The 57,671-nt window shown below is 39.1% G+C and carries 50 protein-coding genes (1 of these 50 running past the window's edge); 40 read left to right on the top strand and 10 right to left on the bottom strand.

What is annotated here, in order from left to right; translation table 11 throughout:
- From murJ to htpG, 5 genes are all read left to right on the top strand, one after another.
- Positions 1-1,151, top strand: the 3' portion of a protein-coding gene (murJ, locus tag IEO70_RS09120) for a murein biosynthesis integral membrane protein MurJ (protein ID WP_190998070.1). 388 nt of this gene lie to the left of the window's left edge; 1,151 of the gene's 1,539 nt are visible here — the last part of the coding sequence; the start codon falls outside the window, past its left edge; its stop codon occupies positions 1,149-1,151.
- A complete protein-coding gene (locus IEO70_RS09115) occupies positions 1,141-2,292 on the top strand; it encodes a glycosyltransferase (RefSeq protein WP_190998069.1) in 1,152 nt (383 codons plus the stop codon). Before murJ ends, IEO70_RS09115 begins: the two co-directional genes overlap by 11 nt.
- Before the next feature lie 260 nt (positions 2,293-2,552).
- The gene (locus IEO70_RS09110) at positions 2,553-3,281 is read left to right on the top strand and encodes a WecB/TagA/CpsF family glycosyltransferase (protein ID WP_190998068.1); all 729 of its coding nucleotides are present in this window, start codon (positions 2,553-2,555) and stop codon (positions 3,279-3,281) included.
- A gap of 16 nt (positions 3,282-3,297) precedes the next feature.
- Positions 3,298-4,416: a glycosyltransferase family 4 protein gene (locus IEO70_RS09105; protein ID WP_190998067.1), complete on the top strand. Its 1,119-nt coding sequence runs from the start codon at positions 3,298-3,300 to the stop codon at positions 4,414-4,416.
- Positions 4,417-4,569: 153 nt separating this feature from the next.
- On the top strand, positions 4,570-6,441 hold the full coding sequence (htpG, locus tag IEO70_RS09100; RefSeq protein ID WP_190998066.1) for a molecular chaperone HtpG: 1,872 nt from the start codon (positions 4,570-4,572) through the stop codon (positions 6,439-6,441).
- A 42-nt stretch (positions 6,442-6,483) separates the two neighbouring features.
- Here the strand turns inward: htpG and IEO70_RS09095 are convergent, their stop codons facing one another.
- Positions 6,484-8,013, bottom strand: a complete 1,530-nt coding sequence (locus IEO70_RS09095; RefSeq protein ID WP_190998065.1) for a plasmid pRiA4b ORF-3 family protein — start codon at positions 8,011-8,013, stop codon at positions 6,484-6,486.
- A gap of 303 nt (positions 8,014-8,316) precedes the next feature.
- Between IEO70_RS09095 and ptcA the strand changes: the two genes are divergently transcribed.
- The 5 genes from ptcA (at position 8,317) to IEO70_RS09070 (ending at position 14,294) form a co-directional block, all read left to right on the top strand.
- Positions 8,317-9,303 (top strand): putrescine carbamoyltransferase, encoded by a 987-nt coding sequence (ptcA, locus tag IEO70_RS09090; protein WP_190998064.1) that lies wholly within the window; start codon positions 8,317-8,319, stop codon positions 9,301-9,303.
- 332 nt (positions 9,304-9,635) lie between these two features.
- The gene (locus tag IEO70_RS09085; RefSeq protein WP_190998063.1) at positions 9,636-11,039 is read left to right on the top strand and encodes an APC family permease; all 1,404 of its coding nucleotides are present in this window, start codon (positions 9,636-9,638) and stop codon (positions 11,037-11,039) included.
- A complete protein-coding gene (gene aguA, locus IEO70_RS09080; RefSeq protein ID WP_190998062.1) occupies positions 11,036-12,130 on the top strand; it encodes an agmatine deiminase in 1,095 nt (364 codons plus the stop codon). Before IEO70_RS09085 ends, aguA (IEO70_RS09080) begins: the two co-directional genes overlap by 4 nt.
- Before the next feature lie 245 nt (positions 12,131-12,375).
- Complete coding sequence (gene aguA, locus IEO70_RS09075) at positions 12,376-13,476, top strand: agmatine deiminase (RefSeq protein WP_190998061.1); 1,101 nt, start codon at positions 12,376-12,378, stop codon at positions 13,474-13,476.
- A 14-nt stretch (positions 13,477-13,490) separates the two neighbouring features.
- Positions 13,491-14,294 (top strand): MurR/RpiR family transcriptional regulator, encoded by an 804-nt coding sequence (locus IEO70_RS09070; protein WP_190998060.1) that lies wholly within the window; start codon positions 13,491-13,493, stop codon positions 14,292-14,294.
- A gap of 169 nt (positions 14,295-14,463) precedes the next feature.
- On the opposite strand, the gene IEO70_RS09065 is transcribed toward IEO70_RS09070, so the two are convergent.
- Positions 14,464-15,027: an undecaprenyl-diphosphatase gene (locus tag IEO70_RS09065; protein WP_190998059.1), complete on the bottom strand. Its 564-nt coding sequence runs from the start codon at positions 15,025-15,027 to the stop codon at positions 14,464-14,466.
- Positions 15,028-15,685: 658 nt separating this feature from the next.
- Between IEO70_RS09065 and IEO70_RS09060 the strand changes: the two genes are divergently transcribed.
- On the top strand, positions 15,686-15,847 hold the full coding sequence (locus IEO70_RS09060) for an anti-repressor SinI family protein (protein WP_328820900.1): 162 nt from the start codon (positions 15,686-15,688) through the stop codon (positions 15,845-15,847).
- 100 nt (positions 15,848-15,947) lie between these two features.
- Here the strand turns inward: IEO70_RS09060 and IEO70_RS09055 are convergent, their stop codons facing one another.
- The 4 genes from IEO70_RS09055 to secA2 form a co-directional block, all read right to left on the bottom strand.
- On the bottom strand, positions 15,948-16,256 hold the full coding sequence (locus IEO70_RS09055; RefSeq protein ID WP_190998058.1) for a helix-turn-helix domain-containing protein: 309 nt from the start codon (positions 16,254-16,256) through the stop codon (positions 15,948-15,950).
- Positions 16,257-16,962: 706 nt separating this feature from the next.
- The gene (locus IEO70_RS09050; protein ID WP_190998057.1) at positions 16,963-17,589 is read right to left on the bottom strand and encodes a YfbR-like 5'-deoxynucleotidase; all 627 of its coding nucleotides are present in this window, start codon (positions 17,587-17,589) and stop codon (positions 16,963-16,965) included.
- Positions 17,590-17,874: 285 nt separating this feature from the next.
- Positions 17,875-18,771, bottom strand: coding sequence for an accessory Sec system S-layer assembly protein (locus IEO70_RS09045; RefSeq protein ID WP_190998056.1), 897 nt, complete (start codon positions 18,769-18,771; stop codon positions 17,875-17,877).
- A gap of 37 nt (positions 18,772-18,808) precedes the next feature.
- Positions 18,809-21,169 (bottom strand): accessory Sec system translocase SecA2, encoded by a 2,361-nt coding sequence (secA2, locus tag IEO70_RS09040; protein WP_190998055.1) that lies wholly within the window; start codon positions 21,167-21,169, stop codon positions 18,809-18,811.
- A 328-nt stretch (positions 21,170-21,497) separates the two neighbouring features.
- Here secA2 and IEO70_RS09035 point away from each other — a divergent pair, with 328 nt between their 5' ends.
- Positions 21,498-22,562, top strand: a complete 1,065-nt coding sequence (locus tag IEO70_RS09035) for a glycosyltransferase family 4 protein (protein WP_190998054.1) — start codon at positions 21,498-21,500, stop codon at positions 22,560-22,562.
- A 507-nt stretch (positions 22,563-23,069) separates the two neighbouring features.
- Here the strand turns inward: IEO70_RS09035 and IEO70_RS09030 are convergent.
- Positions 23,070-24,074, bottom strand: coding sequence for an LCP family protein (locus IEO70_RS09030; RefSeq protein ID WP_190998053.1), 1,005 nt, complete (start codon positions 24,072-24,074; stop codon positions 23,070-23,072).
- Between the two features lie 412 nt (positions 24,075-24,486).
- Between IEO70_RS09030 and IEO70_RS20360 the strand changes: the two genes are divergently transcribed.
- Entirely contained in the window at positions 24,487-24,618 is a 132-nt protein-coding gene (locus tag IEO70_RS20360) for a hypothetical protein (RefSeq protein ID WP_328820899.1), read from the top strand.
- A 22-nt stretch (positions 24,619-24,640) separates the two neighbouring features.
- Here IEO70_RS20360 and IEO70_RS09025 read toward each other — a convergent pair whose 3' ends face one another.
- Both IEO70_RS09025 and IEO70_RS09020 read right to left on the bottom strand, forming a co-directional pair.
- The gene (locus tag IEO70_RS09025) at positions 24,641-25,624 is read right to left on the bottom strand and encodes an LCP family protein (RefSeq protein ID WP_190998052.1); all 984 of its coding nucleotides are present in this window, start codon (positions 25,622-25,624) and stop codon (positions 24,641-24,643) included.
- 42 nt (positions 25,625-25,666) lie between these two features.
- Positions 25,667-26,302, bottom strand: coding sequence for a YigZ family protein (locus tag IEO70_RS09020; protein WP_190998051.1), 636 nt, complete (start codon positions 26,300-26,302; stop codon positions 25,667-25,669).
- Positions 26,303-26,753: 451 nt separating this feature from the next.
- On the opposite strand from IEO70_RS09020, the gene IEO70_RS09015 reads away from it, so the two are divergent.
- From IEO70_RS09015 to IEO70_RS08950, 14 genes are all read left to right on the top strand, one after another.
- Entirely contained in the window at positions 26,754-27,929 is a 1,176-nt protein-coding gene (locus tag IEO70_RS09015; protein ID WP_190998050.1) for a sensor histidine kinase, read from the top strand.
- Between the two features lie 23 nt (positions 27,930-27,952).
- Positions 27,953-28,636 (top strand): response regulator transcription factor, encoded by a 684-nt coding sequence (locus tag IEO70_RS09010; RefSeq protein WP_190998049.1) that lies wholly within the window; start codon positions 27,953-27,955, stop codon positions 28,634-28,636.
- Positions 28,637-28,818: 182 nt separating this feature from the next.
- The gene (locus tag IEO70_RS09005) at positions 28,819-29,661 is read left to right on the top strand and encodes a DegV family protein (protein WP_190998048.1); all 843 of its coding nucleotides are present in this window, start codon (positions 28,819-28,821) and stop codon (positions 29,659-29,661) included.
- Between the two features lie 945 nt (positions 29,662-30,606).
- Complete coding sequence (locus tag IEO70_RS09000) at positions 30,607-31,977, top strand: DEAD/DEAH box helicase (RefSeq protein WP_190998047.1); 1,371 nt, start codon at positions 30,607-30,609, stop codon at positions 31,975-31,977.
- Positions 31,970-32,656: a ComF family protein gene (locus IEO70_RS08995; protein ID WP_190998046.1), complete on the top strand. Its 687-nt coding sequence runs from the start codon at positions 31,970-31,972 to the stop codon at positions 32,654-32,656. The genes IEO70_RS09000 and IEO70_RS08995 overlap by 8 nt, the downstream gene beginning before the upstream one ends.
- A gap of 20 nt (positions 32,657-32,676) precedes the next feature.
- On the top strand, positions 32,677-33,093 hold the full coding sequence (locus IEO70_RS08990) for a TIGR03826 family flagellar region protein (RefSeq protein WP_190998045.1): 417 nt from the start codon (positions 32,677-32,679) through the stop codon (positions 33,091-33,093).
- Positions 33,094-33,249: 156 nt separating this feature from the next.
- The gene (gene flgM / locus IEO70_RS08985; RefSeq protein WP_328820898.1) at positions 33,250-33,519 is read left to right on the top strand and encodes a flagellar biosynthesis anti-sigma factor FlgM; all 270 of its coding nucleotides are present in this window, start codon (positions 33,250-33,252) and stop codon (positions 33,517-33,519) included.
- 12 nt (positions 33,520-33,531) lie between these two features.
- Positions 33,532-34,026, top strand: coding sequence for a flagellar protein FlgN (locus IEO70_RS08980; RefSeq protein WP_190998044.1), 495 nt, complete (start codon positions 33,532-33,534; stop codon positions 34,024-34,026).
- Positions 34,027-34,070: 44 nt separating this feature from the next.
- Positions 34,071-35,696: a flagellar hook-associated protein FlgK gene (flgK, locus tag IEO70_RS08975; RefSeq protein WP_190998043.1), complete on the top strand. Its 1,626-nt coding sequence runs from the start codon at positions 34,071-34,073 to the stop codon at positions 35,694-35,696.
- Positions 35,697-35,710: 14 nt separating this feature from the next.
- A complete protein-coding gene (flgL, locus tag IEO70_RS08970) occupies positions 35,711-36,574 on the top strand; it encodes a flagellar hook-associated protein FlgL (protein WP_190998042.1) in 864 nt (287 codons plus the stop codon).
- A 49-nt stretch (positions 36,575-36,623) separates the two neighbouring features.
- Positions 36,624-37,193: a DUF6470 family protein gene (locus IEO70_RS08965; RefSeq protein WP_190998041.1), complete on the top strand. Its 570-nt coding sequence runs from the start codon at positions 36,624-36,626 to the stop codon at positions 37,191-37,193.
- 12 nt (positions 37,194-37,205) lie between these two features.
- Complete coding sequence (fliW, locus tag IEO70_RS08960; protein ID WP_190998040.1) at positions 37,206-37,637, top strand: flagellar assembly protein FliW; 432 nt, start codon at positions 37,206-37,208, stop codon at positions 37,635-37,637.
- A 9-nt stretch (positions 37,638-37,646) separates the two neighbouring features.
- Positions 37,647-37,859, top strand: a complete 213-nt coding sequence (csrA, locus tag IEO70_RS08955; protein ID WP_190998039.1) for a carbon storage regulator CsrA — start codon at positions 37,647-37,649, stop codon at positions 37,857-37,859.
- A gap of 140 nt (positions 37,860-37,999) precedes the next feature.
- Entirely contained in the window at positions 38,000-38,806 is an 807-nt protein-coding gene (locus IEO70_RS08950; protein ID WP_190998038.1) for a flagellin N-terminal helical domain-containing protein, read from the top strand.
- 963 nt (positions 38,807-39,769) lie between these two features.
- Here IEO70_RS08950 and IEO70_RS08945 read toward each other — a convergent pair.
- Complete coding sequence (locus tag IEO70_RS08945; RefSeq protein WP_190998037.1) at positions 39,770-42,922, bottom strand: IPT/TIG domain-containing protein; 3,153 nt, start codon at positions 42,920-42,922, stop codon at positions 39,770-39,772.
- A 377-nt stretch (positions 42,923-43,299) separates the two neighbouring features.
- On the opposite strand from IEO70_RS08945, the gene IEO70_RS08940 reads away from it, so the two are divergent.
- The 13 genes from IEO70_RS08940 (at position 43,300) to map (ending at position 57,445) form a co-directional block, all read left to right on the top strand.
- Positions 43,300-43,632 (top strand): flagellar protein FlaG, encoded by a 333-nt coding sequence (locus IEO70_RS08940; protein WP_190998036.1) that lies wholly within the window; start codon positions 43,300-43,302, stop codon positions 43,630-43,632.
- A gap of 13 nt (positions 43,633-43,645) precedes the next feature.
- Entirely contained in the window at positions 43,646-45,058 is a 1,413-nt protein-coding gene (locus IEO70_RS08935; protein WP_190998035.1) for a flagellar hook-associated protein 2, read from the top strand.
- A gap of 36 nt (positions 45,059-45,094) precedes the next feature.
- Positions 45,095-45,493: a flagellar export chaperone FliS gene (gene fliS, locus IEO70_RS08930; protein ID WP_190998079.1), complete on the top strand. Its 399-nt coding sequence runs from the start codon at positions 45,095-45,097 to the stop codon at positions 45,491-45,493.
- On the top strand, positions 45,493-45,837 hold the full coding sequence (locus IEO70_RS08925) for a hypothetical protein (protein WP_190998034.1): 345 nt from the start codon (positions 45,493-45,495) through the stop codon (positions 45,835-45,837). Before fliS ends, IEO70_RS08925 begins: the two co-directional genes overlap by 1 nt.
- A gap of 533 nt (positions 45,838-46,370) precedes the next feature.
- On the top strand, positions 46,371-46,925 hold the full coding sequence (gene hpf / locus IEO70_RS08920) for a ribosome hibernation-promoting factor, HPF/YfiA family (RefSeq protein WP_190998033.1): 555 nt from the start codon (positions 46,371-46,373) through the stop codon (positions 46,923-46,925).
- A 414-nt stretch (positions 46,926-47,339) separates the two neighbouring features.
- Positions 47,340-49,850 carry a preprotein translocase subunit SecA gene (gene secA, locus IEO70_RS08915; RefSeq protein ID WP_190998032.1) on the top strand — a complete coding sequence of 837 codons (2,511 nt, stop codon included), beginning with the start codon at positions 47,340-47,342 and terminating at the stop codon, positions 49,848-49,850.
- A 91-nt stretch (positions 49,851-49,941) separates the two neighbouring features.
- Positions 49,942-51,046 (top strand): peptide chain release factor 2 gene (gene prfB, locus IEO70_RS08910; RefSeq protein WP_190998031.1). Its coding sequence is split into 2 segments (ribosomal slippage): positions 49,942-50,013 and positions 50,015-51,046, totalling 1,104 coding nucleotides; the frame shifts between segments, so codons are not numbered across the junction.
- A gap of 569 nt (positions 51,047-51,615) precedes the next feature.
- Positions 51,616-52,485 carry a YitT family protein gene (locus tag IEO70_RS08905; protein ID WP_190998030.1) on the top strand — a complete coding sequence of 290 codons (870 nt, stop codon included), beginning with the start codon at positions 51,616-51,618 and terminating at the stop codon, positions 52,483-52,485.
- 61 nt (positions 52,486-52,546) lie between these two features.
- On the top strand, positions 52,547-52,891 hold the full coding sequence (cccB, locus tag IEO70_RS08900) for a cytochrome c551 (RefSeq protein ID WP_190998029.1): 345 nt from the start codon (positions 52,547-52,549) through the stop codon (positions 52,889-52,891).
- 350 nt (positions 52,892-53,241) lie between these two features.
- Positions 53,242-53,928, top strand: coding sequence for a cell division ATP-binding protein FtsE (ftsE, locus tag IEO70_RS08895; RefSeq protein ID WP_190998028.1), 687 nt, complete (start codon positions 53,242-53,244; stop codon positions 53,926-53,928).
- The gene (gene ftsX, locus IEO70_RS08890) at positions 53,918-54,802 is read left to right on the top strand and encodes a permease-like cell division protein FtsX (protein WP_190998027.1); all 885 of its coding nucleotides are present in this window, start codon (positions 53,918-53,920) and stop codon (positions 54,800-54,802) included. The genes ftsE and ftsX overlap by 11 nt, the downstream gene beginning before the upstream one ends.
- Before the next feature lie 125 nt (positions 54,803-54,927).
- The gene (locus tag IEO70_RS08885; protein ID WP_190998026.1) at positions 54,928-56,229 is read left to right on the top strand and encodes a murein hydrolase activator EnvC family protein; all 1,302 of its coding nucleotides are present in this window, start codon (positions 54,928-54,930) and stop codon (positions 56,227-56,229) included.
- Between the two features lie 469 nt (positions 56,230-56,698).
- The gene (gene map / locus IEO70_RS08880) at positions 56,699-57,445 is read left to right on the top strand and encodes a type I methionyl aminopeptidase (protein WP_190998025.1); all 747 of its coding nucleotides are present in this window, start codon (positions 56,699-56,701) and stop codon (positions 57,443-57,445) included.
- Positions 57,446-57,671: the final 226 nt, after the last annotated feature.

Here is a 57,671-nt window from a genome sequence, read left to right as displayed (position 1 = left end):
CCCGGATCATGTTACCGAGCTTTTGTTTTTATGTTATGGCAGCTATCATGACAGGAATACTTGAGTATGAAAAAAGGTTTGTACCTCCCGCACTAGTAGCGATACCGCAAAGTCTTTTTATCATCATAGCTATTATTTTCTTATCAGATACGTATGGTATATATGGAATTGCTATTGCGACACTACTTGGCGCAGTTAGTCAGTATTTATTGCAATATCCGTTTGTTAAGAAATACAAAGTGATGAATATAAATATTCATTTTAAAAAATATAAAACTGTCATTAAAGATACATTGATATTATTTTCACCAATCATCATTGCATCAGTAGCTTATCAGATAAATGCTGTTGTAGATAAAATGGTTGCTTCCCAACTTTCAGCTGGAAGCGTTTCTGCGTTGAACTACTCAAATAAATTAATGTATTTACCTGTAAGTATCATTCTTTTGCCGTTAATTACTGTTCTATATCCTACAGTTATAGATGCTGCAATTGAAAAAGGAAAAGAATTAATCAAAATTATTTTCAAAGGGCTAAATCTTATCTTTTTTATTAGTATTCCTATAATGACGGTTATGCTAATTGAAAGCCAAGAGTTAGTTGATTTTGCTTATAAAAGAGGAGCTTTCGGGGAAGAAGCTTCCATTATGACGACAAATGCATTTTTCTTCTATACCCTTGGTATGGTTTTTGTTGCGCTAAAGGAATTTTTAAACCGGTTTTATGTTGCTATACAAGATACACGGATCACTATGATTGGGAGTGTAGCTGCTATTGTAATTAATATTATTTTCAGCGTGATACTCTCAAGATTCTTAGAAGTTGGCGGAATTGCCCTGGCGACATCAATTGCCATGTTTATGCAGACAGTCTTCTTATTTATTTTCTTGCCTAAAAGAATTGAAATTCATATGTCGGATATTAAATCATTTTTAAAAGCTTTTCTGAAACTGCTTTTAATTTGGGCAGCAGTGTATTTTGTAACTAACGAAATAAGTCATTTGTATAGTGAGTTGCATCTAATTTTACAACTTGTAATTAGTACTATAATTACTTTTTGTTTTTTTGCACTTGTATCTGCTCTGTTAAAAGTAGAGGAAATGAACTTGTTATTAAAGATGCTTAAAAGGAGAAAAAATAATGTCGAATAACAAAATTATGGTTGCGATATCAGCAGGTGATTGGGAAGGCGTACAGCATCGACCTCATCATTTTATGAAGCGTGCAGCAAAGAGTGGAAGGAAAGTCATATATATGGAGCCGCCGGTCACGCTGATAGCACCTTTAAAAAATAGAGCTCTTTTAAAAAGTTGGGGTAGATGGAAACAAGGTGTTAGGAAAATGGCGGAAAATTTATATGTGATAAGTCCGCCTCCAATTTTGCCTTTTGGTAACAAATACAGATTCATCAATAAGATAAATCAGAAATTAATTGCGCGTAGTCTAAGAAAAGCACTTCGCTCATTCAATGGAGAGTTAGAACTTTATTCATTCCTGCCTAGTGCAGTTGATTTACTGGATGATATTAATTTCAAAAATATCTACTATGATTGTGTGGATGATCATGCTTCATTTACCGGATTTATTAATAAAGAAACCATGGAGTCTATGGAAAGAGAATTAATGGAGAAAGCAGATGTTTGTTTTGCTACAGCTAGTCAGTTACTAGAAGATAGAAAGTCTTGGAGTTCGGAGTTCCATCTTATACCAAACGGTGCGGAATTTGAACATTTTTCAAGAGTTCAAACAGAAAAACTGCCAATTCCTACTGATATACTAAACATCCACCATCCTATCGTTGGGTTTGTTGGAGGAATCAGTGATTGGATCAATTTAAAATTAATCGAAGAGGCAGCAAAAGAACTTCCCGACTACTCATTCGTAATGATAGGGCCAGTAGATACTGATATTGAAGGATTAAAAAAATTGAAGAACGTATACTTTTTAGGTGCTAAATCCTACAACGAATTGCCGAATTACATTCAATGCTTTGATATGTGCTTAATTCCTTTCAAAATCAATAAGCTGACTAAGAGTGTCAATCCAATTAAAATGTATGAATATTTTTCATCCGGGAAGCCGGTAATTGCTACCCCAATGCAAGAGGTTGTTTTATTCAAAGATATAGTTGAAATCGTAGAGGATAAAGAACAAATGGTCCAAGCTATAACTAATATAGCCGAAAATAAGGACAAGTATTATTCAAATGAAGCTATAAATGAACGTCAAAAAATTGGAGAAGCAAATTCGTGGGACTCTAGATGGGAAAAAGCAGTTAGTTTTATGAAATAGGGGAAAAGTAAAATGACTTCAGTTAAATTGTCTGAAGTCATTTTTTTGTCCGATAAGCATCGTATTTAATATATAATTATATTGGACAGGTATTTGTTCGAATATTATTTATTGCTTTTTTGAGTTATGATAGTCTATTAAGTGATGAATACTCTTTTTTAGAGATTTTATAGATTCTGGGGAAAACTTTAATAAAGACTGTAAAATAAGGTTATAAAGATATCATGAATGATTAATTTTGAAATAAAGGGAATTTTTATATGAAAAAAACAACAGTAAACATATTAGGTGTAGATTTTATTAATGAACATTTCAATGGCATGATTGAGATTGTTTCAGGAAAGATTGCAGAGGAGCAAAAAACATTTATAGTTACTGCTAACCCTGAAATTGTTATGCATGCCTATAAAGATAAGGAATATCACAATATTATAAATAAAGCGGATTATATTGTGCCAGATGGAATTGGCATAATTTTAGCTTCTAAAATTATAAAGAATCCATTAGAGGAACGGATTGCCGGTTATGATTTAACGATTAGTTTGCTTGAGAAAGCCAACCTCCAAAAATGGAGTATATATGTATTGGGCGGACAAGAAGAAGTCAATAAGCTTGCAGTGAAAAATATAATTGAAAAATACCCTAACTTAAAAATTGCTGGAAGACATCATGGCTTTTTTGAACTGAATGACCCTGAAATAGTAAATGATATTAAAAATACGCGTCCGGATATTATTCTTGTTGCTTTAGGTTTTCCAAGACAAGAAGAATGGATTGGGAAACATTATGATGAGTTTACCAAAGGTATCTTTATGGGTGTTGGGGGAAGTATCGATGTGTTAGCTGGAACTGTTAAAAGGGCACCAGTTATTTGGCAAAAATTAAAGGTTGAGTGGTTATATCGGTTATTGAAGCAACCCTCTAGATGGAAAAGAATGTTGGCATTGCCGGACTTTGTGATTAAAGTAATGAAACTGCCTAAGAAATAAACTGTGATAGGAGAAAATGATGAGGATTTTACATCTGAATGCAGGAGCAGAAACTGGGGGAGGAATGTTTCATATTCTTCAGTTATTAGAAGGTTTTGAGCAAGCAGAAGTAATATTAGGATTGTTTGAAAGAGGATTAATGTATGAAAAGGCATTGGAAAAGGGCATACAAGTTGAGCTTTTCCAGCAATCATCGAGAACAGACTTTATGGTTGTAAACAAAATTATCTCTTTTATTGATTCAAACAATATAGATATTATTCATACACATGGTCCTAGGGCGAACTTTTACGGCTATTATATTAAGAAAAAAAGACCTCTGTGTAAATGGGTAACTACTCTTCATAGTAATCCGGAACTTGATTTCATGGGGAGAGGATTAGCAGGGAAGGTATTTACTAACCTTCATCTATGGTCTCTAAAGAAGCCAGACCATTTCTTGGCGATATCAAAAAAATTCAAAGAAATATTAGTAGATAGAAACATTAGTGCTGATAAAATAACGGTAATCTATAATGGAATTGATTTCAATGATTCTCAGTCCGTTCATAAAGTAGCCCGAGAAGAACTTGGGTTAAACGCAAAAGATTTTGTGGTTATTATGGTTGCAAGATTTGATCCAGTTAAAGGCCATAAAGAAGTACTTCAAGTAATGAAAACACTGACCATGAAAAATAAACATATAAAACTCCTATTAGTTGGTGATGGTCAGATAGAAAATGAAATAAAAAATCAAGTTGCCACTAATGGATTAAATGATTGCATAAAATTTCTAGGTTTCAGAACCGATGTACCTTCATTATACAATGTTGCGGATATTGCTTTATTGGCTTCATATAGTGAAAGTTTCCCGCTTGTACTTTTAGAAGCAGCAAGAGAAAAAATACCAGCAATAACCACAGACGTTGGAGGGGTACGAGATTTAATTCCGTCAAATGACTATGGCTGGGTTGTACCAGTGAAGGACAATGAGGCGCTAGGGAAGTCTATTGAAAAGGCAATTGAATTGAAAGATAAGAATCAATTATCTAACGTAGGTAATAATATTTATCAAAGAGCATCTAAATTATTCACAGTTGAAAAGTTTCGAGAAAGCGTTTATAAAGCTTACGAAAAAGTTTTGAACAAAAACTAAACATGATGAAGAAGGCTTTGCTAAGGATTCCTAGCAAAGCCTTTTTAGGGAACGACTATATTGACAAAATACTATTTTTTGTGGTAATTAAAAATTAGCACTCGTTACAGGAGAGTGCTAAAATTCCCGTTTTCTTTGAGAGGAGAGTTATTGATGGAAAAAATGCAGTTTCAGGCAGAATCAAAAAGATTGCTGGATATGATGATTCATTCCATTTATTCGCAGAAGGAGATTTTTCTGCGAGAACTGATTTCCAATGCCAGTGATGCAATCGACAAAATTTACTACAAAGCATTAACGGATGATACGTTAACTTTCAATAAAGACGATTATTTCATTAAAGTGACGGCTGACAAAGAGGCGCGTACTTTAACAATCGAAGACACAGGAATCGGGATGACGAAGGAAGACCTTGCTGAACATCTTGGAACGATTGCGAAAAGCGGCTCCTTAGCATTCAAATCGGACAATGAGATCAAAGACGGCTATGACATTATCGGCCAATTTGGTGTCGGCTTCTATTCTTCTTTCATGGTGGCCGATGAAGTAACGGTTATCAGTAAAGCGGTCGGCAGCGAGCAAGCCTACAAATGGCACTCAGCCGGTGCGGACGGCTACACAATTGAGCTGTGCGAGAAAGACGGCAACGGCACAATCATCACATTAAAAATTAAAGAAAACACAGAGGATGAGAACTACGACGAGTATTTAGAAGAATACCGTCTGAAATCAATTATCAAAAAATACTCGGACTTCATTCGCTACCCAATCAAAATGGATGTGACGTCGAGACGATTGAAAGAAGGAAGCGAAGACGAGTACGAGCAATATACAGAAGAGCAAACAATCAACAGCATGGTTCCAATCTGGAGAAAGAACAAAAGTGAACTGACAGATGAGGATTACGAGCAGTTTTATCACGAGAAGCATTACGGCTTCGATAAACCGATCAAGCATCTTCACACTAAAGTTGATGGCTCTGTTCGCTACAATGCAATTCTTTACATTCCGGAAAGCATTCCGTTCGACTACTATTCAAAGGAATTCGAAAAAGGTTTGGAGCTATACTCTAACGGCGTCCTAATCATGGAGAAATGCCCAGATTTGCTTCCAGACTACTTCAGTTTCGTAAAAGGTATGGTTGACTCTGAGGATCTATCGCTTAATATTTCACGTGAAATTTTACAGCAAGACAAGCAGCTGAAATTCATTGCGAAAAACATTAAGAACAAAATCAAAAAAGAGCTTGAGCACATGTTGAAAACAGAACGTGAGAACTACGATACGTTCTACAAATCGTTCGGCCGACAATTGAAATTCGGCGCGTACGATAACTTTGGCCAAGATAAAGATGTGCTTCAAGACTTGCTGATGTTCTACTCTTCAAAAGAGAAAAAACAAGTGACGCTTGATGAATATGTTTCAAGAATGCCTGAGGATCAAAAATACATTTACTACGCGACGGGCGAGTCGGTTGAACGAATCGAGAAGCTGCCGCAAACGGAACTTGTTGCCGATAAAGGCTACGAAATCCTGTACTTCACAGACGATATTGATGAGTTTGTTGTGAAAGTGTTGATGAACTACAAGGAAAAAGAATTCAAATCTGTCTCAAGCGGTGACCTTGGCATCGAGGACGATCACAAAGACGAGCAGAAAGAAGAAGACAAAGAGCTGTTCAGCTATATGAAAGACGTGCTGGAGGGCTCCGTGGGCGATGTGCGCGCTTCTAAACGCTTAAAATCACATCCAGTCTGCTTAACAGCTGAAGGCGACGTATCCATAGAAATGGAGAAAATCCTGAACGCGATGCCAAACAACCAAAACGTGAAAGCAAACAAAGTACTTGAAATCAATGCTGATCACGATGTATTCCAATCCATCAAATCAGCATACGAACAAGGCGACAAAGACAAAGTGAAGCTGTTTACACACTTGCTGTACAACCAAGCATTACTTATCGAAGGTCTGCCAATTCAAGACCCTGTTCAATTCACGAACGATATTTGTAAAGTAATGTTGTAATTATAAAAGCCGATCTCTAGCAGTGGAGATCGGCTTTTACATTTAAAACGGCAACTCTGAAAACAATTCTTCCTTCACTTCTGTCATAACAGGTAAATTCGGCACTTTCTTCAGCTTGATGTCCAGCTTGTTTGCCAGGGGCTCTAGCAGTGTATATAGGTTGTGTCGCTGCACATAAATTTCTGAAGGCAATAGTTGTAATTTGTTAATTAAATCCAGTAGGCAATCGGCTACGGTGTGAAGCTCGCTCATTCGGACAATATCTTGATAAATAATCAGTTCCTGCTCGCATTCGACCGCCAGCATCATGAGCGGGAAGAACGGGCGCTGGCCGGGATACTCCTGAATAGGATCGTTCAAGTAAAAATAATCAAATTCAATCGGCGCGTACATTCGGTTCATTTGTTTGCGCATTCTTTGTAAAAATAATTCATTAACCTGAATCTCCGGTACCGGAACTGGTGCCGCTTCTTGTGGATGGACCACGAATATATACTTTTGTAGCTCGGTATCGAAGCGGACCACTTCTTTCCCGTTATAAGCCGGGATAAGCGATCGATGCTCTTTCATTTGCAGGCAAATGTTAATGACTTGCGGAAGAATTTCCGTCAGCAATTCTACCTCTTTTTTATTGAGCCACCATGGATACAGCCCGGGCACATAGCTGCGGAACAGTGGCCATTGTTTTTTGCCGCGATATTTTAATCCCAATGATTTAATCAATTGATAATCTTTTTTTTCAAGCTCATCCCGGTTGGAAAAAGAAATGAATAGGGTGTGCTGTTCAAAAATCATATCGTGGATGGACGGCATCGTATAGAATTTGTCGAGTGCTTTAAGCCCTTGCTGTCCGATATACGTTACGAGCCCGTATTCCTGTTCAGCAGAGCCGAGCACGCTACAATACACATAATCTCCGTCAATCGGATTGTTAAGGGCGAAAACATGCTTATTATCCATCCATTGCCATGGCTTCAATTTCTTTAATTCATCTACCAGTTCAAAGAGCTTAAGCCATTCTGAATGGCTGGCCTCCTCTGAATGCGTCCCGTTTTCCTCAAACAAATTCCGATAAACTTGATTAATCTCGGCGCAAACTCGATCGGAATCAATAGATTCTATGCTCTCTAGCATGCCGAAACTATCTTCTTCCGGGCTTGCCCCGACTGCCATTGTGCATCTCGGGTATAATGCATCTTCCTTACGCTCAATAATCTTCTCTAGCACAATCTCATGCTGCCAATCATCGCCGAAGTCATATATGTATAGACAGTGGTCATTCTTTTTCGTCAGCCAATGCGACACGATTTCCGTACTTTCGTTGAGTTTAGTGTAGTGACTTGTTGGTCCTGCTAGTAAATCATCTATGTCCGGTCCGATTTCAACTCTATTCTTTATTGTTTTTCCATTTGATTGACGGATGAAAAATGTGTGCAAATGGCAATCTTCCCATTCAAAGGCCGCTTGCAGTATGTAATGCAGATCAGTGAATGTCACAGAGCTATCAATCTCGATCCGCCTCCAGACAGGAGCAGGCAAATGTTTTAAGCTCACTCTTAACTGATAAATCATCGGATTCACCCCTTATAATCTTCTTATTACCCTTCATTGTGCCAAACATGCGAGATGCTCAGTCCGGGCTTTGCAATTATATCGTCCGGTACAATGAAACCAACAAAGTGAAAGCGCTTTCTGTTAGTCAAGAGCAATCTGCAAAAATGGCAGTTTGTTACGCAAAATGTACCATGTTACAGCTTGAATTTTCGTGTTTTTAAAGAGAGTTAAGCTATTCCATCTCAAATGCTGCTGTTCTATACTTTAACTATAGCAGAGATGCTCAAATATTCACAATAATACAACGAGGTGGAATTTAACATGACAAAAGACTTTATCGATACTAAAGATTTTACAAAAGAAGAGATTCTTTACTTGATCAATCTTGGATTGGAATTAAAAAAATCAATTAAAAATGGCTACTACCCTCAGCTATTAAAAAATAAAACGTTAGGTATGATCTTCGAGCAATCATCTACTCGCACACGTGTTTCCTTCGAAACTGCGATGACACAACTAGGCGGACATGCGCAATACTTAGCACCAGGTCAAATTCAACTGGGAGGACATGAAACTCTAGGAGATACTGCCCGCGTTCTTTCCAGATTAGTTGACATCTTAATGGCACGCGTTGAACGCCATAATACAATTGTCGAACTAGCAGAAACAGCAACAATCCCGGTTATCAACGGTATGTCTGACTACAATCACCCTACACAAGAATTAGGCGATGCAATTACAATGTTTGAACATCTTCCAGAAGGCAAATCCATTGAGGACTGCAAAATCGTCTTCGTCGGCGATGCTACTCAAGTGTGTGCATCTACTATGTTCATGGCAACAAAACTTGGTATGGATTTCGTTCACTATGGACCAAAAGGCTTCCAATTACGAGAAGAACATCTGAAAATTGCAGAAGAAAATTGCCGCATATCCGGAGGTAGCTATTTAGTGACAGATGATCCTAGTTGCTTAGCTGGAGCAGACTTCATTTACACAGATGTTTGGTATGGCCTATATGAAGCAGAACTTTCAGAAGAAGAGCGCATGGGTATTTTCTATCCGAAATATCAAGTTAATTCAGAAATGATTCGCAAAGCAGCTCCACACGTGAAATTCATGCACTGTCTACCTGCAACTCGCGGCGAAGAAGTTACAGACGAAGTGCTTGATGCAGACTATTCAATCGTTCTTGATGAAGCGGAAAACCGTCTGACTGCGATGCGAGCATTGCTTGTATACTTCTTAAATCCAACTTTACAAGCAGAATTCGTAAAAGAACCGGAACACGAGCTAGTGTACAGCTAAAACTTACATAAATAATGAAGGAGAGGAGGGAAACTGACTCTCCTTTCCCTGCAAAGTAACTGATTGTGCATTAAACAAAGAAAGACCGATGACGTTTTTTCTATTGTCTAACCTTACACTTGCCATGCTTATGGCCTAAGCCACCCCTCCCAAGAAATCAAAAGCGGGTTTCTTGTGCGGAGGCTCTCCGGATGAGGGTCACAGCGATTCTTAGCTGCTGTTTCTTATTGTGATGGTTAGCATGTCTCCTTTTTCATTAATGTAAATTCTTGTTACGAATTCAAAAAATGAAAAAGGAACGGTGACGGTTTTTCTATAAAGGAGTGGGCACGATGAAGAAGAAGAAAAATTTTAGACTATTTGATGCCGTTCTGATGGCTGTTTGCGTTATTCTCGTTGTGGAATCGGCAGCGCCTGCAGCGGCAATTGGTTCTTCACAATTCTTTTGGTGGTTTTTAATGTTAGGACTGTTCTTCCTGCCGTACGGCTTAATTTCTGCTGAATTAGGTACGACCTATAACGACGAGGGCGGTATTTACGATTGGGTTAAACGGGCCTATGGACGTCGTTGGGGAGCGCGTGTTTCCTGGTTATATTGGATTAACTATCCTATTTGGATGGCTAGTTTGGCTGTTCTATTTGTGGAGGTTTTCGAGCAAATCTTTTCGCTTTCTTTAAGTCTTCCTATATCAATCGGCATTCAGCTGCTGTTTGTTTGGTCAGTTGTCCTTGTCAGCTGCTATCCGGTAAGTGACAGCAAGTGGATCTTGAATATTGCCGCATTCTGTAAGGTCGGCATTATGCTTTGCCTTGGCGGCCTCGGTATTTATTTTGCAGCGACAAAAGGGCTGGCGAATGATTTTTCAGGGGCAGCGTTATTACCGAGCTTCGACATATCCAGCTTATCGTTTATTTCTATTATTCTATTTAACTTTTTAGGCTTTGAAGTTGTAACTAGCTTAGCGGGAGATATGGAAAATCCGAAAAAACAAATTCCGCAAGCGATCATTTATGGCGGTCTGCTAATTGCTTTCTTCTATTTATTAGCGGCATTCGGCATGGGAGCGGCTATTCCATCAAGCGAGCTTTCTACATCAGGCGGCCTGGTCGACAGCTTCATTATTATGCTTGGAGGCATCAATCCGTTTGTTATTGCAGTCGGGTTAATGTTCATGTATACATTAGCGGCCAATCTGATTTCATGGGCGCTTGGCGTTAATGACGTAGCGAAATATGCAGCGCGCAATTATGACCTGCCGCAAGCATTTGCAAGAGTCAATCCGAAAAATGATATGCCGGTTGGAGCAAGTATAATTAACGGTTTTGTTGCAACAGCCTTAGTTGTAGTCGGTCCGATGATTCCGAACGAAAATATATTCTGGGCGTTCTTTGCATTGAATGTTGTGGCCTTGCTTGCTTCTTACATTTTAATGTTCCCGGCATTTCTTAAATTGCGCCGTATTGATCCGGACCGCGAAAGACCGTTCAAAGTTCCGGGAAGTCCGCTTATGTTGAAATTGATGACGTATATTCCGGTTGTTTTACTAGTGATTACACTAATTTTCTCAGCGGTTCCTTTAAACGGTTCAGCTGCAGAACTAAGTGAAAAGATTCCGATTTTAATAGGCAGTGTTTTAGCCTTTATCGTCGGTGAAATTTGCATAACAAAAGCTGCTAAACAAGAAGTGATATCAGAAGAAATACAAGAAAAACGACAAGGAGAGATCAAACGATGAGAGTAATAGATAGTACAGCAAAAAAAGATGGATTCAGAATGCCCGGCGAATTTGAAGAACATCAAGGCTGCTATATTTTATGGCCGGAAAGACCGGACAATTGGCGCTTGGGTGCTAAACCGGCACAAAAAGTATTCGTAGATGTAGCGACAGCGATATCGCAATTCGAGCCAGTTACTGTCGGCGTATCTCATAATCAATATATGAATGCTCGTCATATGTTGCCTGATAACATCCGTGTCGTTGAAATCGAGAATGACGATTCTTGGGTACGTGACAGCGGTCCGACATTTGTCGTGAATGATGAAGGTGATATGCGCGGTGTTGACTGGTCATTCAACTCATGGGGCGGCCTGGTCGACGGTCTATATTTCCCTTGGGATAAAGATGAGCAAGTAGCGCAAAAGATTTGCGAAATTGAAATGAAAGACCGTTACGAGCTTCCTGAATTTGTTCTTGAAGGCGGTTCAATTCACGTTGATGGTGAAGGAACGTTGATCACTACAGAAGAATGTCTGCTTTCTGAAGGACGCAATCCACAGCTTTCTAAAGAGCAAATTGAAGAAGTGTTAAAAGAATATTTGAACGTTGAAAAAATCATCTGGCTGAAACGAGGAATCTACTTAGATGAAACGAATGGCCATGTCGACAACATTTTAAACTATGTTGAGCCCGGTGTTGTGGCGCTTGCTTGGACAGATGACGTCAATGACCCGCAATACGAAATCTCAAAAGAATGCTATGATATTTTAAGTGAAGCAACTGATGCGAAAGGACGCAAATTAACAATACATAAAATTCACGTCCCTTCTCCGGTGTTAATTACAAAAGAAGAAAGTGAAGGCGTTGATGCTGTTGAAGGAACACTTCCGCGTATGGAAGGCGATCGCTTAGCGGCAAGCTATATCAATTACTACACAGCAAATGGCGGCGTTATCTTCCCGTTATTTGGAGACGAAAAAGACGAAGAAGCCCGTCAAAAACTTCAGGAATTATATCCTGACCGAGTAGTTGTCGGTGTTCCTGCCAGAGAGATTTTACTTGGAGGCGGCAATATCCACTGCATTACGCAACAAGTGCCAAAAGCATAAATATAAGGAGTGCCGGATCCCGTCCGGCACTTTTTTATTTTTGCAAGAATAAGAAAAACGCATTATGACAGCATTTATATACCTTTCAATCAAACGATTGATTAATGCAATATAGAGAAAATCCCAGTTTTCAATCAATCGATTAATTAAATATTTAGAAACCTCTACCCCAATAAATATTCACAATTCACCAGTAAATTTAAAATTAAATAGACTGCAGATTTAATAGATAGGAATGATCGCTTATGAAAATTGAAGGAACACTTCCGAAGGCGGATGGGTACCGGATGCCGGGAGAGTTTGAAGAGCATGAAGGGTGTTACATCATTTGGCCTGAGAGGACAGATAATTGGCGCTTAGGTGCAAAGCCGGCACAAGCTTGTTTCACAGAGGTTGCAACCGCAATCAGTGCATTTGAACCGGTAACAGTGCTCGTATCAGCACAACAATATGAAAATGCTCGCAGTATGCTTCCGGAACAAATTCGCACAGTGGAAATGTCGAGCAATGACTCCTGGATTCGTGATTTTGGACCGACGTATGTCATCAACGAGGAAGGGAAACTGCGCGGCATAGATTGGCGATTCAATGCATGGGGCGGCCTGTTTGACGGTTTGTACTTTCCTTGGGATAAAGATGATCAAGTTGCGCAAAAGGTATGCTGGCTTGAAAACATCGATTTTTATCATTTAGAGAATTTTATTTTGGAAGGCTGCTCTATCCACGTCGATGGTGAAGGCACATTAATTACGACAGAAGAGTGTTTGCTATCCGAGGGCAGAAACCGTGAATTATCCAAGGAACAAATTGAATCCGTTCTAAAGCAATACTGCAATGTGGAAAAAGTCATTTGGTTAAAGCGCGGCCTTTATTTAGATGAGACAAACGGTCATATCGACAATATTTTGAATTTTGTGAAGCCTGGCGAAGTTATCTTATCATGGTCAGATGACCCGAATGATCCGCATTATAAAATTGCGAGAGAATGTGAATTTATTTTAAAGAATGTAAGCGATGCCAAAAACCGCAGCTTTACAATTCATAAAATCCACTGTCCGAGTCCTGTATTGATTACAAAGGAAGAAAGCGAAGGAGTGGATGCTGTGAATGGAACGTTTCCAAGACAGCCCGGTGATCGTTTGGCAGCAAGCTATGTCAATTATTATACGGCAAATGGTGCAATTATTTTCCCGTTATTTGATGATCCGAAAGATAAAGACGCCCAAGCTTTGCTTGAAAAAGTATACCCGGACCGCCAAGTAATCGGAGTTCAGGCAAGAGAAATTTTGCTTGGTGGCGGCAATATTCACTGTATAACCCAGCACGTTCCGCGTCGGACTAAATAGGGAGGAGACGAGAAATGGACTTTTTCGAAATATCGAGTAAGAGCTTAACAACCTTAACAAAAAATGAGCGTGAGTTATTTGATTTTGTTGTGAAAAATATGGACGCAATCAAAAATAAAAGCATTCGTGAAGTTTCGGCCGAATGCTTCGTTTCGACAACCACTTTTCTTCGCTTCGTTAAAAAGCTCGGATTCGCCGGTTATCGCGAGTTTACAACGGTCATTAAATTTACACTATTCAATAGAACGAAAGAACAAGATCCGTCTCCGTTTGTAGTGAAGCAAATCGATTACCGAGAAGAGTATTTGAAAAATATTATTGAGTCCGTTCGCGTGTTGGAGCCTTCCAAAATGGAGAAGATTGCGCTAAAGCTTGCAAAACGTCCGCGTATCTTCATTTTTGCGAAAGGATTAAGCAAATGCGTAGCGCAATATGTGAAGTACATCTATATGATGAAAGGGTTTCTCGTTGAATTTCCGGAAGACTATCATTATCGGCAAGCAGTTGCTCAGCATGTGACGAAAGACGATCTCGTCATCGTTCTGTCTTATGGAGGACATGATATTGAATTGATTCAGCTTGTGCAGCAAATCAAAGCCAGTAAACAAAGTCCTTACTTGATTTCTGTCACAGGGGCCGACAATAATGTCATTCAAAATTTAAGCGATATTAATTTATACATTTTTACAGATGAAATTGAAATGAATAAACAGGACATCACGTCGCGTATTTCAACAATAGCGATATTAGAGCTTGTTTTATATCAATTTATAGAAGATAGTCAGGAGTACTCGGAGGAAGCAGTAGATTTCAATTAATCGATTGATTGAATTTTTCTCAGCATTAAGTTTCAATCAATCGATTGATTGATGAAAAAAACAGCAATGCCAAGGCTATTTTAAGCCATGGTATTGCTGTTTTACCTCTTAAGAATAATAATTTTTGAAGTTGGAGAGCTGTCTAACCAAAAAGGACCGGTGCCGTTTTCTATTTATAGACTTGTAATGCGACTGCTTTAGCGACAATTTTTCGGATTTTACGATTTTTCGGTACCAGTCTGTAGCATAAGTATGCGGCACCGATTCCTGTTACCGCACCCATCAGCACATCAGCTGGATAGTGAACACCTACCCAAATGCGCGAAAGCCCGACAAGCAAGGCGAGAACAATCCATAAATGCTTGTATTTCTTTTTAAAGAAAAAGAATGTAAAACATACAGTGAAAAAGATGATTGTATGATCACTCGGAAAAGAGTTTCCGATATCTTTTTCTATTAGCTGATTGACACCGGACAGCGAAACGAACGGTTGATAATTAAAATGCAATAAACCGATAATTTTACCGCCAACTTCTGCAATAACGACCGACAGCAGTGATGAAATAACCATCATTCTGTTTTTCTTACTGCGTGTGAACCAATAAAGCAGTAAGGCTGCAATTAAAATATACAATGTGTAGTCGGCGATAAAGATGAAAAAAGGGTTTAGGAAGGTATACTCTTTTCCTAAATTATTGATTGCCTTAAATATTTGTGCATTAGTCTCCATCATCCTAGTAAATTCCCCTTATAAGTTGTCCTTTGTAAATGAATATAGCACCTATTATAGCATTTTCCTGCATGCATATAGATAAGAAAATTTCAGAAGAATAAGAGAAAAAAGAGGGAAATCAATATAAAGTACGATTGTAGGTGAATTTATAATAAAAAAGAGCTAATTTGCTAGTTTTTATGGATTGCTCAATGGAATATATTGTTCTTAACAAAGAACGGGGAGTGCTTCACGTATCGGAAAAATTGCTATAAGTGCCGACGACCGTCATTTTGCAGCATAAGAAAGGGGGATGGATGTGTCCCGTATGCGGAGCGGATTTAAGTGAATTTAAAGCAACAGAAGCGCATATTTGGGGAGAAAGACATATTATTCGACATATAGAACGTAGAAATGTAAAAAAATTCTATATATAATTTTGTTTTATTCATTTTTAACAATTAGTAGCTATAATGCAACTATGAACAAAGATATTAAGTTTTCTTGGCAATCAGTGACAAGAAGTAACATTTTTCTTCTGTGATTAGGCATATAATGGGATGAAGGGAAATTGTCTTTGTCAGGAGAAGAGGATTGACATTAGTGAAAAGCTGCGAAAAATGCAGGTCCTTTACAAAGGGTTATATGGCCTAAGAAAGGCCGTTTTGGAGGAAGGAAAGTGGGTGTTGTTATGGACAATCAAGGGTTAAACCAAGAGTGGTTAAAGCTGATTAAGCAGGCAAAGAAAGCGGGGCTTACGAAAAAAGAAGTCCGTCAGTTTTTGCTTGGAAAAAAGAACGGAGAGGACCTGCAGCCGGAAGTATTGGAAAAGGTTAATTAATTGCTATGTATAAAAAAGATAATAATATTGGATTCAACCCTTAGCGGATCATGTATTGGAAGCGGTACTTGGTTGCTAAGGGTTTTTATTATGGCTGAATTCAATCCTTTTTGAGTTTCCACTTACTGTATTCAATGAATTCTTTAAACTGCTCTTTTGTGACGCCGGACTTCATAGCTTCTTCCACAATCTCGAGCCATTCTTCATCTAAAGGTTCGTCGTGCAATAAGGAATCGACGGACACATTCAGAACGGCTGAAATTTTGTCTAAAAACTGAATGGATGGGTTGCTCTGCAAATTTCTTTCAAGAGAGCTTAAATATGACTTTGCCACTCCGGCTTTTTCTGCAAGCTCTGACATAGACAAATTTCTTTCGAGTCTAATGCGTTTAACACGATCTCCTATCATAAATAATTTCACATCCTAGAAGTAGTTTGCGCGGTCGGCTTAAAGAATATTTCTAAGCATATTTTTTAAAATATTTACAATTTATACTCTTATTTCTATTATAGTAGATTAAATGCATATTCTTAAAGTGTTTTTTACTAAAAACGTGCGAAATTTGTAGAAATACAAAAAATATTGTCTAAAGAAATAGTAGTTGTGTCGAAAGATTTTGGAGACAGGTCGGTTGTGCAGGCAAGCCCCATTGGGCATTTGCCCGGCCTAGAGGATGTCTAACCTTGCACCTGCCATGCTCGAAGGCTTCCTGGATGTAGGTCAAATCGGCGAAGACATGTGGACGTGGCATTTTTAGCGGTTGTTCATTACTTGCCTCACGTCCAAGAAACCAAAATCGGGTTTCTTGGGCGGAGGCTCTCAGGAAGAGAGTCACAGCGACGTTGCTACAGAACGGAGCGTCTTTAGTCGCAGTTCCTTGCTTGCGGGCCGCTTCCGCATTTCGGTTCTCGCATGTCCCCTTTTTTATTGAAGCAACATCGAGGGGCAGAATCAAAACTAAAAAAGGACCGCTACCGATCCTTCATGCACTATAATATATAAATTAGTAACTAGAAGGAAGATTCGTCGTAGTCACCAATTTAAAGTGTACAGTATAAGTGCAACTAGACCTTTGCCTGCGCCTTAGCAGCTTGGCAAAGGCAAGTTTTCTTTATTACCCTAAAGCTTCATCTGTTATTTTCTTTATATCTATGGCTGCCATCATTTCTTCCTCTACCATCTCAGCGAGCACATATTTTAAGAAGTAGTCGACGCACTTCAAGTTAACGCTTTTAATTGCCACTAAAGCATCACGATAAATTTCAATAATGACAGGTTCGGCATTGCCTCGTTGAATTTCTGAAAATGCTTCATATATTTGATCCACTTTATCAGCTACAGCAAGAATTTTCCCTTCAACTGTATCATCCTTGCCTTCTTTCATTTTTTCGCGGTAAAAATCTTTGAATTCATCAGGAATTTCGGTTTCAATGAATTTAGCGGTCATACCTTCTTCAACTTTATGCAGCATCGTGCGCATTTCCGGTGTCCAATACTTAACCGGCGTTTTAATGTCTCCGATAAAAATCTCTGCATAATCGTGATTGATTGCTTTTTCATAAAGCAGCTTCCAGTTGATTTCAGTGCCATTCTGCTCCTCGACTGTACCGAGGAATTGCGCATATACAGTTACTTTGAAAGAATGGCTTGCAACAGTGTGTCTTTCAAACATAAATTCACCCGGACAGCGCTCAATTCTTTCCAGTTTCGTTAAGCTTTTAAAATATGTGTGGATTCCCATTGCAAACACTCCTTTTCAATATTAATATGCCTCCAAATATTTCTTGTCATCATACCGTAACTATGATGACTGTTCAAGGTGAAATTAATGGAATATTCTATAATTCTATTAATTTTCTAATATGGAAATATATTTTTTGCACTCTCGATTTGATTGGTTAATGAGTGCATTGACAAAAAGAAATGGGGATAAGCCATTGGTGAGACTGATAGTGTCTGCAAGTTAGCGATGGAATAGTGGTTTTAATTATAGAAAAAGGATCCTCTCAAGGAGACTCCTTCTCTGTCATTGACATACTGTTGAAATAGTCCATGATTTTAAATCTATTTCTTTCTCTGTGACAAGAGCAGCAGGGAAGATGAAAGTCCATGGTTTTGTAGTATTGGCTACAACTTGTAAATTATCTAATTGGAATCCGCCTTTTGCAATGACCTTTTTAGATGCGTCGTGTATTTCAAGAGGCAGCAGCTGAAGATTAATCGTTTTTGAACTGCCATTGCGGATTAATACTGTTACATGAAGGTCGCCGCTTTCGATTCTGTGTGCCTGCAGACCCATGAAGTTCACTTCACCTTCTTTTGGCGGTGTTAGATCATCAACGATTTTCTTTAATTTTTCTTTGTCTTCTGTACTTAAGCTCGTATTCCAAGACTCTTCCAAGTCAAGCTTATGCTTTTGTTTAATCTCAAAGGCGATTGACCAATCAGTAGTGGAAAATTCTTGTTTTATAATTGAATTTTTAGGGAAAATAAACTGCCAAGGACGGCTGCTTCTTCCGGGTAGCTCACCAAGTTGTGACATATCAAACTCATGACGGGCGATTGGTTGCTGATCTACATCTAGCAACAGCAGTGTCACCTTTTCAAACTTAATCGCTTTGCTTAAGCTATTGCGGACAAAAGCAATAGCCAACAAATCATCGCCCTCGCGGCGCATTTCTGTGCCGGCCAATGAAATTTGGTTCGGCTTCAACGGCGCTAATTCGTTATTCAAGAAACGGTATACATATGTCTGTTCTGCAGAAAGTGCCCAAGAAGCATGCAACGATAAGGCCGTTTCGATATCCTCGTTCACATCAACTTTTTTATGATCGTCTTCCGTATTAATAAGTTCTTTTGAAGAAAAAGCACTATCTTTTCCTTCGTTCTTCATTTTTTTTGACTTTCGGAAAATGGAAAACATAATAATTCCCCCTTTATTGATCTCCCTAACCCGTTGATTATACAGCTTCTTCCTGCTGAGTGGCTCTTACTGCATTCGCTGCGTCTAATGCAATATGTTTAGCTATTTTGTTATAGGAAAGAGTGAATAGCTCCAAACCTTCTCTTTGATAGATACGGAGCGGATCCTCTTGCTGGTATGAACGCAGACTGATTCCTTCCTTTAAGCGTGTCATCAGCTCAAGATGTGTAATCCAACAGAGATCTAATCTGCTTAGCATCATGTATTTTAATGAATGCTGGAATGTTTGATTTTCTTTCAGTGCTTGCAACTGTCGGGCATGGCTTTCCTTGGATGGACGTAAAAAGTCAAATAAGTCTTGCTGTGAGCGAACAGTGTCCGGCAGTGAAAGTTCATCGCTAGCCAATAAAGCTTTAAGCTCCAATTCCAGTTCGTGCATATTCCAATCTTCAGGGTCAACATCTTCAATCGCTATTTGCCCAATTTCATTTTTGACAGATCGTGAAATGAATTGGTTTGCAAGTTCGATTAAATCTTCTTCAGCAATCATTCTATTACGCAATGTGTAAATGATGTTACGCTGCTCATTAATGACATCGTCCAGCTTCAAGTTGTATTCACGCATAGAATAGAAAGAACCTTCAACGATACGTTGTGTACGGTCGACAAACTCTAAAATATTTTTGCTTGTAACTAGACCTTCAGCATCGGCCGTTAACTTTTTCTGTATTTTTTCTATTTCTTCACTGGCAAAGCGGCGGAACATATCATCTTGAAGTGAGATGTAGAATTCACTGGCACCGGGATTACCTTGGCGTCCGGAGCGCCCGCGCAGTTGGTTATCGACACGGCGGCTTTCGTGCTTCTCTGTTCCAAGAACGAATAGACCGCCAAGCTTGTCTACGCCTTCGCCGAGTAATATGTCGGTCCCACGACCGGCCATATTTGTTGCAATCGTAATTTGACCTTTTTGTCCGGCCAATGAAATGAGGCGGACTTCTTGCTCAACGCTCTTCGCATTCAAAATTTCATATTTCAGGTTTTCTTTTTGCAAATACTTTGCAACCCTTTCAGACTGTAATATAGAAGTGGTGCCGATTAGTATCGGTTGTCCGGTTGCGTGGCATTCTTTTACTTTTTTGATCATTGCTTTATACTTTTGCTCTGTTGTTAAATAAATGCGATCCGGATGGTCGATGCGTTGTTTTGGACGATTTGTCGGAATCGAAACAACTTGCATACCATATACTTGGTTGAATTCTTTTTCTTCCGTCTTAGCTGTTCCGGTCATGCCGGCCATCATCGGATACATTCTGAAATAGTTTTGAATCGTTACAGAAGCTTGAGTTTTATTTTCTTCTGTAAGAACAAGGCCTTCTTTTGCCTCGATTGCCTGATGCAATCCATCGCTTAAAGAACGCCCTTCCATGATGCGTCCTGTAAACATATCGACAAGCAGGATTTTACCTTCTTTAACGATATAATCTACATCGCGTTTGAACATGACATGCGCACGAACACCTTGAATTACATAGTGGTATAGTGTTTGGTGTTCAATTGCATATAAATTATCGACGTCGAAAGACTTTTCTACTTTTTCAATCCCTTCGTCGGTCAGACTTGTCGCTTTCGTTTCTTCATCAAATGTATAATGAATATCTTTTTCAAAGGATTTTGCCAGGCGGGCTGAGATGTAGTGAAGATCGGTGTTGGATGCCATTTTTCCTGCGATAATCAGGGGGGTTTTTGCTTCATCGATCAGTACGCTATCCACCTCGTCGATAATAGCAAAGTGGTACGGTCGCTGAACCTTTTCAGCTGGATTACTGACAAGGTTATCACGTAAATAATCAAATCCGAATTCAGTCCCTACGCCATACGTAATATCGGCCCTATATGCCGCTTGCTTTTCCTGGGGCTGCATCATCGGTAAGTTAAGACCTACAGTCAAGCCTAGGAATTCGTGGATTTGACCGATAATCTCACGGTCGCGCTGCGCTAAGTACTCATTGACGGTAATGACATGAACGCCCTTCCCTTCAAGCGCCAGTACATAACTCGGCAATGAAGCGACCAGTGTTTTTCCCTCTCCGGTAGCCATCTCTGAAATATTTCCTTCGCATAGAACAAGACCGCCAATAAGCTGTACATCAAAATGACGCAACCCTAAAACACGTTTAGATGCTTCACGAACAACCGCAAATGCATCAGGAATGATGTCCACGATTTTTTTGCCGTCATTCAGTTGTTGTTTAAATGTACTTGTCATGTCTCTTAGCTGCTCGTCTGTGAATGCTGTGTATTTGGGTTCAAGTGCGTTAATTTGGTTGACTTTCTTTTGGTACTTCTTTAACTGTTTTTGTTGAGTTCTTTGTTCATTTTTGAAAAAGGATAACATAATTATAGTGCTCCTTTTATTGTAAAAAATTTCTATTGATTCATTATACTTATCTTAACAAAATTAATTTATAATTACTAATGTATATAGTTGCCGGCTTATATGTAAGAAAAAGAGTATAATTAAAGACCAATTGACTGATATTTTAAACTTCTTCCAGAAAAATAGTTTGAAAGTTTGCTTGTGATTCAGTAAAATATGCTAGAATGGGTTTAATGTGTTCTAGTATGTAGAAAAGGATTGATATCCATTCTCTTCATTTTAAAGTCACAATTGACAAATTAAAATCCATAATTATTGGTTATGATATTGATTGAGGAGGTACTTCATGGTTTACCTTACCTTGTTACTATGCTTTATTGCTTCGCTGATTATAACACCATTAGTTAGAAAATTGGCATTCAAAATTGGTGCTACTGACAAGCCCAATCATCGCAAGGTTCATCAAAAAATTATGCCGCGACTTGGCGGCTTAGCTATATTTATCAGCTTCCTGATCGGGATGGCAATTTTACGTCCGCAAGATGATCAAATTGGCACGATGGCTGTCCTTCTGGGAGCATGCATTATCGTTGTCCTCGGCATCTTGGATGACATGTATGAATTATCAGCCAAGGTAAAATTTATTGGTCAAATTATAGCTGCACTCGTTGTTGTGTTAGGCGGTGTTCAAGTTGATTACATCAACCTTCCATTTGGCGGTGGTATTGAGCTTGGTATATTGAGCATTCCATTAACAATTTTGTGGATTGTTGGAATAACAAATGCCATTAACTTGATTGATGGTCTCGACGGATTGGCAGCCGGAGTTTCTGGGATTGCGCTAATTACTATTTCCGCAATGGCGATGCTAAAAGGTGATCTATTCGTTTTAAGTATTTCAGCGATTCTGATTGGAAGCATCCTTGGATTCTTAAAGTATAACTTCCATCCGGCAAAAATATTCATGGGAGATACAGGGGCATTATTTTTAGGATTCATGATTGCAGTTTTATCGCTTTCGGGCTTCAAAAATGTAACGGTTCTATCTTTAATTATCCCTATTATTATTCTCGGTGTTCCAATTTCTGATACATTTTTTGCGATAATCAGACGTATTGTTAACAAACAACCGCTATCGGCACCAGATAAATCCCACTTACATCATTGCATGTTGCGTCTTGGTTACTCACATCGCCAGACAGTACTGATTATATATGCAATGGCTGCTTCGTTCGGACTGGTAGCATTTATATTTTCGATGTCAACTGTATGGGGAGCAATGCTTATAATTGGCGTCATACTACTATCAATTGAGATTTTTGCAGAGAAGGTAGGTCTTGGAGGAAATAGCTATAGACCGCTCTTACGGATGATATCACCAAAGGATGTATCCAATTCATCTGATAAATAAAAAGCAGGAATCCCATTGAAGTGACCCCGACACGGTTATTTCGCTTAGGCTATTTGGGTAAAATGAGTTCGGTACTTCACCGGACTCATTTTTTTATTTTGCCTTCATTCATAGATGACCGTAGATTCCATGATATTCAAATTGTTTAATCCACATCCTCACAACTTCATGATTTGCTCCAATTGTTTTTGCGATTTAGATTACACTTTCAGATTGTGTCTGGTGTTAGCAACCGCCTCTAGTTTATGAGCATTCGTAAATTTAGTCATAAAAAAATTGCCCCTCTAATTGTTAGATGTGTCTAACAATTAGAGGGGCAGTTCTTATGGGGTAAGACCCTTGAAGCTAGATTGATGTCTGCTATGCTCAAAGACCTACACGATGTGTACCTTATCTAACCAACCCAAAAAGATGTGGGGAAGTAGCACTGAGGCACTGTTTCTGCTCTTTCATTAGGATAATATCAAGGAGTGAAATCAAAATGAAAAAGGATCAGTGCCGGTTTCTCTATGCTTCAGAAGCCATTTCAGGTTCTTCTGTAATCAGTGTTTCACCGTTCAAATGCGCATGAAGAAGGTCAATCATTTCCTCAAGCTTCACCTCATCCAGTTGGTAATAGTATATATCGTCAATAGTACTGTCGCTACCCACTAACTGTAAAGAATCGACTGATAAATCAGAATGAGTCAAGAAATAGCTTAAGTATATTTTCATTTGTGTAAACGTCAAATCGGTTTTCATATTGTCGCCAATTGCTTCAAGTACATTGGCATACTTTGTGACTGATTGGGCTGAAGTTGCTTTTGAGATAATTGCTTCAATAAGTTCTTGTTGTCGTTTGCCTCGCTCCATGTCATTATCCTGTTTACGCGTACGTGCGAAAGCCAATGCTTCTTCACCATTCAGATTTTGAGTGCCGGCCTCAAGAGTAATGGTTTCCATGTCGTTTGAGTCTTGCTCTGTAAGATCATAAGGAACATCTACTTTCACGCCGCCTAGAGCATCGACAACGTCGATGAATGCATAAAAATTCATTCGGACATAATAATCTACATCAATATCCAGTAAAGACTCAACAGTATCAATTGTTGCTTTTGTACCGCCGTATGCATAAGCATGATTTATTTTTGTATAATCACCCGTTTCCGGAACATACACATAAGAATCACGAGGGATGCTAATAAGTTTAATGGAGTTATCTTCTTTATTGAAAGTAGCTAAAATTAGAGCATCCGACCGGGTGGCACCGGATCGTGTTTCACTGTCATCAATTCCGATGAACAACACGGATATATTTTTCACTGTTTTGTCCAAAACCGCTTCATTTAAATCAGTGCCATCTAATGATTCAAAAGAGCTATTTGCTACCTGCTCTGCTTTAGAGTATAGAGAAGCAGTATATGCACCGCCTGCCAAAAAAAGCAGCAACAATGGTGTGATAATGAATTTGCGCAGCATCTTCTTTTTTTTCTTTTTCTTCGTAACAACGTATACCCTTCGATTCATCGTCATTTGTTAAAGCTCCTTTTATATAAAATTCATAGATATCAATTATCCGGTATATTAATTACAAATATTATTTTATCATATCATATAAATCACTATTTATGGAGATACAGGAGTAGTTGATGTTGGAGTAATGTGTAGCATATCGTTTTGGGAAAAGTAGCAAAAATGTCACGTGTTCCGCAATAAAATGTCGTTTGAATTCGTCTTTATACGTAATGGCTTTCTCAATAACCGCTTGTACATTTGGATTACATTTTAATTGTTCTTTTTTCGTAAAATATCTTTTTGCCATTTCATCCCGCTCCGACATCTTTTTTCTCAATTATAAACAAAAGTAGCCTATAGGATAGACTTTTTCAAGTGTCTATCTTATAGGCTACAGTTTAATTTTGATGGCAGTCTCTTAAAGAGTTATATGGTTTATTTCAATCATGATCGGGGTCAATGGAACTTAAAAAAGCTGCCGCCTGCAAAATACAGACAGCTGCTTCAAGAAGTTGCCTATTTTTTTTCAAAATGCCCTTTACAAGGGGTACTCTTTAAATAGAGGCAGTCTTTTTAAGAAGAGTTTAATTATTTAATGTTTTGTATTCCAAGTGATTTTGAAGCTCAGATTTTAATTTTTCCAACGCATCTTCATCTGGTATATAGTAATAAATTCCTGATATAGGATCCTTGCCACCTGTACCTTCTATAGTTAAGCTTTTAATATTGTCTGAAGTGAAGGATTTGAATTTTGTAATGAATGAAATACCTTCGCTTGCTTTAATATTTGTTTCAGTATTAGTGCTGGCATGTTTAGCGATTTCATCAATTTTAAGTAAGTTTTTAGGTGAAATGATGGAATCAATCATGGCGCTGATGATTTGTTTCTGTCGTTCATTTCGACCGAAGTCTCCATTTGGGTCCCGTTGCCTCATGCGCGCATAGGCTAGGGCCTCTTCTCCGTTAAGATGGCTTAAGCCTTCTTTAAAGTATATCTTTTCTTGTGGCCATTTGTCTGTGTACTCCCAAAAATCAAACGGAACTTCTACATCAACGCCTCCAATTTCATCAATGATGTTTTTAAAGCCTTCAAAGTTAACGGTAGCATAGTAATCAATAGGGATGTCGAGAAACTCTTCGACAGTTTCAATTGTAGATTCTTTGCCGTCATTAAATGAATGGTTGATTTTGTCGTATTTATCCCGGCTTGGGATGTACACTTTCGTATCACGAGGGATACTAAGGAGCTTCATTGTTTTCAAATCCGGATTGAAAGTTGCGACCATAATTGTATCTGAACGACCACCAGATCCGCCGGTGGCGTAATCTTCGATACCAAGAAGCAATATCGATACCGGTTCTTTCCCGAAAGTGACTGCTTCATCCCGAAGGTCTGATTTATCACCTCGGTCCAGGGCACTGAAGGAATCATTGGCTGCTTGTAACGTTTGGTAGAATATATACCCTGCGTAACAGCCAACAGTCAGCAAAATCAGCATGAAGAAAAGTATGATCTTTTTCCATACTTTCTTTTTTCTTTTGTTCTTATCGCTTCTCGTTTGTTCCATACTAATTTCTCCCTTTAGATTGAAACTCAGCTAATATGCCATTTAAAGCAGGAGCTCTTCTTTGTAAACAAGCTCACCTTTCTTCAATTTGCATTGACCGTTAGTCATCTCGGTCATCCATGCTTCAAATTGCTCTGTTTCATTTTCTTCTACAAATGTTTCGATTTCTACTTTATCAAGATAGTGAATTTCTTTCAAATTATAACGTGATGAACGAAGCTCATTCTCCAATTTGCCAAGCCATGTATAGTCAATTGTCGTATGCATGACGCGGTTTAGTTTTCTTCTGACGACGCCAATTGCGTTCAATCCTTCAGAAGTTGCCTTGCCGTATGCGCGAATCAGTCCGCCGCCACCAAGTTTGATGCCGCCGAAGTAGCGTGTCACGACAACAACTGTGTCTTTCAGCTCTCTTTTTTTCAGCACTTCAAGCATAGGGACTCCGGCAGTACCACTCGGTTCTCCGTCATCATTTGCTTTCTGTATTTGGTCATGCTCGCCGATCATATACGCAGAGCAGTTGTGCGTTGCATCCCAATGCTTCTTTTTGATTAATGCAATAAAATTTTGCGCCTCTTCTTCAGTAGTAGCGCGAGTAATGTAGGCGATGAAACGAGATTTTTGAATGACAATCTCATGCTCGCCGTATTCTTTCACTGTCAAGTAGTCCTGCAGCATTTCTGCCCTCCTTGTTTAAAGTATTCGACCGATTTCATTATTTTAGTAACTATTCTATTATAATCTGCCGAGCATAATGGTTCAATGGGGCAAAGCTTTTGGTGAGTAAAGTGAAATTTTTTTAAAAAAAGCAATAAAGCATGTTATAATTGAATGGAAAAAAAAGTAATTTATATAGATTTTACTGTTAAAAAGGCGATTTTACCCAAGGAATAGTATAAAAGGCATATGTAAAAATTAGTGTGAAATCTATAAAATAGTAGTAATAATACGTTATTATCGTATATTACTGTAAATGAAAAGGTGCTTTCAGCAAATAAACAGCGAATTTTCTGCAGGTGATGATAAAAAAGATGCTTACTACTGGTATAATAAGCAAGAACATTCTATTAATTCCAATAAAACTTTGCGGCTTGTATATTAGTTTGTTAGGGAAGCTGGAGGAATCCATATGTCTATTAAAAATGTAGACATCAATGTAATTGATCGAATACTTGAAAAAATGGTGGACGTTGTTGAAAACAGTAAAAGCGAGATATTTGCTATAGGTGAGCAGAGCCGTCGTGAATTCGAAACGCTGTTTGAAGAGCTCGAGCAAATCAGGCAACAGGTGATTCTCATAATAGATGAAGGTGACAGGTTAGAGAAGCAAGCGCGACTTTCCAGAAAGTATTTATCGGAGGTCAGCCAACATTTTAAGACATATAGCGAAGAACAAATACTTAAAGCATATGAAAAGGCTCATGCGTTGCAAGTAGATCTGCAAATTAACAGGCAGACGGAGAAGCAACTGAGAACAAAGCGGGACGATTTGGAGCGGCGTTTAATTGGTTTAAAGGCAACAATTGATCGGGCCGAAAAACTGGTGTCGCAAATCTCGATTGTCGAAAATTACTTGACGAGCGATCTTGCTCAAATTGGTGAAATACTTCAAGATGCCAAACGACAGCAAGAATATGGATTTAAGATTATTGAAGCGCAAGAAGAAGAGCGCAAACGTTTATCCAGGGAAATTCATGACGGTCCGGCGCAAATGATGGCTAACGTGATGATGCGTTCTGATCTCATTGACCGCATTTTCCGGGAGCGCGGTCCTGATGAAGCGATTAAAGAGATTCGCGAGATGAAAAAGATGGTGCGCAACGCTCTATATGAGGTGAGGAGAATCATTTATGATTTGCGCCCTATGGCATTGGATGATTTGGGACTAGTGCCGACACTGCGTAAATATTTGCAGACAATTGAAGATTATGCAAAAACAACCAAAATTGAATTTATCAATTTAGGCAAAGAAATTCGTTTACCGTCAAAGCTTGAAATTGCGTTGTTTCGTTTAATTCAAGAGTCTGTCCAAAACACGCTGAAGCATGCGGATGCGACACTCGTGAAGGTGAAACTTGAGCTTCGGAATGATACAGCTATTGCAATAATTAAAGATGATGGAAAGGGATTTGATCAAGAGCTGCAGCAGGAAGGCTCATTCGGGATAATCGGTATGAAGGAGCGGGTTGATCTTCTGAACGGCAGCATCAACTTCGACTCTGTAATCGGACGAGGCACTGTGGTCATGATTCATATTCCGTATCAAATAGACGAAAAACAATATGTTATAAAGAACCTTAAATAATAAGAGATAGGGGAGGGATAGCGTTGAATAAAAAAATTGTCATAATTGATGACCATCAATTGTTTCGTGAAGGGGTAAAAAGAATTTTGGATTTTGAATCAACGTTTGAAGTAGTAGCAGAAGGTGATGACGGTACTGATGCCGTACAATTGGTTGAGACATATAAGCCGGACGTGGTCATTATGGATATCAACATGCCGAAAATAAACGGTATCGAAGCAACGAAGGAACTGATTGAGAAGTTCCCGGATACGAAAGTAATCATCTTATCGATTCATGACGATGAAAACTATGTGACGCATGCATTGCAGACAGGTGCGACAGGCTACTTGCTGAAAGAAATGGATGCCGACGCCCTGATAGATGCTGTAAAAGTGGTCGCTGATGGCGGATCTTATCTTCATCCGCGCGTAACGCATAACTTAGTGAGAGAATACCGCCGTTTAGCAACTGTACCGGCGTCCGAGCAACGCTATTCATTCGGTGCAGAAGTGAGACGACCGCTGCATTTGCTGACGAGAAGAGAATGTGAAGTGCTGCAACTGCTTGCTGACGGCCAAAGTAACCGTGGAATCGGTGAGACATTGTATATTTCCGAAAAAACAGTGAAAAACCACGTAAGTAATATTTTGCAAAAAATGAACGTAAACGATCGTACACAAGCTGTAATTATGGCAATCAAGAGCAGCTGGGTCGAAGTAAAATAAGTATTGCTAAAAGGTTTTCTCAAGCGATAAGGTCACATGCCCTAAGCTTCAGAAAGCTTTTTTCTGTTTGGAAAGTAGTTTAACTGCTGAGAGATAACATTTTAATGCAAACTTACGGTTTTTCAAGTAAAATGGATATCATATAATGAAAGAACAAAATTAAATAAGGTAGGTACTATTTTATGAGAACGGCTATTGTAACAGATAGTACAGCGTATATTCCAAAGGAAATTCGCGATCAGTTAAACATACATATGGTTCCTTTAAGTGTTGTCTTCGGTACGGAAACATACCGTGAAGAAATTGACATTACGGCAGAGGAATTTTTTAAAAAGATTAAAGAGACTGGGCAACTGCCCACTACATCAATGCCGCCGATTGGCTTATTTGTAGAAAAATTTGAAGAGCTGGCTAAAGACTATGATGCGGTCATCTGTATCCACCTTTCAAGTGGCATAAGCGGCACTTTCCAAGGTTCTATCACTAGCGGAGAAATGGTCGATGACATTAAAGTATACAGCTTTGACTCTGAACTTGCTTGCAGCGTGGAAGGGTTCTATGTCATTGAAGCTGCGAAAATGGCTTTAGAAGGAGCAGATCCAGAAGCAATTATCGCACGCTTGGATGAAATTAAAAAGTCTGTTCGAGCATACTTCATGGTTGATGACCTGACAAACCTACAGCGCGGCGGTCGTCTTAGCAGTGCTCAAGCGATTATCGGCAGCCTGTTACAAGTGAAGCCGGTTCTGCACTTCCAGGACAAGAAAATTGTTCCGTTCGAAAAAATTCGCACACGCAAAAAAGCGATCAACCGAATTGTCGAGCTATTTGAAGAAGATGCATCTTCGGGTGTTCCAATGGAATGCGTCATCATCGAAGCTAACGGTGAAGCACAAGCGCTTGAGTTAAAACAACAGCTGGAAGCAAAATATCCGAACGTAAACTTCAACACAAGCTACTTCGGACCAGTAATCGGCACACACCTAGGCGAAGGTGCAGTTGGTATTGGATGGTATAAGAAATAATATAAGAAAACCATCACCGTTCCTTTTAGGTGAGGCGTATACTCAAGATTTGCAGATAACTTAAGATGAGTTACCTTTTTAATCGGGTTGCAAATCAAAAAGGAGCCATGCGGGAAATGAAAAGCGGAAGCGGCCCGTTCAGCCCCGACCAGCATAAGTCGAATCACATAGGAAATTGTAAAATTTCTGGAGTGATTTGGCTTATGACCTCGAGCTGTCAAATTCATCACTTGCCAGTCATGAATTTGACAAGATAATCAGAGATGTCTAATCGGAGATGAAAACTGGCTGGTCGCTGTGACTCTCATTGTGAGAGCCCCACACAATAAACCCGCCTTTGGTTTCTTGGCGGAGGCAGCTAAAAGGAACATCGGCTAGAGGCGCCATGTCCGCATGTCTTCGCCGATATGACCTACATCCTGTAGACCTCCGAGCATGGTAGGTGTAAGGCTAGACAGCTATCTAAGTTCAAAAATATACACTTTCTTTTTTGCAAAATGAAATCCGGAATTCCCATTAGTTATGGTGGGGTTCCGTTTTTTTGTTATATCCACTCGGATTTCTGTGCATCCGCTCAAATTGTAGAGTGGGCTCTTAAGTATAATCACTAGCTCTCAATGTGTTGGGGGCACTCTCAAGTTTCCCGTCACCGCTCTCAAATCCCGTACGACGACTCTCAAATCTTGAGCCACCGCTCTCAAATTTTCTACGAAGACTCATAACATATTTTTGACCGCTCTCCTCCAATCTCCGCCGCTCATTAAAACGGCCAACTTTGGCAGTTCTAGGCAGATTTTGTTAACAAATAGCCAGTTTTTATAAATATCCAACCAATATTTGCATCAATTTTACAATTTGTCACAAATTTTTCTGTAAGAAGCAAGGAATTGAACGTATTCTCTGTCGAATAGTAAAGGCAAATTCAAATAAAGGAGGAATAACCATTTGAACAAACCTCAATTTATCCCTTCATCCGAGCTTCAGCAAATCCTCTATGGCAAGGCGCTTCTGCTTGATGAGCTGCAACCGTATGCCCATCTCCTGAATGATCACCACAAACACGGCTATATTCAATACAGCCCCGCTCTTTCTGAAAATCAATGCCATCGTTGCGGTGCCTCAAAACCTCATCAATTTTCCAGACATCCATGCGCCCGCTGCCAGCAATTGTGCACATACTGTCGCAACTGCATTATGATGGGCAAATCGCAAAGCTGCGCGCAACTCGTTACATGGAAAGGTCCTTCCCCGAATTTCCCACCTAACCCAGATCCCCTTCAATGGAAAGGACAGTTATCGCCAGGCCAGCAAATAGCATCCAATAAAGTGGTGAAGACAATTCAACAAAATGGCACCTGTCTAGTGTGGGCTGTGTGCGGCGCCGGTAAAACAGAAGTGCTGTTTCATGGTATTGCTGAAGCGATTGCTGCCGGTAAGCGGGTCTGCATTGCTACACCCCGGACGGACGTCGTCTTAGAACTTGCTCCTCGCTTAAAACGAGCCTTTCCGGATACGATGATTGCTGCGCTTTATGGAAACAGCGAGGAAAAACATATTTGTGCCCAGCTTGTTATTAGCACTACCCATCAGCTGCTTCGCTATCAGCATGCCTTTGACACCATCATAGTTGATGAAGTTGATGCTTTTCCTTATTCAATGGATGCCTCGCTGCAATTCGCAGTAGAAAAATCGCGCAAAACTAAATCTGCTCTCGTCCTTTTGACTGCCACTCCATCAAGGAAACTGCAGAGAGCCAATATTGCGCGTGTTACAATTCCCGCTCGTTTCCATCGCTACGCTCTCCCTGTTCCACGCTTCTGCTGGGTTGGCAACTGGAAGAAACAGTTTCAAAAAAATATAATCTCTGCGCCCCTTCTCCGCTGGTACAAAGAAAAACTGCAAACCAATACACCATTTCTCATTTTCTTTCCGAATATTAATCTGATGAATAGTCACTTGCCTTTATTCCAGACAGAATACCCAGACCTGCAATCTGTTTATGCGGAAGATCCGCTTCGTAAAGAAAAGGTGATCAAACTCCGAAACGAACAGACATTGGGTTTGCTGACAACAACGATATTAGAAAGAGGAGTGACCATTCCGAGACTGCATGTTGCTGTCATCGGTGCAGAAGAAGATATTTTTACAGAGAGTGCATTAGTACAAATTGCCGGCCGCGTTGGCAGAAGCTCGGAGCATCCAACGGGCGATATTGTCTTTTTTCATTATGGTAAGACACTTGCAATGGTGCGGGCGGTGAAGCAAATCCGCAAAATGAACCATGAAGCGAGAAAGCGAGGGTTGATCGATGTTTAATGAAGTGTGCCTGTATTGCCAAACAGTCTCGTCGTCTTCTTTCACCTGGACGCACCTTTTCGACAAAAATAGCCTGTGCGAGAACTGTCGAAGAAGCCTGGAGCATCTTGTCGAACCCTTCTGCAAAAAATGCTGCCGCATGCTTTCGGAAAAAAGTATCGACAATATTTGCTATGATTGCGTGCGTTGGGAGAATAATTCCGAATGGTCAGGTGTGCTGGAGTGCAATATTTCATTTTACCAATACAATGACTTTATGAAAGAGCTGATTGCTCGCTTTAAGTACCGAGGAGACTACACGCTTGCCAAAATTTTTGCAACAGACATCAAAAAAGTCACGGCTGAAATGAAGGTTGATCTATACATTCCGATTCCGCTAAGCGAAACCCGTTTATCTGAAAGAGGGTTTAATCAAAGCGAGGCATTACTTGCAGTAGCTGGCTTGCCGGTCACAAATGTGCTTTCGCGAAAGCATAGCGAGAAGCAGTCGAAGAAATCGCGGGAAGAGCGGATGCAACAGGCCAATCTGTTTGAAATTCAAGATCTAGAAACGATTAATGGTAAACAAATCCTTCTAATGGACGATATTTATACCACAGGTTCTACAATTCGTCATGCTGCAAAGGTACTAAAAAATGCCGGTGCAGCAAGGATAATATCAATGACGTTATCCAGATGAACGGTCAGGAGGAAATCATTATGGGAGAATTGGCAAACTGCCCTAAATGCGGAACGATATTTACGAAGACGCCTTATCGTGATGTTTGTCACTCTTGCTTTCAGGAAGAGGAGAAATTATTCGATAAGGTGTACAAATTCATTCGTAAAAGAGAAAATAGGACAGCAACGATTGAGCAAGTTGTAGAAGCGACAGAGGTAGATGAGGATCTGCTGATCAAATTTATTAAAAGCAGAAGACTGCGCCTGGCTCAATTTCCGAACCTTGGCTATAAATGCGACAAATGCGGCGCAACCATTCAAGAAGGCATCCTTTGCAGCAACTGCGCGAACGAATTGCGCTCTCAACTGAAAATTGTCCAAGAAGACGAAAAACGCCAACGAGAGATTGAAGAAAGAAACCGAGCAAACACATACTTATTCAAAGACAAAAAGTAGAGGACTGCATGACTTTGTTCATGTGGTTTCTTTTTTTAAAAAACCCGCAAGCGGAGTGAGCTTGATAAAAAATGTTACAATACCATAAAACATCATCTTAAATTGCCGATACTAAGTATAAGAATACATGTAAACGTGCTGAAAGTGAGGGAAGCAATGATGAAGATAAATAACTTAGGCCCGACAGGCTTTAACCTATATAAAAAGAATGCCAACATGCTAGATGAAGCGAAAAAATCATCTGTACTAGGCAAAGATAAAATCGAAATTTCAACAACAGCAAAAGAACTTCAGCAAACATCATCACTAGTTGCCCAACGCGAAGCGAAAGTGGAAGAAATTAAATTATCGATTGAGAACGGCACATATTCATTGAATGCGAAAGAAACGGCAAAAGGCATTCTTAATTTCTATAAAAAACAATAAAGGAGGCGCCCTATGTCTGCTGCAACTATTATCAAACAACTAGATCAGCTTATACAGCTTCATAGCAGCCTCCACAAACTCACTGCTCAAAAAACGGAGGCTATCAAAACGAATGACATCGATTCGCTGAACACATTATTGAACGCCGAGCAAAAACATGTGAAAGCAATCGAGCAAATCGAAAGCGCCCGCCAACAAGAAGTAATCAAGCTGTTAGCAGCCCATAATAGACAAACATCTGATGACTTCCAAGACGTGTTGGAAGTGGCAGCAGAAAAAGATAAACAACAGCTCATCAGCAAAAGAGATCAGCTTTTGCACATTATTGAAGAACTGAAAAATCAAAACAGTCTTAATCAACAGCTCATTTTTCATTCCCTGCAATATATCAACATTTCACTCGACATGTTGCGACCACAAAATCAGCAAGCGAACTTCAATTATGAGAAGCCAGCTGCCGCTAAGCAGGGGCTGGTTAATAGAGCAATGTTTGATTCGAAAGCATAAAAATGCGAACAAAGTAAGACGGGAGAAACGGAGGAAAATCAAAAATGCGCTCAACATTTTTTGGACTAGAAACGGCAAGACGCGGCATGGTAACTCAACAAACTGCGTTAAGTACAGTAGGGCATAATATCTCTAATGCCAATACAGAGGGATATTCAAGACAACGTGTTAATTTTTCGACAACAACACCATATCCTGCAGTAGGTCTAAATCGTCCAGACTTTGCTGGTCAACTTGGAACCGGTGTAGAGTCAGGTTCAATTCAGAGGGTGAGGGACCAATTTGCAGATATTCAGTTTAGAAATCAAAATAATAAATTGGGCTATTACAGTTCTTTGAATGAACCGTTAGTAAAAATGGAAGAAATCATGAATGAACCTTCAGATAGCGGTCTTCATTATGCTATGGAAGAGTTTTGGAATGCTATTCAAACGTTAGCAGCCAATAGTGAAAATAGTGGAGCACGCACACTTGTTGCTGCTAATGGCCAAATAGTAGCTGATACGTTTAACTATTATTATAATTCACTGACCACTATTCAAAAGGATTTAGAAAAAGAAATCTCGACTATAGTGGGGGTTCCAGGAGATTCGAATAGTCAGGGGAAAGTGAATGATCTTCTTAAACAAATAGAAGATTTGAATGCGCAAATTGCTGAGATTGAGCCTGTTGGGATGCTTCCTAATGATTTATATGATAGAAGAGATATATTAGTAGATGAATTATCGAGTTATGTGAATGTGAAAATAACGCCGGTAAAACCAAATGACTATGGCAATGCTCTTAAGATAGCTGAAGGCATATACAATATTGAAATGGTAAATAAAGACGGCTCTTCGTATGTACCTCCTATTGACTTAATATCGGTTGACCGTACAAATGGGGCTCAAGTTCGCTCAATGATAGAGATTGAAAGAGATGCCAATACAAACTTGGTATCTAATATTAAAGTGGGGACAAATGCGATTGATATCAGTGATTTTACAATGACTGGGCAACTTTCAGGCCTTATTGAAAACTACGGATATATGGATGGAGAAGCTTCAAAAGGTCACTACCCGCAAATGATTAATGATTTAAACACGATGCTTATCACCTTTGTGAATGAATTTAACGCCGTGCATCGAGAAGGATATGAGCTGAATGGCGGAGTAAGTAACGAAGATTTCTTTATATTTGATGCTCCTAACATCACTAAAAATGGAGATAATTATGAATATACTATTGGTAATGCTTCTCAAATAATTAAAGTGAATCCGACTATAGTAGGTAATCCAAGTAAAATAGCTGCTGGGTACTCGAATGGTGACGCAGGGAATAATGCGAATGCACAAAAATTGGCAAGTATTAAGACGAAAAATTTTACAAACTATGAGACGAGCGCAAGTATTCCAACTGGTGTTAATGGCAACATAGATACATTATATTCTGGCATCATTGGAGCATTAGGGGTCAAATCTAGAAGTGCGGAAATAAATATGGAAAACTCGGATACTATGGTAGCTACTATCGACCAAAGAAGACAATCTGCGTCTTCTGTATCTTTAGATGAAGAAATGGTCGATATGGTTAGGTTTCAGCATGCCTACAATGCTTCGGCCAGGAATATTACAGTAGTTGATGAGATGCTTGACAGAGTTATTAATGGCATGGGAAGAGTTGGAATATAAGGGGTTGAATGATAATGCGAGTTACACAATCGATGATTAGTAATAATACATTGCGTAATATTTCTCAAAGTTATAGTAAATTATCTAAACTGAACGATCAAAGTGTATCAGGGAAAAAATTCGATAAGCCTTCCGATGATCCTGTAGCTGCAATGCTGGCAATGTCTTATCGTACAGATTTAAATAAGATTGAACAGTTTCAACAAAATATCAGTACATCACAAAACTGGGTGAATAGCACAGATGATGCATTGAGTGCTGTTGGAGATGCGCTACAGAAAATTCGGGAGCTAACTGTTCAAGTAAGTAATGGAACGCTCGAAGATAGTCAGCGTTCTTATATTGGTCTTGAAATAAAAGAATTGAAAAAACAGATTAGTGATTTGGCTGACACGCAAGTTGGAGATAAGTACATATTCGGGGGAACTAAAACGGACCAAAGGCCGTCCGATGATTTATTAAATGCAACGGGCACTGTCGAAATAGAAGTTTTTTCAGGAATAACCCTCCCACTAAATATAGAAGGTGCAAGTATTTTCTCGGATATGTTTAAAGGAATTGATCAGCTAACTCAAGCTATAGATGATCCCAATACGGACCCGGCAACTTTTACTAATTTTATAGCGGATATTGATCAACAACTAGATGTTGTTCTAACTAATCGAGCAGTAGTAGGAGCTAGACAAAATCGGGTAGATTTGATGGAATCCCGTTTGATTCAACAAGAAATCTTTTCGACGAGAATATTGTCTGATAATGAAGACGTTGATTTGGAAAGAGTTTTGATTGATTTGACAACTCAAGAAAGTGTTCACCGTGCAGCGCTAGGTGTTGGAGCGAAAATTATGCAGCCGACACTGATGGACTTTTTAAGATAAGAAGCTATTCCTTTGGGATAGCTTTTCTTTTTAGAGGAGTGATTGTTGAATGGAATTACCGCAAATAAGGCTGGAATCGACTTACGCAAGAATTGGTATTGAGACAAGAGATGCTGTTGTACATATGGAACAATCACCTGCAGAACTGGATCTGCAAAACATACCTGCGCAGATGAGCATACAAACTAAACCTTCTAAATTGACAATCGACCAAACATTAGCATGGGAAGCAATGAATATTAAGAGCACGAATAGAATGATGGAGGACTTTGCTAATGATGGACGCAACGCAGCATTAGAAGGGGTGGCAAGAAGAGCGCAAGAAGGAGACGAGTTAATGAAAATTGAAAACGGCGGGAATCCTATAGCGCAACATGCCAAGGAAAATGCTGCACGCCCTGAAAAACAGTTCAACATTGGATTTATCCCTCCGCACTTTAGTGTAAAGATAAACTATGAACCAGCCGTAGTATCTATTGATTGGAAGCTTGGGCAAGTAATCAACAATACGAAGCCGAATAAGCCTATTTTTGAGTATGAACCGTATGAGATCGATATATATTTAAAAGAAAAAAATATATTGGACATAGACTTTGTAAATGTAAATTTTAATAAGTAGGGAATGGTTTTTATGAGCAATCAAACAATAACTGAACGGGAAGTACAATTGATTGAGAATGAGGCATGGAGCTTTCCTAATGGGATACCGGGATTCCCTGAAGAGAAGGAATTTGTTCTTCACCCAATTTTTAATCAGGAATCATTCTTCATATTGCAATCGAAGGAAAAAGAGGAAGTAGCCTTTATCGTGACTAATCCGTTTGAGTTTTATCAGGATTATGACTTCACATTAGATGAGAATAGTTTAGCTGTATTAGAATTAATTAATGAAGAAGATGTAGTGGTGTTGGTCATCGTAACATTGAGAGATTCGTTGGAAAACTCAACAGTGAATTTACAGGCACCAATTATTTTAAACAAAAGAAATTATAAAGGGAAGCAGGTCATTCTTAATAATTCTCCATATCGGACAAGGCATAACATTATAACTAAGCAGAAATGAGGTGATCCTATGCTCGTATTGACGAGAAGAGTAGGAGAAACTATCAAAATAGGAGAAAATGTAGAAATTACCGTGCTAGAAATGAAAGGTGATCAAGTGAAGATCGGGATAGAAGCTCCTAAATCAGTAGATATTTACCGGAAGGAAGTTTATGCCTCTATTCAAGAGGAGAATAAACGCGCAACCCAAAATATAAATAAACTTCCTGATTTTTTTAAATAAAAATAATAGAAAAGTACTAAAGTTCATCCTATTCCCACCGATATATATAGTGTAAGGGGAGAGGCGCATAGTCGCCATTACTCTTATAAAAATTTCAGCTCACAAGGACGTGGGCATTTAATTCAAGGAGGAAACTACAAATGAGAATCAATCACAATATCGCAGCTCTTAACACACAACGTTCATTAACAGGTGCTAACAACGCACAATCAAAGTCTATGGAAAAACTATCTTCAGGTCTTCGTATCAACCGTGCTGGCGATGATGCTGCAGGATTAGCAATTTCAGAGAAAATGCGTGCGCAAGTTCGCGGTTTAGATCAAGCTTCTCGAAATGCACAAGATGGTATTTCTTTAATACAAACTGCTGAAGGTGCATTGAATGAAACTCATTCAATTCTACAACGTATGCGTGAACTTTCTGTTCAAGCAGCAAATCAAACAAACAATGATGATGATGTTGCATTCATTCAAAGTGAAATCGATGCTCTTTCTGGAGAGATTGATCGAATTGCAACGACAACACAATTTAATACGAAAAATATATTAGATGGAGCCATTGCAACAGTTGATTTACAAGTTGGTGCTAATTCAAATCAATTGATTACAATTAATCTTGTTGATATGCAAGCTGCTGCTATTGGTGTCGGTGCTGTTGACGTAGAAAATGATGCTCAAGCTGGAATTGATTCAATTGATGATGCTATCTTAGCGGTATCTCAGCAACGTTCAGATCTAGGTGCTGTTCAAAACCGTCTAGAACATACTATTAACAATCTTGGTACTACATCTGAAAACTTAACAGCAGCTGAATCACGCATTCGCGATGTTGATATGGCTAAAGAAATCTCAGAACAAACTAAACAATCTATTCTTTCTCAAGCTGCTCAAGCTATGCTTGCTCAAGCTAACCAAACACCGCAAGGCGTACTTCAATTACTTCGTTAATTGATTGGTTAATAATAGAATAGGAATAAAACTAGCTTTAATAATGAAAAAAGTGAAATTGGTTATTCCGATTTCACTTTTTTTATATTTATTTTTAACTGTGGGGCATGAGTTTATGTGAAATTACTGTCATTAATGCGAAGACTATTTCATTTCTAAACTTTGAGTTTCCTTCGGATAGAAAACCCTGATGAATTGAAAATCAGCCTAAAGAACCTGAAAAATAGCTGTATCTGTGGGGTTCGGAAATATATCATAAGCATGATTGGATGGCTTTTTCTTTTATTAATAAAAACGGCTCTAAATATTTCTGGATATCTAAATGAGTAGGAGATTTTCGACATCTTTCTCCTTTACAGTAAATTTTATATGTCACAAGGATTTTAGGCATACTATACAACCTTTGAGATAACTTATGCAGGTTTTTTCTTTATACAGTTAAAAAGTCTAAACTGAATCAATTCCAGCGAAGGCATTAATTTCGTAGGGGAATTTAGCTCTCCAATTCCGAAAGATGTCATTTTCTTGATTATCTCTTGTTTAATAGATAGACTGCAAAGATTCAAAAAGTAAGTTCATCTTCTTATATGAGGCTCAAGTTTCTCTTTGTAGCAAAGAATACACATTTCTCTCTTCGTATATTCATCAGTAACCTCCTTTACTCCCAAATAGTCTTATAACTTCTCATGAAAAGAAATCAAAGTCGCAACCAGCCCCAAACCTATTTCTCTTAGTAGAGGATACACGGTTTGGCTGACGGGATTAATGTCCCGCACCCATATACGTTCTACCTTGGATTGATAAATTAAGCTAAATAAATATAGTTCAACCAGAAATGCTGGCTGAACTATATAATACAAACTTCCTGTTAGTAACTACAAGATGTTTTATTCGTCTAACTTTATGGGCGATATCGTCCTTTTTAGAATTGTTTAGAGTTCTTTGTTCTGATATTTTGTTGAATCAGTAATAAGTATAATCGGTAGATACTTCTCTTCCAGCTATATCAGTAATTGTAATTTTTACAGTACCTGCTGCTAAGGTGGAAGGTGTATTAATACGAATACGAGTAGCAGAAATGTACGTATAAGATACTTCTTCCCCAGCTACTGATATTGTCATTGTTTTATTTGTAAAGTTTGTCCCGTAAATTGTAACGGAAGTGCCCCCATTAATTGAACCAGATGTAGTTGACAAGCTGGTGATAGTAATAGGTTTTGGTAAATATGTGTAACCGTTATCTAATACATACTGCTGCGAATCAGAATTGACAACTTTAACTGGAACAGTTGTACTAGTTGTTGCAGATGGAACTTTCACTTGTATTGCTGTATCAGTCACTGAAATGACAGTTGCTAATTTACTAGCAAAATACACTTTGGTAGTACTATCAAAGTTTTGACCGCTAATTGTTATTGTTTCACCACCCGCAAGTTCTCCCATATTACTAGAAAGCGATGAGATTATAGGCGCAGGATTAAGAACTGGTTCTTCGTATGAGAATCCATTTGGTAAAATAGCGGACTGACCATCAGGATTAACTATTTCTATATCAACTGTTTTTGCTTGAATGCTAACCGGCACAGATATACGTACTCTAGTTGAAGTTACCCATGAGTAACTAACTTGCTCACCATCAACGTATGCAAGTCCTTTTTGATCAAAATTTTGTCCGTAAATTGTAATGCTTGTTGACTCACCTACTAATACACTTGTTTTTGATAAACTCGTAATTACTGGAGTTGGGCCAAGTACTATTGCATATTCATAACCATCGATTAACTCAGCAGAAGAACCGTCAGGATTAACAACCTTCACTGAAACAAAACCGGTTGATGCATTTTCAGGAACTATTACACGGATGCTGCTAGAGCTTGTATAATAATCTACAATTGCTTCTTGGTCACCGAAGTATACTTTTACATCAGTATCAAAATTTTTGCCGTATAAAGTAATCTTGTTTCCACCCTTTGGTTCGCCGCTAGCTGCAGATAAACTATTTAATTCAACTGGGTCTGGAGGTAAATATTCATAAGCACTAGTTAGCACAGCCTCCGTACCATAAGTAGGATTAACGACTTTTACATTAACAAAACCAGTTGATGTACCTGCAGGAGCAATGACGCGAACTCTACTAGAACTATAATAATAGTCTATAGCAGCTTCTTGGTCGCCAAAATAAACTTTTACATCAGTATCAAGGTTTGCGCCGTACACAATAACTTTTTCTCCCCCAGCTAATTTTCCACTAGTAGCAGATAAACTGTCTAATTGAGGGGTAGGTGGGGCTAGGTATTCGTAGCTATTCACTAACTCAGAGAATAATCCATCAGGGTTGACTGCTTTTACTGTAACCAAACTAGGATTTACTCCAGCAGGAACGATGACACGAATACTACTAGAGCTTGTATAATAATCTACAGTAGCTTCTATTTCGCCAAAATAAACTTTTACATTTTCATCAAATTCTTGACCGTACAAAGTAACTTTATCTCCGCCTTTTAATGAACCGCTTGTTATTGATAATTTGTGTAGCTCAATAGTGGAGGGAGGAGCTGGTTCTAGATATGTGTAACCACTTTCAAGTGATGCTTCTGAACCATCAGGGTTAATAACTTTTACAGAAACTGTTCCGCTTATTTCAGAAGAAGGCACTATTGCATATAATTTGCTTGCTAAGACAAAAGTGGTTGGTGCTTCTACATCATTGATGTAAACTTTTGCTCCTGTAAGAAACTTTGTTCCAGCTACAGTAATTTTGTTTCCGCCAGGCATTTCTCCCTCTGCTGGAGATACGGAAATAATTGTAGGTACATCATAGTAACTATATTGTCCTACGGCAAATTGCCCATCTGTATTGACCACTTTAACTTCAACCGTTGTGCCTTGTATACCACTTGGAGATTTTACGATAATCTCACCAGAACTAATAGATGAAACGGTTGCTAATTTACTTCCAAAGTATACCTTAGCTCCATCTAAGAAGTTTTGACCTTTAATAGAAATGGTTTCTCCACCGGCAGTTAAACCTTTATTTGCATCAATTTCGTTAATGATTGGTGCAGGATTAGTAATTTCTATAGTAGGATTTGTTGCATCTACTGAATAACTGTTTCCTTCATGATCCTCAAATGTCGTTGAAGTTGTAGCTAAAGGAATTTTCCCTGCAGTTGCCGTATCTTTTAGACGAACTTGATAAGTAAATGTAAGTTCGTTTGCTTTTAATTCCGTAATATTCCATTCAAGTGTATTACCGTTTACTGTTGGTTTAGGAATGTTATTGTCATAAGAGCCAGGAACGATTTCAAACTCTGGTGAAACCGTATCTGTTACAACAACATTGTAGGCGCTTGCTAAACCAATTTCTTCTACAATCTGTCTATACACTTCAGGCAGTCCGATAGACCCCAACACAAAGTGGTGGTGATCAGCAGATGTAGACATATTTTTCAACAGCTGATTCGGAGCACTTAAATCGGGATTCTCGTTAGCTGCTAATAGAGCGATTGAGTAAAAAATTACTCCTGCATCTTTAGCTGCTTTTGAACTTGCTAGAGCATCCGTTGTACTTTGTGCTTCCCCATCTGTAAGAATAACAATTGTTGGTTGCACACCTGAATCGGGATTAGCCAACATAGCGGTAGCTTGTCTTATGGCATCCCCAGTATTGGTTCCTCCTCCTAGCTCGATATTGTCTACATAGGCTTTTGCAGCATCAATATCAGTAGTTAGCGGAAAAGATGATACCGAGCCACTGTAATCAACGATACCAACACGGTGTTTCGTTGTATCGATTAAATCTAAAAACTCTTTCGTCGCATCTTTGGCTGCTGCAAGTCTGTTATCAGTTTGCATGCTTCCGGATTTGTCGATAATCAAAATAACATCATTCGGTTGAACGAATGTAGTTTCTTGAGGTGTTCCCTTCACTGATAAAGTGACATCAGCAACTTCTTGTCCGCCTCTAACAAGCGAATCTATGCTTACTGATTTGCTTACACTTACTAAATCGGAGCCTTGAATCGTTGTGGCGCTGACAGAGTAAGGTAAAATAGTACTAATGAAAAGAAACAACACTGCAAAAATATTTAACCATTTGAAATTCTTGCTCTTCATTAATTCCAGCCCTCTCCCAATATTTATTTGTTAAAAATAGTAATTTTAAATTACTATTTCATTAATTAATATCGGATTAATGCTTGTTTTGTTTATACCAACAGTCTGTTTACTTTGGGAGATTTGAACTATTTATTGAGTATTTTTGCTTAGGGGGTTGGTTTAACATGTTTTGTTTTATTTTACTGTCTTAAAGGCAGGGAGTGCTTAAAGTATTCTTTTGATTGGCCGATAAAGAGAATATAGTAGTTACTTATCCTCCAAAAAAGAAGAGATCTAATTATACAATTATGTAGATAAATGTTCATAATATTTTAATATTATCCTTTTTCTTCCGATATTGTTAATATAAAAGATTTCGGGAGGTGCTTGTTATTATGTCAATTATTATTAATGGTGGACAACCATTCTTCCAACAAGAGACATATCAGACGCTAGAAAAGAAAGAAGTAAGTGAAGAAGTAGTTCAAAATGATAATCCGACGAAAAATCAACTGCTTGAAGAGATGATTAAAGAGTTACACGAGGTTAGAAAAAACCATGTTACACAATTGAAGTTTGAGTATCATGAAGGGTTGCAGGAATATTTCATGTCGATTGTTGATCGTGATACACAAGAGGTTTTGAAAGAAATACCCGCTAAGAAGTTGTTAGATTTGTATGCAGCAATTCAAAAGAATATTGGTTTAGTAGTGGATCAAAAAGTTTAAGGAGCTGATTAATATGGCTATGAGAATTAGCGGGCTTTCCAGTGGTATGGATATTGATTCGATAGTAGATGGTTTAATGAAGGCTGAACGAGCACCTTTAAATAAGGTCGAGAAGAAACTTCAGACGTTAGAGTGGCAACGTGATGATTACCGGGCAATGAATACCGCTTTGCTTAATTTTTCGAATGAAGTATCATCAATGCAATACACAAATAAATATCGTTCTTACTCTGTAGCTTCAACAGATTCAAGTAAGGTGACGGCTACTGCAGCTAATAATGCTAATGTAGGGCAAACTACCATTTCAAATGTAACGTTGGCGACGAGCGCTTCAATTGTTGGTGCGGCAACTGGTTATACAGGGCAAACTAGTGATACTTCATTAGATAATTTAGTTGGTAAACAGTTAACGATTGGTGCTGAGACATTTACGGTTGAAGCGGGCGATACTATTAAATCTATTATTGGTAAAGTGAATGCGTCTAATGCTGGTGTTAATATGTATTATGATTATGTGAAAGGGAAGTTCTCCATCACAAATAAAGAAACTGGTGCAGGTACCATTAATGTAAGCGGAGAACTGGCGGATACGTTCGGTCTCGGTACAGGAGCTACGAAGACAGATGGAAAAAATGCGACCTTGACGATAAATGGTATTGAAACGGAACGTACATCAAATACATTTACTGAAAACGGTGTTACGTACACACTGAATAGTGAATTTACAGGCTTTGTTACAACAACAGTAAAAACGGATACAGATTCCGTTGTTGATAATATCGTATCTTTCGTTAATAAATATAACGAACTTATTAGTACTATCCAAGATAAATTGAAAGAAGAGCGAAATCGTAACTATGGACCTCTGACAGATGAAGAACGAGAAGCTTTATCCGAAAAAGAGATTGAAAAGTGGGAAAGTATTGCTAAAACAGGTTTGTTAAGAAATGACCAAACATTAAGTAATATATTATCTAATATGCGTTTGGATTTTTATAGCCAAGTCAATAATGATAAAATTTCTGCCGACTTTAATCATCTTGCTAAAATTGGTATTACAACTTCTCCAAATTATAAAGATGGCGGTAAGTTAGTGATTGACGAGGAGAAATTAAGAGCGGCGATTAATGCAGACTCTCAATCTGTTGAGCAATTGTTCCGGGGTGAGAATGGACTTATGTCCAAGCTTTCGGCTACGCTTAAAACTGGGATGGGCGCTATTAAGTCAAAAGCCGGAAATGAGAATACGACTAATCAACAGTTCTCAATCGGTAAAGAATTAGAGAGTTTGAATAAGTCCAAGACTAGATGGGAAGATCGATTGAAACAAATCGAATCGAAATATTGGAGTAAGTTCACTCAAATGGAAAAGTTAATATCAAATATGAATTCACAATCTTCTACGTTGTCTTCATATTTTAGCTGATAATATCTTTTATTCAAGTAAGGAGTGCAATAAATGATCGCCACTAATAATCCATATAAAACGTACGAACAAAATTCTGTAACAACTGCATCAGCCGGTGAGTTGACAATCATGTTATACAACGGTTGTTTGAAATTTATCAATAAAGCGAAGCAAGCTATTCGGGTGAACAGTGTTGCAGAACGCAACACTAACATTCAAAAAGCGCAAAATATTATTCGTGAATTGATGGTAACGTTGGATATGGAATATGAAGTATCAAAAAATATGATGGCACTATATGAATTTATTTATCAGTCACTGCTAGACGCAAATATTAAGAATGATATTAAAAAGTTAGAAGAGGCAGAACAAATAGTCATAGAATTTCGAGATACATGGAAGCAAGCCATTCAATTAAATAGACAGCAACAACATCACGGTGGACTTGTTTGATGAGAGAAAGTCTTGAAAAATGTTATTACATCACAAAGGAACTTTTTGAGAAGTCGAAAATTAGTGTTGATTATTCTGACGAACAGTATAATGAGTTAGTAATACTATTAAGCGAGAGGGAAGAGCTTCTCTCCACTTTAAATCCGCCATTTTCTGAAAGTGAACGGCTTTTAGGGACCGAAATTATAGAGCTTAATAAAAAAGTTGAAAAACAGATAAATGGCATTAAGAACCAAATTACTGAAAAGATAAAAAGTTTGAATAAGAGGGAAAAATATATCGATAACTATACGGGATATAATGGTCCCTCTGCTTATGGCTATTTTTATGATAAAAAAAAATAATTTAATATTATTTGATGCAGTACTGTTGAAGTGAAAATTTTCCTTTGAAGGATTTTTTGAACTTTTATAGTACTGCTTTTTTATGCATTAAGTAAAAGTGTCTGTTATTTATAATGGTCGGTTTAGGGAAAAACACAAGAGTAATGAAAAATTAAGGTTGTGGGACTCGGAAAAAAGGAATCTGAAATTTCAATACGTAGTCACGGTTTTATCTTTTTCATAAAAGGGTAAAGAATAAATACCCTAACATATACCTATACATAATAAAAGAAGGTTTTTAAACGGGGACAGAAGGCTTTGCAGAAGCTAGTTAATCGAGATACAAGAAGGTGTATCGAATGGATAAGAGCTGGTACCGAAGTGGATTCCGTGAAAACTCATTGAACTATATTGTTCAATATTTTGACAATTCTTTTAAAGGATTGAAGAAGGATTTGAAAAGGGTATCATAGAATTTATAGAGTATAGAAAGATTTCTTTTCTATATAATTCTCAAGTTTCATCTATTTGATTTATTGAAGGAGGACTCACTTATGGATTATAACATTCGTGGTGAAAACATTGAGGTAACTCCAGCTCTACGCGATTATGTGGAGAAAAAAGTTGGAAGAGTAGAAAAATATTTTAGCAATACACCAAATGCTACGGTTTATGTGAATCTTAAAGTTTACAACGACCGCACAGCTAAGGTTGAAATAACAATTCCAATGCCTAACTTAGTATTGCGCGCGGAAGAGAAAAATCCAGATATGTATGCAGCGGTTGATGTGATTGCTGATAAACTTGAAAGACAAATTCGTAAGTATAAAACTCGCGTGAACCGCAAACACCGTGCAAACGGCAATAATGCAGATTTGATCCAATTCGTGGATACAGAAGTTGTTGCGGATACTGAAGAAACAGAAGATTTAGAGCTTGTTCGTACAAAACGCTTTGACTTAAAGCCAATGGACAGCGAAGAAGCAATCCTTCAAATGAACATGCTTGGTCACAATTTCTTCGTTTACACAAACGCTGAAACAAACTTGCCAAATGTAGTATATAAACGTAAAGACGGTCGTTATGGCCTAATCGAGCCAAACGCTTAATATAACGACTTAAAACAAGGCTGCCGGACAAACAAAAGTTTGTTTGGCAGCCTATTATTTATGTTGAATTCTCCAACAACCATCTCACTATTAAACAAATACGTTTCTTTGTGAACCAACCACCAAAATCTTATCGCTGTAAAGCCATATCCTAACCAGATAAGGAAAATAAAAAGATGAAAATCAGTAATCCTATTTATTCAGAAACAAGCTATAGGCAAACCATCCCAAAAAACAGAAATGACTTTTTGGATAGGTTCCAGTTCCGATGTACTTAATTCAGCTAGTTGTACCAAGGTTGCAGAAATGGTAATATAAAAAATGGATAAATTTTTTAATATATAATAAGTAGTAAATGGGTAAAACACAGTTTCCCTTTATATAGTCATCACAAAACAGAGGAGCGTTTGTGAAATGTTATCGATTTTAAATAAAGTATTTGATCCGAATAAACGTGAGGTTAAACGTCTGCATAAGACAGCCGAGCATATAGAAGCATTGTCTGAGCAAATGGAGCATCTTTCTGATGATGCGCTTCAGGCGAAGACAGAAGAATTTAAAGTGCGTTACCAAAAAGGTGAATCGCTGGATGACATGTTGGTTGAAGCGTTCGCGGTTGTCCGCGAAGCGTCAAGACGTGTACTTGGCATGTATCCGTTCGCCGTTCAGTTAATGGGGGGCGCGACGCTTCATGACGGCAATATCGCCGAGATGAAAACAGGGGAAGGTAAAACATTGACTTCCACAATGCCTGTTTACTTGAATGCCATCACTGGAAAAGGCGTGCACGTTGTTACAGTCAATGAATACTTGGCATCTCGTGACGCGACAGAAATGGGCAAGCTGTATGAATTCCTTGGTCTGACTGTCGGCTTAAACGTAGCCGGTCTGACTCGTGAAGAAAAACAAGAAGCATACCGTGCGGATATTACGTACGGTACGAATAATGAATTTGGCTTCGACTATTTGCGTGACAACATGGTGCTTTACAAAGAGCAGATGGTGCAGCGTCCGTTGCATTATGCTGTAATTGATGAGGTCGACTCAATCTTAATCGATGAAGCACGTACACCGTTGATCATTTCCGGCAGTGCGCAAAAATCGACGCAATTGTATATGCAGGCGAATGCTTTTGTTCGCACGCTGACTGCTGAGAAGGATTACACATATGATGAAAAAACAAAGGGCGTGCAGCTGACAGAGGATGGCATTACGAAAGCTGAGCGCGCGTTCCGTATTGATAACTTGTTCGATATTTCGCATGTAACATTGAACCATCATATTAGCCAAGCGTTGAAAGCGCATGTGAGTATGCACAACGACGTAGACTACGTTGTTCAAGACGGCGAAATCGTTATCGTTGACCAATTCACTGGTCGTCTAATGAAAGGTCGCCGTTACAGTGATGGTCTGCATCAGGCAATCGAAGCGAAAGAAGGTTTGAACATTCAAAACGAAAGTATGACATTGGCAACTATTACGTTCCAAAACTACTTCCGTATGTATGAGAAGCTTTCAGGTATGACTGGTACGGCGAAAACAGAAGAAGAAGAGTTCCGCAATATTTACAACATGAATGTTGTCGCAATCCCTACAAATCGTGACGTTGTCCGTGATGACCGCGCTGATTTGATTTATGCGACTATGAACGGTAAATTCAACGCGGTAGTAGAAGATATTAAAGAGCGTCATGCGAAAGGACAGCCGGTATTGGTCGGTACAGTAGCAATCGAGACGTCTGAATTAATTTCAAACTTATTAACGAAAAATAGAATTCCGCATAATGTATTGAATGCGAAAAATCATGGTCGTGAGGCGGAAATTATTCTAGATGCCGGTAAAGCTGGTGCCGTAACAATCGCAACAAACATGGCCGGCCGTGGTACGGACATTAAGCTTGGCGAAGGCGTGAAAGAACTTGGCGGTCTGGCAGTTATCGGTACAGAGCGACATGAATCACGCCGTATCGACAATCAGCTCCGCGGTCGTTCCGGTCGTCAAGGGGACCCTGGTGTGACACAATTCTACTTGTCGATGGAAGACGAATTAATGCGTCGTTTTGGTTCAGACAATATGAGAAATATGATGTCGAAGCTTGGTATGGACGATTCTCAGCCAATTCAAAGCCGAATGGTGACGAAAGCTGTAGAGTCTGCTCAAAAACGCGTAGAGGGTAATAACTTTGACTCTCGTAAGCAATTGCTTCAATATGATGATGTATTACGTCAGCAACGTGAAATCATCTATAAACAGCGCTTTGACGTTCTTGACAGCGAGAACTTGCGTGAAATCATCGAGCAAATGATTTCGACATCTGTTGGACGCCATGTTGCAGCTTTCACAGCGGAAGAAGAGCAAAGCAACTGGAACTTAAAAGGTATCGTTGATTACGTACAAGGCAACTTGCTGAAAGAAGGCGCGATTACAGTCGAAGAACTGCAAGGCAAAGAACCGGCTGAAATTGAAGAATTAATCTTAGCAAAAGTAAAAGAAGCGTATGATGCGAAGGAAGAACAACTTTCTCCGGAACAAATGCGTGAATTTGAAAAAGTTATCGTACTTCGTGCTGTAGACAGCAAGTGGATGGAACACATCGATACGATGGAACAGCTTCGTCAAGGTATCCACCTGCGCGCGTACGGTCAAATCGATCCGCTTCGTGAATACCAGCAAGAAGGTTTCGCGATGTTCGAAGATATGATTGCGTCAATCGAAGATGAAGTAGCGAAATATATAATGAAAGCTGAAATCCGCAACAACCTGCAAAGACAAGAGGTTGTCAAAGGCCAAGCTGTCCATCCGAAAGAAGGCGACGGCGAAAAGGTGAAGAAGCAACCGGCACGCAAAAAAGCGGAAGTCGGTCGTAACGATCCTTGCCCATGCGGAAGTGGCAAAAAATATAAACAATGTCACGGACGTGCATAATAACGGTCCGTCTGAAATAAGAAAAGAGGAGTGGCATAGTGTATAGCCGCCTCTTTTCCTATGTATAAATTAATTTTAGAGGTGAATGAGCATGGAATTAGCAGAAATCAGATCAGAGCTCGAAAAAACAGCTAAGAAGTTAGCGGACTTTAGGGGGTCTCTTTGACTTAGAAGAGAAGGAAGCCCGTATTGCCGAGCTTGAAAATATTATGACAGAACCGGATTTCTGGAATGATCAGCAAAAAGCGCAAGGCATTATTAATGAAGCAAACGGATTAAAGGAACTTGTTGATCAGTTCCACAGCATGAATGATACGCACGAGAACCTGGAGCTGACATTTGAGCTTTTAAAGGAAGAAAATGATGCGGATCTGCAAGAAGAACTAGTTTCCGAATTAACAGAGCTAGTGAATCAAATGAACGAATATGAGCTACAAGCACTCCTTAGTGAGCCATACGATAAAAACAATGCGATCCTGGAATTGCATCCGGGTGCTGGCGGTACTGAGTCTCAAGACTGGGGATCAATGCTGCTTCGTATGTACACTCGTTGGGCTGAAAAACAAGGGTTTAAAGTGGAAACGCTTGACTATCTTGCAGGTGACGAGGCTGGCATTAAGAGCGTAACGCTTCTTATTAAAGGCCACAATGCTTACGGCTATTTGAAAGCAGAAAAAGGTGTACACCGTCTTGTTCGTATTTCACCGTTCGATTCATCAGGACGCCGTCATACTTCTTTCGTTTCATGCGACGTTATGCCGGAATTTAATGATGACATCCAAATCGACATCCGCACGGAAGATTTAAAAGTCGATACGTATCGCGCAACAGGAGCCGGCGGTCAGCACATCAATACAACTGACTCAGCTGTTCGTATCACGCACATTCCGACAGGCGTTGTCGTGCAATGTCAAACTGAACGTTCACAGATCAAAAACCGTGAACGCGCAATGAACATGCTGAAATCAAAACTATACCAACTGCAAATCGAGGAACAACAAGCGAAGCTAGATGAAATCCGCGGTGAGAAATCAGATATTGCGTGGGGCAGCCAAATCCGCTCTTACGTATTCCACCCGTATTCAATGGTTAAAGACCACCGCACCGGTGCTGAAACAGGTAACGTTCAAGCTGTAATGGACGGCGATCTGAATAGCTTCATCGATGCATACTTACGTTCGAAATTAGCAGAATAACATTTAAGCCGCGAATTCATTTCGCGGTTCTTTTGCGTGTTCGCTCGATTAATTGTGAAATCTGGACTGATTATTTTTAAAAGCGGACTGATTGAGCACGAAAGCAATCTGTAAAACTTCCGTGCCCGCACCGAAACAGCTTAATTAACGGTAAAAGCAGACGATTAATTTGAAATGTGGAAGAATAAAGCACGAGACATCATGGAAAGTCTTCTGCGCCCCTGTTAAATTGGCATTCATCCCCGAAAAAATACCCGATTCTAAACATATTACCTCGAAACTCAACTTTGAATATCCCTATAAATCGGATAAACCCATCCACCCACAGCTGGAATCAAAATTAAAAAGGTATAATCCTATAATTTTCTCCGGAATCTATATGTATTGGACGGAACGAATGAGGACATGTTGGCATTTTAGTGCGTTACTACGTTATTTAGCTGTTATTTACATAGTATCCGCCCTGGTGATATACTCAGTTTTGGTGAAGAGCGGTTAGCATATTTTGGCTTCCGTTCCAGTATAACTGAAACGAAATTTTTTATATTTATATAATGATGGGGGTCACAATGAGAAGAAAATATAATAATTTGATGTCTTCTTCAGCTTACATGAGCAAAATAATGGAATATGCCCATGTTTTAGTTGGATCGGCAATTGTCGCGATTGCCTTTAACGTGTTTTTGCTGCCGAATGAAATTGCGCCGGGGGGCGTAAGCGGAATCAGTACGATTGTGTATGCTAAGTTAGGCTTTGAGCCGGCATTTGTGCAATGGGCGTTTAATATTCCGTTATTTATAGCGGGTGTAGTTTTACTCGGCAAACAGTTCGGATTGAAAACCCTTGTCGGGACAATCTTTTTTCCGTTCGTCGTATTTTTAACGAATGATTGGTCGCCTTGGTCGCATGATGCACTGCTTAGCGCGATTTGCGGTGGGATCGGTGTCGGTCTTGGTCTTGGGATTGTATTCAGAGGGAAGGCTTCGACAGGCGGAACAGACTTAGCGGCGCAAATCATCCACAAGTACACACATATCAGCTTAGGGAAATGTGTTGCAATGATTGATGGTCTCATCGTTATTGCGGCCTGCGTTGTTTTTGATATCGAACAAGGTTTGTATGCGCTGATTTCTCTTTATGTAACGAGCAAAACAATCGATATTGTCCAAGTCGGAATGAACAGCTCGAAAATGGCGCTCATTATTACGAATAAAGAAGATGAAATCCGTGCAGCCATCTTCAAAAGAGTTAACCGCGGTGTGACGGAAATCCACGGAAAAGGTGGTTACACAGATAAGCACAAAGCTGTTTTGATGTGTGTGGTTGATCAGACACAATTCACAAAGTTGAAACAAGTGGTTCAAGATGTTGACCCACAAGCTTTTGTTGTCGTGACAGATGCTTCAGAGGTACTAGGCGAGGGGTTTAAGATGGCTTAAAATAGTTCTCCGTATGGTATAATATAGGTAAATTTCTATATTTTACTCAGGGGGGATTGTTGTGAAAAAAATGCTATTAGCGTTATTGATGGGGGCGACACTTGCGCTTGCTGCTTGCGGCAGTGATGAGGCGGAGGAAACGCCTGCAAACAATAGCAGTTCTAACTCAGAAACAACAACAGCTGATGCAGGTAATGAGGCAAAGCTTTATGAAAATAAATGTTCGTCATGTCATGGACAAAATCTTGAAGGTGGAGTAGGTCCAGCGCTTGATGCAATCGGGTCATCCATGTCTCAAGAAGAGATTGAAGAAGTAATCTTGTCAGGCAAAGGGATGATGCCAGCAAAAGCGCTTGATGGCGAAGATGCAACGGCAGTAGCTGCCTGGTTGGCAGATAAGAAATAATATGATTAAATATAAGGTCGGCTCTTTTTTACGAGAGTCGGCCTTATTTTATTTTGTGAAAAGATATAAAAAACATTGAAACAAATTCTATAGTGAGATTTACAAATACCTACATTTTTTCAATATTTAAGCAAGAGAAGGGTGATATTACTAAATTCCATACTATTTTTAGGTGATTTTCAGTATCCTTGAAATGAAAATGTAATATTTTTAAATCATAAATGAAATTATATAATGTTATAATAGGATTTGTGGAATCTAGTAGAATTATGTACATTCATGTAGCATCTTAGAAATGAGCTTTGTCGAAACAGGGTGACAAAACTAGAAAAATAGGTGGTTATATAAAGATGATCGAAATGATTGATGTTTATAAAACATATCCAAACGGTGTCGTTGCCGTTAACGGGATCAATGTAAAAATAAATAAAGGCGAGTTTGTTTATGTCGTCGGACCAAGCGGTGCCGGTAAATCTACTTTTATTAAAATGATGTACCGTGAAGAAAAGCCGACAAAGGGTACAATCACTATAAATGGTATTAACTTGGCCAATCTTCGCAACTCTAAAGTTCCTGTTTTCAGAAGAAATATTGGAGTGGTTTTCCAAGACTTTAAACTACTTCCTAAATTGACTGTTTACGAGAATGTTGCTTTCGCCCTTGAGGTAATAGAAGTTGAGCCGAAAGAGATTAAAAAACGTGTAATGGATATTCTAGAATTGGTTGGTTTAAAGCATAAGGCACGAATGATGCCGGATGAACTTTCCGGAGGGGAGCAGCAAAGGGTGTCAATTGCGCGTTCAATCGTGAATAATCCGAAGGTTGTTATTGCTGATGAGCCGACAGGAAATCTTGATCCGGAAACCTCATGGGACATTATGAACATTTTTGAGGAAATTAATAAAAGAGGTGCTACGATTGTTATGGCAACCCATAACAAGGAAATTGTGGATAATTTAAGGCATCGGGTAATCGCCATTGAGAATGGAACGATTATAAGAGATGAGCAACGAGGTGAATACGGCTATGAGTATTAATAGTATTCTTCGTCACTTTAGAGAGAGCTTTAAGAGTTTAGGACGAAACGGATGGATGACATTCGCATCTGTCAGTGCCGTAACTGTTACTCTTTTACTAGTTGGTGTTTTCTTTATTCTATTAATGAATATGAACAACGTTGCATCAAACATTGAAGATGATGTTGAGGTTCGTGTGCATCTGGATGTGACAGCGACAGAAGAAAATAGATTAGCAGTTGAAGAAGAACTGAAGGCAATTCCGGAAGTAAATGAAGTAACATTTTCTTCTAAAGAAGAAGAGCTAGTAATCATAAATGAGTCATTAGGGAATGCGTTTACGCTGTTTGAACAGGACAACCCTCTTCGTGATGTGTATATTGTGAAAACGAAAACACCAGAAGACGTTGTGAAAGTTGCTGAAAAAGCAGAAAAACTTGATTTTGTTGAGTCGGTTAAGTATGGACAAGGTTATGTAGAAAAATTATTCAAGATTGTGGATATCTCCCGAAACATCGGACTTGTGCTGATTATTGGTTTATTATTCACAGCAATGTTCTTAATATCTAATACAATCAAAATTACAATTATGGCGAGAAAGAGCGAAATTGAGATTATGAGATTGGTAGGGGCGACGAACTCATTCATTCGTTGGCCGTTCTTCTTAGAAGGACTATGGCTTGGTATTTTAGGATCAATCATTCCGATTGCTCTAATTGCAACGACATACTACCAAATCTATGAATATGCGACACCAAAGATGAACATTCAGTTCTTTGAGTTGTTAAGCTTCAACCCGTTTGTATACCAAGTATCAGGCATTCTGTTATTAATGGGTGCGTTAATTGGTGTATGGGGAAGTATGATGTCAGTTCGCAAATTCTTGAAAATTTAACGTATTGATTATTCGGCGGGCTAACAGGCCTTGCTGAATAATCATTAATTTTTTACAAACAAACAATCAATGGACTATAGAGAAAAAACGGGATATGAGATGGGAAAAGAGAAAGGTGAATGTGCATGTTAAAAAAGAAAATGCTTGTTCTAAGCTCCACATTAATAGTGGGTTTTGGAAGTTTAGCGGCTGTTTCTGGTGTAAATGCAGAGTCGATTAGCGAGCTTAAGAAACAACAGGAAGAAGTTCAGCAGAAGAAATCAGGGTTGCAATCCAGCATTAATGAAACTGAAGCAAAAATAGCAGATCTCCAAGCTGAACAGGAATTGGTAAATGCGGAAATTAACCGCATTGATTTCGCAATCGAGGACACAAGCGCTAAAATCACGGAGAAAAATGAAGAAATCTCTACAACTAATGCTGAAATTGAAGCGTTGAAGGAAGAAATCACTGTATTGCAGGAACGTATAGAAAAGCGTACAGAAGTTTTGAAAGAAAGAGCCGTATCATTTCAGCAAAGCGGGGGTTCTGTCAGTTACATAGAAGTACTGCTAGGAGCAACAAGCTTTGGTGATTTCATCAGCCGTGTTAGTGCAGTATCGACAATCATGCAAGCGGATGAAACGTTAGTGGAGCAGCATGAAGAAGACAAGGCTTCATTAGAGACTGCGCAAAAAGAAGTAGAATTGAAGCTTACTGAGCTTGAATCGATGAAGGCAGAACTGGAAACGATGAAAGCTAAGTTGGATTCACAGCGTGCTGAGAAGTCAAAGCTAATGGAACAGTTAGAGCATGAGGAAGAAGAAGCACATTCACATGTAATGGATCTTGAAGAAGAGAATGCTATTTTAGCAGCTCAAGATGCAGCAATCGCTAGAGCTATTGAACAAGAACAAAAACGTGCTGAAGAAGAAGCTGCACGTCAGAAAGCTGAAGAAGAAGCGCGCAAACAGCAGGCAAGCACACAGCAAGCAAGCAGCAGTTCAAGCTCAAGTTCAAGTTCGTCTGTCAGCAACGTTAAACCTGCTGTCTCTTCCGGAATGTTTATGAAACCTGCTGTCGGCAGATATTCATCCGGGTTCGGCTCACGTTGGGGAACAACACACTTCGGACTGGATATTGCTAACTCTGCAGATGTTCCAATTGTAGCGGCTGCTAGTGGGGTCGTGTCTAGGTCTTACTATTCAGGGTCATACGGAAATGTTGTCTTCATTACGCATTCTATTAACGGACAAATTTGGACAACTGTATATGCACACATGGAAACACGACATGTCAGCGAAGGGAAGTCAGTGAGCAAAGGCCAGCAAATCGGTATTATGGGTAATACGGGCCAATCATTTGGTCAGCATTTGCACTTCGAAATCCATAAAGGTCCATGGAATGCATCCAAATCGAATGCTGTTAACCCGGCAGATTATCTATAATTAAATTGTTATCAACCAACCTATCTTATATACAAGAGGCACCTCGAATTTCGGGGTGCCTCTTTTGTAGATATTTTTCGTTTCTTAAAAGTCGGGGTGCCTATAGCCGATGTTCAATATTTGCAGTCTCCCCGAAGAAAGCAAGGGCGTGTTTCGTATGTGGGACTCTCAGGAAGATAGTCACAGCGACGAAGATATGCGGACTAAGCGTTCTTAGTCACTGTTCCTTATTTGCAGGCCGCTTCTGCTTTTTGGTTCCTGCAGGTCTCCTTTTTCAATAAGGCGAATATAAGTAGCATATTCATGATAGAAAAGTACCGGTGACGGTTTTTATAATAATGGGGCATAAATGACACGCTCCTGTTCTTTTAGTGATAATATAATAGGATGATGAGTATGAATAACTTTTTCTTAATAAAGCTATTACTAGGATAGTGACGGCTTTGGTTTATAAAGGAGTGTGTAACGATTGATTACATTAAAATCTAAAAAAGAAATAGAAGGCATGCGCCAAGCGGGCATTTTGCTTGCCAACATTCATCAGGAGATTGCCAAGATTATTAAACCCGGCATCACAACGATGGAAATTGATGCTTTGGTAGAAAAATTGATGAAAGAAAACGGAGCTACTCCGGAGCAAAAGGGTTATCACGGGTATCCGTATGCAACTTGCGCATCTGTCAATGATGAAATTTGCCACGGTTTCCCAACAGATAAGCCATTAAAAGAAGGGGATATTGCGACTATTGATATGGTTGTCAATTTACACGGATACTTAGCAGACTCTGCATGGACACACCCAGTCGGAAAAATTTCTGAGCCGGTACAACACTTGCTTGACGTGACGGAAAAATCGATGTTCCTTGGTATCGAGCAAGCTGTACCAGGTAACCGCATTGGTGATATCGGGCACGCGATTCAAACATTTGTAGAAGCAAACGGCTACTCAGTTGTACGTGACTTCACTGGCCACGGAATCGGCCGCACAATGCACGAAGACCCATATGTTCCACACTACGGTCAGCCGGGCAAAGGAGCTCGCCTGAAAGCTGGTATGGTAATCACAATTGAGCCGATGGTCAATGTCGGCACATGGCATCAAAAAATGGACGCGAACGGCTGGACATCACGCACAGCGGACGGGAAGCTATCTGCTCAATACGAGCACACATTAGCAATTACGGAAGACGGTCCGGTAATCCTTACACAACTATAATCGAAGAAGCCAAGGTACAATTGCCTTGGCTTCTTTATTAAGTGCGCCCGGCATGGGTGCAATCTATAGGGTGAAAGTCCCGAGCTGTGAAGGCAGAAGTAACAGTTAGTTTAACCGGGTGAACGAACCATGGCAAACGTTCAACGATTTGTAGAGGTGAAACTTCGACTGAAAGTGAACGAAAAGAAGTCGGCGGTAGACCGTCCTTGGAAACGTAAGTTTCTAG

Origin of the sequence: Peribacillus faecalis (assembly GCF_014712675.1) — a bacterium.
GTDB lineage: Bacteria > Bacillota > Bacilli > Bacillales > DSM-1321 > Bacillus_AD > Bacillus_AD faecalis.
The sequence above is the reverse complement of the archived record's forward strand: the minus strand, read 5'-3'. Positions and strand labels throughout refer to the sequence as shown.

Excerpts from the sequence above, each read along its gene's own strand:
- flgL (WP_190998042.1), top strand. The coding sequence starts at position 35,711 with ATGCGAGTTACACAATCGATGATTAGTAATAATACATTGCGTAATATT.
- IEO70_RS09050 (WP_190998057.1), bottom strand. The coding sequence starts at position 17,589 with ATGGGAATCCACACATATTTTAAAAGCTTAACGAAACTGGAAAGAATT.
- htpG (WP_190998066.1), top strand. The coding sequence starts at position 4,570 with ATGGAAAAAATGCAGTTTCAGGCAGAATCAAAAAGATTGCTGGATATG.
- IEO70_RS20360 (WP_328820899.1), top strand. The coding sequence starts at position 24,487 with ATGGTTTATTTCAATCATGATCGGGGTCAATGGAACTTAAAAAAGCTG.
- IEO70_RS08995 (WP_190998046.1), top strand. The coding sequence starts at position 31,970 with ATGTTTAATGAAGTGTGCCTGTATTGCCAAACAGTCTCGTCGTCTTCT.
- IEO70_RS09025 (WP_190998052.1), bottom strand. The coding sequence starts at position 25,624 with ATGGAACAAACGAGAAGCGATAAGAACAAAAGAAAAAAGAAAGTATGG.
- flgK (WP_190998043.1), top strand. The coding sequence starts at position 34,071 with ATGCGCTCAACATTTTTTGGACTAGAAACGGCAAGACGCGGCATGGTA.
- IEO70_RS09070 (WP_190998060.1), top strand. The coding sequence starts at position 13,491 with ATGGACTTTTTCGAAATATCGAGTAAGAGCTTAACAACCTTAACAAAA.
- IEO70_RS09045 (WP_190998056.1), bottom strand. The coding sequence starts at position 18,771 with ATGTTTTCCATTTTCCGAAAGTCAAAAAAAATGAAGAACGAAGGAAAA.
- ftsE (WP_190998028.1), top strand. The coding sequence starts at position 53,242 with ATGATCGAAATGATTGATGTTTATAAAACATATCCAAACGGTGTCGTT.
- flgM (WP_328820898.1), top strand. The coding sequence starts at position 33,250 with ATGATGAAGATAAATAACTTAGGCCCGACAGGCTTTAACCTATATAAA.
- IEO70_RS09055 (WP_190998058.1), bottom strand. The coding sequence starts at position 16,256 with ATGATAGGAGATCGTGTTAAACGCATTAGACTCGAAAGAAATTTGTCT.
- ptcA (WP_190998064.1), top strand. The coding sequence starts at position 8,317 with ATGACAAAAGACTTTATCGATACTAAAGATTTTACAAAAGAAGAGATT.
- IEO70_RS09115 (WP_190998069.1), top strand. The coding sequence starts at position 1,141 with ATGTCGAATAACAAAATTATGGTTGCGATATCAGCAGGTGATTGGGAA.
- csrA (WP_190998039.1), top strand. The coding sequence starts at position 37,647 with ATGCTCGTATTGACGAGAAGAGTAGGAGAAACTATCAAAATAGGAGAA.
- IEO70_RS08965 (WP_190998041.1), top strand. The coding sequence starts at position 36,624 with ATGGAATTACCGCAAATAAGGCTGGAATCGACTTACGCAAGAATTGGT.
- aguA (WP_190998062.1), top strand. The coding sequence starts at position 11,036 with ATGAGAGTAATAGATAGTACAGCAAAAAAAGATGGATTCAGAATGCCC.
- secA (WP_190998032.1), top strand. The coding sequence starts at position 47,340 with ATGTTATCGATTTTAAATAAAGTATTTGATCCGAATAAACGTGAGGTT.
- IEO70_RS08925 (WP_190998034.1), top strand. The coding sequence starts at position 45,493 with ATGAGAGAAAGTCTTGAAAAATGTTATTACATCACAAAGGAACTTTTT.
- IEO70_RS09005 (WP_190998048.1), top strand. The coding sequence starts at position 28,819 with ATGAGAACGGCTATTGTAACAGATAGTACAGCGTATATTCCAAAGGAA.
- IEO70_RS09105 (WP_190998067.1), top strand. The coding sequence starts at position 3,298 with ATGATGAGGATTTTACATCTGAATGCAGGAGCAGAAACTGGGGGAGGA.
- IEO70_RS08940 (WP_190998036.1), top strand. The coding sequence starts at position 43,300 with ATGTCAATTATTATTAATGGTGGACAACCATTCTTCCAACAAGAGACA.
- IEO70_RS08885 (WP_190998026.1), top strand. The coding sequence starts at position 54,928 with ATGTTAAAAAAGAAAATGCTTGTTCTAAGCTCCACATTAATAGTGGGT.
- IEO70_RS09020 (WP_190998051.1), bottom strand. The coding sequence starts at position 26,302 with ATGCTGCAGGACTACTTGACAGTGAAAGAATACGGCGAGCATGAGATT.
- IEO70_RS08935 (WP_190998035.1), top strand. The coding sequence starts at position 43,646 with ATGGCTATGAGAATTAGCGGGCTTTCCAGTGGTATGGATATTGATTCG.
- secA2 (WP_190998055.1), bottom strand. The coding sequence starts at position 21,169 with ATGTTATCCTTTTTCAAAAATGAACAAAGAACTCAACAAAAACAGTTA.
- IEO70_RS08945 (WP_190998037.1), bottom strand. The coding sequence starts at position 42,922 with ATGAAGAGCAAGAATTTCAAATGGTTAAATATTTTTGCAGTGTTGTTT.
- IEO70_RS09030 (WP_190998053.1), bottom strand. The coding sequence starts at position 24,074 with ATGACGATGAATCGAAGGGTATACGTTGTTACGAAGAAAAAGAAAAAA.
- IEO70_RS08905 (WP_190998030.1), top strand. The coding sequence starts at position 51,616 with ATGAGAAGAAAATATAATAATTTGATGTCTTCTTCAGCTTACATGAGC.
- IEO70_RS09065 (WP_190998059.1), bottom strand. The coding sequence starts at position 15,027 with ATGATGGAGACTAATGCACAAATATTTAAGGCAATCAATAATTTAGGA.
- IEO70_RS09085 (WP_190998063.1), top strand. The coding sequence starts at position 9,636 with ATGAAGAAGAAGAAAAATTTTAGACTATTTGATGCCGTTCTGATGGCT.
- IEO70_RS09110 (WP_190998068.1), top strand. The coding sequence starts at position 2,553 with ATGAAAAAAACAACAGTAAACATATTAGGTGTAGATTTTATTAATGAA.
- IEO70_RS08950 (WP_190998038.1), top strand. The coding sequence starts at position 38,000 with ATGAGAATCAATCACAATATCGCAGCTCTTAACACACAACGTTCATTA.
- IEO70_RS08990 (WP_190998045.1), top strand. The coding sequence starts at position 32,677 with ATGGGAGAATTGGCAAACTGCCCTAAATGCGGAACGATATTTACGAAG.
- hpf (WP_190998033.1), top strand. The coding sequence starts at position 46,371 with ATGGATTATAACATTCGTGGTGAAAACATTGAGGTAACTCCAGCTCTA.
- IEO70_RS09035 (WP_190998054.1), top strand. The coding sequence starts at position 21,498 with ATGGTTTACCTTACCTTGTTACTATGCTTTATTGCTTCGCTGATTATA.
- IEO70_RS09095 (WP_190998065.1), bottom strand. The coding sequence starts at position 8,013 with ATGATTTATCAGTTAAGAGTGAGCTTAAAACATTTGCCTGCTCCTGTC.
- IEO70_RS08980 (WP_190998044.1), top strand. The coding sequence starts at position 33,532 with ATGTCTGCTGCAACTATTATCAAACAACTAGATCAGCTTATACAGCTT.
- fliW (WP_190998040.1), top strand. The coding sequence starts at position 37,206 with ATGAGCAATCAAACAATAACTGAACGGGAAGTACAATTGATTGAGAAT.
- ftsX (WP_190998027.1), top strand. The coding sequence starts at position 53,918 with ATGAGTATTAATAGTATTCTTCGTCACTTTAGAGAGAGCTTTAAGAGT.
- IEO70_RS09015 (WP_190998050.1), top strand. The coding sequence starts at position 26,754 with ATGTCTATTAAAAATGTAGACATCAATGTAATTGATCGAATACTTGAA.
- aguA (WP_190998061.1), top strand. The coding sequence starts at position 12,376 with ATGAAAATTGAAGGAACACTTCCGAAGGCGGATGGGTACCGGATGCCG.